This window comes from Kitasatospora viridis (assembly GCF_007829815.1).
GTDB classification, from domain to species: Bacteria; Actinomycetota; Actinomycetes; order Streptomycetales; family Streptomycetaceae; genus Kitasatospora; species Kitasatospora viridis.
The window spans coordinates 230687-288357 of record NZ_VIWT01000003.1; the positions used below are offsets into that span (position 1 = coordinate 230687).

The 57671-nt window shown below is 73.5% G+C and carries 47 protein-coding genes (1 of these 47 cut by a window edge); 22 read left to right on the top strand and 25 right to left on the bottom strand.

Annotated features, from left to right (window positions below; all coding sequences use genetic code 11):
• Window positions 1–83 precede the first annotated feature (83 nt).
• From FHX73_RS31530 to FHX73_RS31540, 3 genes are all read left to right on the top strand, one after another.
• Window positions 84–2561: a M48 family metalloprotease gene (locus tag FHX73_RS31530; protein WP_170305165.1), complete on the top strand. Its 2478-nt coding sequence runs from the start codon at window positions 84–86 to the stop codon at window positions 2559–2561.
• A 130-nt stretch (window positions 2562–2691) separates the two neighbouring features.
• Window positions 2692–3984 (top strand): eCIS core domain-containing protein, encoded by a 1293-nt coding sequence (locus tag FHX73_RS31535; RefSeq protein ID WP_246214002.1) that lies wholly within the window; start codon window positions 2692–2694, stop codon window positions 3982–3984.
• Between the two features lie 27 nt (window positions 3985–4011).
• Complete coding sequence (locus FHX73_RS31540) at window positions 4012–4773, top strand: class I SAM-dependent methyltransferase (protein ID WP_145909354.1); 762 nt, start codon at window positions 4012–4014, stop codon at window positions 4771–4773.
• Between the two features lie 3 nt (window positions 4774–4776).
• Here the strand turns inward: FHX73_RS31540 and FHX73_RS31545 are convergent, their stop codons facing one another.
• The 3 genes from FHX73_RS31545 to FHX73_RS31555 all read right to left on the bottom strand — a co-directional run bounded on the left by FHX73_RS31545 (window position 4777) and on the right by FHX73_RS31555 (window position 9172).
• On the bottom strand, window positions 4777–5043 hold the full coding sequence (locus FHX73_RS31545) for a hypothetical protein (RefSeq protein WP_145909355.1): 267 nt from the start codon (window positions 5041–5043) through the stop codon (window positions 4777–4779).
• Window positions 5044–5165: 122 nt separating this feature from the next.
• Complete coding sequence (locus tag FHX73_RS31550) at window positions 5166–5873, bottom strand: DUF6629 family protein (RefSeq protein WP_145909356.1); 708 nt, start codon at window positions 5871–5873, stop codon at window positions 5166–5168.
• A 221-nt stretch (window positions 5874–6094) separates the two neighbouring features.
• The gene (locus FHX73_RS31555; RefSeq protein ID WP_145909357.1) at window positions 6095–9172 is read right to left on the bottom strand and encodes an ATP-binding protein; all 3078 of its coding nucleotides are present in this window, start codon (window positions 9170–9172) and stop codon (window positions 6095–6097) included.
• 329 nt (window positions 9173–9501) lie between these two features.
• Between FHX73_RS31555 and FHX73_RS31560 the strand changes: the two genes are divergently transcribed.
• The 3 genes from FHX73_RS31560 to FHX73_RS31570 all read left to right on the top strand — a co-directional run bounded on the left by FHX73_RS31560 (window position 9502) and on the right by FHX73_RS31570 (window position 12669).
• Window positions 9502–10887: an RICIN domain-containing protein gene (locus tag FHX73_RS31560; protein WP_145909358.1), complete on the top strand. Its 1386-nt coding sequence runs from the start codon at window positions 9502–9504 to the stop codon at window positions 10885–10887.
• A 388-nt stretch (window positions 10888–11275) separates the two neighbouring features.
• Window positions 11276–11803, top strand: coding sequence for a papain-like cysteine protease family protein (locus FHX73_RS31565; RefSeq protein WP_246214003.1), 528 nt, complete (start codon window positions 11276–11278; stop codon window positions 11801–11803).
• A gap of 11 nt (window positions 11804–11814) precedes the next feature.
• Window positions 11815–12669, top strand: coding sequence for a hypothetical protein (locus tag FHX73_RS31570; RefSeq protein ID WP_145909360.1), 855 nt, complete (start codon window positions 11815–11817; stop codon window positions 12667–12669).
• Window positions 12670–12803: 134 nt separating this feature from the next.
• On the opposite strand, the gene FHX73_RS31575 is transcribed toward FHX73_RS31570, so the two are convergent.
• Window positions 12804–13292: a GNAT family N-acetyltransferase gene (locus tag FHX73_RS31575; RefSeq protein WP_145909361.1), complete on the bottom strand. Its 489-nt coding sequence runs from the start codon at window positions 13290–13292 to the stop codon at window positions 12804–12806.
• 135 nt (window positions 13293–13427) lie between these two features.
• The gene (locus FHX73_RS31580; protein ID WP_145909362.1) at window positions 13428–13751 is read right to left on the bottom strand and encodes a UBP-type zinc finger domain-containing protein; all 324 of its coding nucleotides are present in this window, start codon (window positions 13749–13751) and stop codon (window positions 13428–13430) included.
• A 375-nt stretch (window positions 13752–14126) separates the two neighbouring features.
• Between FHX73_RS31580 and FHX73_RS31585 the strand changes: the two genes are divergently transcribed.
• The 4 genes from FHX73_RS31585 to FHX73_RS31600 are packed head-to-tail and all read left to right on the top strand — an operon-like array spanning window position 14127 to window position 18149.
• Window positions 14127–15185: an ABC transporter ATP-binding protein gene (locus FHX73_RS31585; RefSeq protein WP_145909363.1), complete on the top strand. Its 1059-nt coding sequence runs from the start codon at window positions 14127–14129 to the stop codon at window positions 15183–15185.
• 58 nt (window positions 15186–15243) lie between these two features.
• Window positions 15244–16449: an ABC transporter substrate-binding protein gene (locus FHX73_RS31590; RefSeq protein WP_145909364.1), complete on the top strand. Its 1206-nt coding sequence runs from the start codon at window positions 15244–15246 to the stop codon at window positions 16447–16449.
• A complete protein-coding gene (locus FHX73_RS31595; RefSeq protein WP_145909365.1) occupies window positions 16449–17300 on the top strand; it encodes an ABC transporter permease in 852 nt (283 codons plus the stop codon). The genes FHX73_RS31590 and FHX73_RS31595 overlap by 1 nt, the downstream gene beginning before the upstream one ends.
• A 39-nt stretch (window positions 17301–17339) precedes the next feature.
• Window positions 17340–18149, top strand: coding sequence for an ABC transporter permease (locus FHX73_RS31600; protein ID WP_145909366.1), 810 nt, complete (start codon window positions 17340–17342; stop codon window positions 18147–18149).
• A gap of 7 nt (window positions 18150–18156) precedes the next feature.
• Here the strand turns inward: FHX73_RS31600 and FHX73_RS31605 are convergent, their stop codons facing one another.
• The 5 genes from FHX73_RS31605 to FHX73_RS31625 form a co-directional block, all read right to left on the bottom strand.
• Entirely contained in the window at window positions 18157–18594 is a 438-nt protein-coding gene (locus tag FHX73_RS31605) for an SRPBCC family protein (protein ID WP_145909367.1), read from the bottom strand.
• Window positions 18595–18634: 40 nt separating this feature from the next.
• Window positions 18635–20008 carry an ABC transporter permease gene (locus tag FHX73_RS31610; RefSeq protein ID WP_145909368.1) on the bottom strand — a complete coding sequence of 458 codons (1374 nt, stop codon included), beginning with the start codon at window positions 20006–20008 and terminating at the stop codon, window positions 18635–18637.
• The gene (locus tag FHX73_RS31615) at window positions 20005–20964 is read right to left on the bottom strand and encodes an ABC transporter ATP-binding protein (RefSeq protein ID WP_145909369.1); all 960 of its coding nucleotides are present in this window, start codon (window positions 20962–20964) and stop codon (window positions 20005–20007) included. The genes FHX73_RS31610 and FHX73_RS31615 overlap by 4 nt, the downstream gene beginning before the upstream one ends.
• A 97-nt stretch (window positions 20965–21061) precedes the next feature.
• The gene (locus tag FHX73_RS47375; protein ID WP_145909370.1) at window positions 21062–23806 is read right to left on the bottom strand and encodes a PKD domain-containing protein; all 2745 of its coding nucleotides are present in this window, start codon (window positions 23804–23806) and stop codon (window positions 21062–21064) included.
• A 233-nt stretch (window positions 23807–24039) separates the two neighbouring features.
• Window positions 24040–25782, bottom strand: a complete 1743-nt coding sequence (locus FHX73_RS31625) for a TIGR03767 family metallophosphoesterase (protein WP_145909371.1) — start codon at window positions 25780–25782, stop codon at window positions 24040–24042.
• A 202-nt stretch (window positions 25783–25984) separates the two neighbouring features.
• Between FHX73_RS31625 and FHX73_RS31630 the strand changes: the two genes are divergently transcribed.
• Window positions 25985–26833 (top strand): hypothetical protein, encoded by an 849-nt coding sequence (locus FHX73_RS31630; protein ID WP_145909372.1) that lies wholly within the window; start codon window positions 25985–25987, stop codon window positions 26831–26833.
• A 7-nt stretch (window positions 26834–26840) separates the two neighbouring features.
• On the opposite strand, the gene FHX73_RS31635 is transcribed toward FHX73_RS31630, so the two are convergent.
• A complete protein-coding gene (locus FHX73_RS31635) occupies window positions 26841–28154 on the bottom strand; it encodes a hypothetical protein (protein ID WP_145909373.1) in 1314 nt (437 codons plus the stop codon).
• A gap of 182 nt (window positions 28155–28336) precedes the next feature.
• Complete coding sequence (locus FHX73_RS31640; protein WP_145909374.1) at window positions 28337–31228, bottom strand: helix-turn-helix transcriptional regulator; 2892 nt, start codon at window positions 31226–31228, stop codon at window positions 28337–28339.
• A gap of 296 nt (window positions 31229–31524) precedes the next feature.
• Between FHX73_RS31640 and FHX73_RS31645 the strand changes: the two genes are divergently transcribed.
• Window positions 31525–33339: a multicopper oxidase family protein gene (locus FHX73_RS31645; RefSeq protein ID WP_145909375.1), complete on the top strand. Its 1815-nt coding sequence runs from the start codon at window positions 31525–31527 to the stop codon at window positions 33337–33339.
• 84 nt (window positions 33340–33423) lie between these two features.
• Here FHX73_RS31645 and FHX73_RS31650 read toward each other — a convergent pair whose 3' ends face one another.
• The 12 genes from FHX73_RS31650 to FHX73_RS47380 form a co-directional block, all read right to left on the bottom strand.
• On the bottom strand, window positions 33424–33639 hold the full coding sequence (locus FHX73_RS31650; RefSeq protein ID WP_145909376.1) for a hypothetical protein: 216 nt from the start codon (window positions 33637–33639) through the stop codon (window positions 33424–33426).
• Window positions 33640–33783: 144 nt separating this feature from the next.
• A complete protein-coding gene (locus tag FHX73_RS31655) occupies window positions 33784–35799 on the bottom strand; it encodes a sensor histidine kinase (protein ID WP_145909377.1) in 2016 nt (671 codons plus the stop codon).
• Window positions 35800–36047: 248 nt separating this feature from the next.
• The gene (locus FHX73_RS31660; protein WP_145909791.1) at window positions 36048–36701 is read right to left on the bottom strand and encodes a response regulator transcription factor; all 654 of its coding nucleotides are present in this window, start codon (window positions 36699–36701) and stop codon (window positions 36048–36050) included.
• 94 nt (window positions 36702–36795) lie between these two features.
• Window positions 36796–37953 (bottom strand): NAD(P)-dependent alcohol dehydrogenase, encoded by a 1158-nt coding sequence (locus FHX73_RS31665; RefSeq protein ID WP_145909378.1) that lies wholly within the window; start codon window positions 37951–37953, stop codon window positions 36796–36798.
• A gap of 60 nt (window positions 37954–38013) precedes the next feature.
• Window positions 38014–39573: a GMC family oxidoreductase gene (locus tag FHX73_RS31670; protein ID WP_145909379.1), complete on the bottom strand. Its 1560-nt coding sequence runs from the start codon at window positions 39571–39573 to the stop codon at window positions 38014–38016.
• Entirely contained in the window at window positions 39570–40055 is a 486-nt protein-coding gene (locus FHX73_RS31675; protein WP_145909380.1) for a VOC family protein, read from the bottom strand. The genes FHX73_RS31670 and FHX73_RS31675 overlap by 4 nt, the downstream gene beginning before the upstream one ends.
• Window positions 40052–40468, bottom strand: a complete 417-nt coding sequence (locus FHX73_RS31680; RefSeq protein ID WP_211786395.1) for a hypothetical protein — start codon at window positions 40466–40468, stop codon at window positions 40052–40054. Before FHX73_RS31680 ends, FHX73_RS31675 begins: the two co-directional genes overlap by 4 nt.
• A gap of 4 nt (window positions 40469–40472) precedes the next feature.
• Window positions 40473–41228: a cupin domain-containing protein gene (locus FHX73_RS31685; protein WP_145909381.1), complete on the bottom strand. Its 756-nt coding sequence runs from the start codon at window positions 41226–41228 to the stop codon at window positions 40473–40475.
• 15 nt (window positions 41229–41243) lie between these two features.
• Complete coding sequence (locus FHX73_RS31690) at window positions 41244–42527, bottom strand: sedoheptulose 7-phosphate cyclase (protein ID WP_246214004.1); 1284 nt, start codon at window positions 42525–42527, stop codon at window positions 41244–41246.
• A gap of 131 nt (window positions 42528–42658) precedes the next feature.
• The gene (locus FHX73_RS31695) at window positions 42659–43732 is read right to left on the bottom strand and encodes a type III polyketide synthase (RefSeq protein ID WP_145909382.1); all 1074 of its coding nucleotides are present in this window, start codon (window positions 43730–43732) and stop codon (window positions 42659–42661) included.
• A 31-nt stretch (window positions 43733–43763) separates the two neighbouring features.
• Window positions 43764–43973 carry a hypothetical protein gene (locus FHX73_RS31700; protein WP_145909383.1) on the bottom strand — a complete coding sequence of 70 codons (210 nt, stop codon included), beginning with the start codon at window positions 43971–43973 and terminating at the stop codon, window positions 43764–43766.
• Window positions 43974–44096: 123 nt separating this feature from the next.
• Window positions 44097–45098 (bottom strand): dehydroquinate synthase/iron-containing alcohol dehydrogenase family protein, encoded by a 1002-nt coding sequence (locus FHX73_RS47380; protein ID WP_145909384.1) that lies wholly within the window; start codon window positions 45096–45098, stop codon window positions 44097–44099.
• Between the two features lie 211 nt (window positions 45099–45309).
• On the opposite strand from FHX73_RS47380, the gene FHX73_RS31710 reads away from it, so the two are divergent.
• The 4 genes from FHX73_RS31710 (at window position 45310) to FHX73_RS31725 (ending at window position 50140) form a co-directional block, all read left to right on the top strand.
• Window positions 45310–45705, top strand: coding sequence for a nuclear transport factor 2 family protein (locus FHX73_RS31710; RefSeq protein WP_145909385.1), 396 nt, complete (start codon window positions 45310–45312; stop codon window positions 45703–45705).
• Window positions 45706–45960: 255 nt separating this feature from the next.
• The gene (locus tag FHX73_RS31715; protein ID WP_246214005.1) at window positions 45961–46824 is read left to right on the top strand and encodes a serine hydrolase; all 864 of its coding nucleotides are present in this window, start codon (window positions 45961–45963) and stop codon (window positions 46822–46824) included.
• A 63-nt stretch (window positions 46825–46887) separates the two neighbouring features.
• Window positions 46888–48504: a phytoene desaturase family protein gene (locus tag FHX73_RS31720; protein WP_145909386.1), complete on the top strand. Its 1617-nt coding sequence runs from the start codon at window positions 46888–46890 to the stop codon at window positions 48502–48504.
• 118 nt (window positions 48505–48622) lie between these two features.
• On the top strand, window positions 48623–50140 hold the full coding sequence (locus FHX73_RS31725) for an MFS transporter (protein ID WP_145909387.1): 1518 nt from the start codon (window positions 48623–48625) through the stop codon (window positions 50138–50140).
• 7 nt (window positions 50141–50147) lie between these two features.
• Here FHX73_RS31725 and FHX73_RS31730 read toward each other — a convergent pair whose 3' ends face one another.
• A complete protein-coding gene (locus tag FHX73_RS31730) occupies window positions 50148–50840 on the bottom strand; it encodes a TetR/AcrR family transcriptional regulator (RefSeq protein ID WP_145909388.1) in 693 nt (230 codons plus the stop codon).
• Between the two features lie 288 nt (window positions 50841–51128).
• Between FHX73_RS31730 and FHX73_RS45090 the strand changes: the two genes are divergently transcribed.
• From FHX73_RS45090 to FHX73_RS31755, 6 genes are all read left to right on the top strand, one after another.
• Window positions 51129–51302 carry a hypothetical protein gene (locus FHX73_RS45090; RefSeq protein ID WP_170305166.1) on the top strand — a complete coding sequence of 58 codons (174 nt, stop codon included), beginning with the start codon at window positions 51129–51131 and terminating at the stop codon, window positions 51300–51302.
• A gap of 168 nt (window positions 51303–51470) precedes the next feature.
• Window positions 51471–53513 (top strand): D-glycero-beta-D-manno-heptose 1-phosphate adenylyltransferase, encoded by a 2043-nt coding sequence (rfaE2, locus tag FHX73_RS31735; protein WP_145909389.1) that lies wholly within the window; start codon window positions 51471–51473, stop codon window positions 53511–53513.
• 65 nt (window positions 53514–53578) lie between these two features.
• Window positions 53579–54808: a DegT/DnrJ/EryC1/StrS family aminotransferase gene (locus tag FHX73_RS31740; RefSeq protein ID WP_145909390.1), complete on the top strand. Its 1230-nt coding sequence runs from the start codon at window positions 53579–53581 to the stop codon at window positions 54806–54808.
• A complete protein-coding gene (locus tag FHX73_RS31745; RefSeq protein ID WP_145909391.1) occupies window positions 54805–55794 on the top strand; it encodes an NAD-dependent epimerase/dehydratase family protein in 990 nt (329 codons plus the stop codon). The genes FHX73_RS31740 and FHX73_RS31745 overlap by 4 nt, the downstream gene beginning before the upstream one ends.
• Entirely contained in the window at window positions 55767–56381 is a 615-nt protein-coding gene (locus FHX73_RS31750) for an HAD-IA family hydrolase (protein WP_145909392.1), read from the top strand. Before FHX73_RS31745 ends, FHX73_RS31750 begins: the two co-directional genes overlap by 28 nt.
• A 444-nt stretch (window positions 56382–56825) precedes the next feature.
• Window positions 56826–57671, top strand: the 5' portion of a protein-coding gene (locus tag FHX73_RS31755; protein WP_145909393.1) for a LuxR C-terminal-related transcriptional regulator. It continues 117 nt past the right edge of the window; the window shows 846 of its 963 coding nt (coding positions 1–846); it begins with the start codon at window positions 56826–56828; the stop codon falls past the right edge of the window.

The following is a 57671-nucleotide window of genomic DNA, read 5'->3' on the forward strand; positions in this document are numbered from 1 at the left end:
GCCCCTCAAGCACCCTGACGTCACAACAGGCCGATCCGATCAGCACGAACCGGGCTGCTCTGCGAGCCTGCTTGGTGCCGACGATGCGTCAGCAGTTCCAGGGGATGCTGCTCGGTGCGACTGTTGTTCTCCTGCTGGCGTTCGCCTTGTACCTGCTGCACCCTGTGCTCATCGCCCGGAGGCGCCGGCTCCGGGTGCCGGACCCCGAAGATGCCGCGGCGCTCGTGGCGGAACTGGAGCGCCTGCGCCGGCTTGCCGGCGTCAGCCGTCCGGTGGCGTTCCGGCTGGAGCCGTTCGCCTGGAAGCCGTCCGCCTTCGTCTTCGGACTGCCGGGGCGTCGACGCCTGGTGGTCAGTGGCGGGCTAGCGGCTCGGCTGGCCACCGATCCCGCCGCGTTCCGCGCCGTCGTGCTGCACGAGCTGGCGCACCTGCGCAACCGCGACGTGGACCTCACCTACGGCGCACTGGCGTTCACCGGTGCCTTCGCCCTGCTCGACGGCGCGATGGCGCTCGCAGGCTGCGTCTACAGCGTCCTCGGTCCCAGCTCCTACCTGCCGTTCTTCTTCGAACTGGCGCTCAAGACCGTGGGCCTGCTGGTCGTCGTGCTGGCGCTGACCGCGGCCATCGTGCGGAGCCGGGAGCTGAACGCCGACGCACGGGTCGGGGACTGGGGTGCGGAGGGTGCGGCGCTGGATCGTGTTCTGGCGGCCCTGCCCACGCCCGACCGTCGGCGGATCCGGCTGCACCCCACCCCTGCCACCCGGCTGGCGGCGCTGCGCACCGGGGTGCCGGCCTTCGGCACCGGCCTCGGGAGTGGGATGGCCATCGCGGTGGCCTGCGGCATCGGCGGGTACGGCTTGGACCAGATGACGGCCTACGGCTCGCTCCTCGCACTCGTGCCCTGGTGGGGCGGCGCGGTCACTGGGGCTCTCCTCGCGGTCAGCATCGTCACCAGCTGGTGGCGGACGGCGGGCGGCACGGGGCGCGCCGCGTCGGACCCGTCGTTGTGGCGGTTCGGTACCGGCATGGCGACCGGCCTGGCCCTCGGCATGGTGCTCCTCCCCGCGTTTCCTGACACGCCGACAATCCGGCCCGGCGCACTGGCCCTCTGGGTGGTGGTGTGGGTTCCGCTGGTGACCCTGGTGGCCGGACCGCTCACGTTCTGGCTGGTCCGCGCCACCCGGGCGATGAGCGCCGCCGTGGAGCGGGCCGGGTGGCGCGGCTGGCGCGAGAGCGCCGTGCTGGCGGCTGTGCTGCTGCCCGCCGGCGCGGCGTTCGCCGAGGTGGCGGCGGTGCAGCACAGCACGGCCCTGACCACCTTTCCCTTCCCGGCGGCGAGCGCGATGGGCTTGCCGAAGATCACGGATCCCGCCGTGTTCAGCGACGCCCTGGTCCACTCCTGGGTCGTCCAGGTGCTCTTCTCCTGCACCGCGTTCACCATCTGCCTCGCCGTCACGGCGTACGCCCTGCACCGCTCGCGGCACGGCCGCTCCCCGGGCGCCGCCTGGAAGGCGGACCTGTGGAAGGGGCTGCGCGCCGGCATCATCGGGGCGGAGGCGGTCGTCGTCCTGGCGGTGGTGGCGTCGTTGGTCGCCCACCGTGCGCCGGTGTCCGACCGCTGGGACGCGGCCGCCTACCACCACTTCCTCCACCTCCTCGTCGCCTGCAGCGACGCCCTGGTGGCCCTCACCGCCCTGCTCGCCGCCGGCCAGGCCCGCGGAGCGCTGGTGCGGGGCGGCACCGCCGCGCTGACGGCCGCGGCCGGGGCGACCCTCGCGCTGGCCCTGCAGCCCTCGGCGGGCGGCTGCGTCCCGGCGCTCGGCGTGGCGGCCGTCTCCCCGGGCTGCCTGTCGATCCCCTGGCGCACCGTCACGTTCATGAGCGACTACGTCGGCGCGGGGTCGTTGCTCCTCTGCGCGGTACTGCTGCCGCACTCGATCACCTTCTGGCGCTGGCTCGCCAGGACCGACCCCGCAGAGCGCCCCACCGCGACGACCGCGCAGCCTCGGCGGGGCAGCTATCCATGGCGCATGGCGGCAGTGGGGTTGGCCGCCCTCGGCGCGGCCGGGTTCGTCCGCCTCGGACAGCCGAACCTCAGGCTCATCAACGACGACGCCCGGGTCGAGGCCCTTGCGGAGTTCACCTTCGTGATGCCGCCGGGCTGGTTCGTCGCCGATACCGGCGAGGGTCCGAGCGACCCGGAACTGTGGGACCTGCCGCAGGGTTCGGTCGCCGCATTGGAGCTGCAGGCCCTCCCAGCACCGGCGTACGCGCCTGAGATCGCCGAGATCGAGGTTTCGAACTCTTTCGAGTCGGTGACGGTCGATGTGGCGGCCCCGGTCGAGGGCAACCGCCCAGTGTCCATCCAGCGCCTCGTCGTCGGCGGCCACCGCGCCGTTCTCGTGGACTACGGTGCCCGCACCGACACTGCAAAGGTCTACATCGACGCCGACCCGGGCACGGTCGTCTTCTTGCTCCAGGCCGAACCCGGCTCCCCCGGCTGGGCTGGGGACGAGGCGGACCTGCAACGCCTGCTGGCCACCGTGGAGTTCCGCCTCTGATTCCGGTCGGGGTGGCGCCGCCCGTTCGGGCACGGCGGCTGCCCGAACGTCTCCAATGGGGGCAAACCAACCCCCTTCCGCCCAACGTTCGTGCACGCTGTTGAACCGGAACCGAGTCGAGGAGTACACCGTGCGGGCACAGGACGCGGACGACAAGAACCGGCAGGCGACGGCCGCGGCGCCGACGCAGGCCGGCAACGCCACCGCAGCCCCGGAGGCCCTCGTCGCGGGCGTGTCCGTGCAGCGGCTCCTCGCGCTGCAGGCCACCGCCGGCAATGCCGCTGTCGTGCAACTGCTGCGCCGGGGTGGGGAGTCCGCGCAGCCGCACCAGCACGGTGCCGGGTGCGGGCACCAGCAGGCCGAAACCGGGGCCGGGCTGCCCGAGGTGCAGCGCAGTGCGGTGCACGACGTGCTGCGGTCGGCCGGACGGCCGCTCGACAGCGCCAGCCGCACCGACATGGAGGCGCGGCTCGGCGCGGACTTCTCCGATGTCCGGGTGCACGACGACGGCGCGGCCCGCGCGTCCGCCGCCGAGGTCGGCGCCCGTGCCTACACCAGCGGAAACCACGTCGTGATCGGCGAGGGCGGCGGCGACAAGCACACCCTGGCCCACGAGCTCACCCACGTCATCCAGCAGCGCCGAGGGCCCGTCGCGGGGACGGACAACGGCAGCGGGCTCAGCGTCTCCGACCCGTCCGACCGGTTCGAGCGCGAGGCCGAGGCCAACGCGGGCCGTGTGATGAGCCGGCCCGCCCCGGCGGTGGCGCCGGCGGCCGACGGGCACGCGGGCCACCAGCACGCCCAGGCCGGCCCGGCGCCCGCCGTGCAGCGCACCCGCAGCTCCAGCGGGAACCCGCCGCTGCCGGCCTGGGACAAGGTCGGCCCGTTCTGGGTCGCCCCGAGCTACGGCCCGACGCTGAGCAAGCGGTTCGGCGGCACCAGCGCCACGGTCACCCTGGGGCCGAGCGTCAACGCCCCGGGCAACACCTACCTGGGCTCCACTCCCCAGCAGGGCGAGTGCACCCTGGTCGAGGAGCTCAACGCGCGGGACGGCAGCGGCTGGATCAAGGGCCACCTGTTGAACGACAACCTGGGCGGGCCCGGCGTGTCCGCGAACCTCACCCCGATGACCGCCAGCACCAACCAGAGCTTCAACCGCGCCTTCGAGCAGCCGGTCAAGGCCATGCTGCTCAAGTGCACCAACCACGCCCAGTACACCTCCAGCTCCCCGATCTGGTACGGCGTCCGGATCGAGGTCACGGTCGACCCCGGCAGGATGTCGACCAACAAGGCGGACCTGGAGTACCACGTGCCCGACGGCGTCTCGTACACCGCGACCTACGTCCAGATGGACCGGGCCACCCAGACCGTCAGCGCCGTCGCCGGTGCCATGCCGGCCGGCTTCCCGGCAGAGATCCACTAGCGGAGCACGATGCAGCATGATGGGGAGATGACTGCCGACTCACGCGCGCATTCGTTCAACTCGGCGGCCGGCCAGTACGAGGCGAGCCGCCCGTCGTACCCGCCCGCGCTCTTCGACGCCGTCGAGGAGTTCATGGGCCGGTCGCTGGCGGGTGTCCGGGTCGCGGACATCGGTGCGGGCACCGGCATCGCGACCAGGCTGCTGTGCGAGCGCAGTGCCGACGTGATCGCCGTCGAGCCCGGTGCGGCGATGACGGCCGAGTTCCGCCGGGTGCTCCCGGACGTGCCGGTCGTCCGGGGCGACGGCAACGCCCTGCCGCTCGCCGACTCCTCGCGCGACCTCCTGACGTACGCGCAGTCGTGGCAGTGGACCGACACCAGCCGTTCGGTGCCCGAGGCGCTGCGCGTGCTGAGCCCGGGTGGCGCGTTGGCGATCTGGTGGAACACCACCGCCTTCGACGTGCCGTGGATCCGCGCCCAGCACGAGCGCATCGCGCAGCACAGCGGCATCCCCGCGCGCTCCGCGGTGCGTCCCGATGACGAGGAGGCCGTCCGGCTCGCGGGGCTGAGCGGGCTGCGGGTGATGCGCCGTCAGATCCGCTGGCAGCGCGAGGTCTCGCTCGACACACACCTCGCCAACATCAGCAGCCGCTCGGCGTTCCTGGTCCTCGGCGAGGCCGCGAACCGGGCCTTCCTCGCCGAGGAGCGCAGGCTCCTGACGGAGGCTTTCCCCGCTGAGGTCGCGGTGGAGGGCTACGTCGTCGACCTGCTGGTGGCTGCTCGTCCGTGACGTCTACGAGAGTCCGGACGCGGCCCGGCTGACCGTCCGGGACCAGAACTCGCTCATCCCGGCCCGCTCCACCCGGCCGAAGAGGACCTCCACGAGCGCACTGTCCGGGTATCCCGCGCCGGCTCTGTAGGTGTCCGCCCGCAGCTGGTTCGACACGACGAGCCGCAGCTCGTTGAGGAAGCCCACCAGCCGCAGGGCCTGCTCCTCGGTGATGGTCCGTCCGCGGTAGACCCCGCGCTCGGCCATCGCGAGCTCGTAGCTCAGGTTCACCAGGAACGGAATGCGCCAAGGGGCAACGAGCGCCGCTTCGAATTCCGACTGACCACTCACTCGCCGACTCCCCCACGCACCATGAGCTTCGCGCTGACGTCCGGTCAGCACCCGGACCACTTTCATGATCCAGCGGGCCGAACCGTACCACCCGGTCCGGGCAGCGGGCGGCGGACCCAGCGCAGCAGGACCAGCGCCGCCAGCGCACTGAGCGCGCACCAGGTGGAGACGAAGGCCAGCCGGTACAGCGCGAGGCAGAGGACGGCGCCCAGGCCGACCAGGACGCCCAGCAGCCGGAGCAGCCGGTCGCCGCCGAGCAGCAAGGCACCCACCGTGGCGATCAGGTAGCCGACTTGCAGGATCCCCGCCGGGCCCGCCGCCCCGATCGCGTACCTGAGCGTGTGGCCGTGGGCTTCGGCGGTGATCGGGTGGCTCGCCACCACCACGGCGAGGCACCCGGACACGGTGACGCCCACCAGCGCCACCACCGCCCGCCACCGCTGGGCGGCGGTGCCGAGGCCCGCCGGGCCCGCGCTGCACCACACGCCCAGCGACACCAGCGCCGGCAACAGCGGCAGCGCGATCACGGCCCAGGCGACCGGAGCCCAGCCCGCCGAAACAACGCGGTCTGCTGATTCACCATGGCCCGCCGCACCACCCCCGCCGGCCCCCGACCAGACGGCCGCCTCGATCAGCTGGTGCACGCCCAGCACCAGCGGGAGCGCCGCCAGCGGCACGTCCCGCGCCCGCCGCACCCGGGCCAGGCACCACACCCCGAGCCCGCCGACGACCGTGCCCGCCACGAGGTCGGCCTCGGCGCTCCAGCACATCCGGGGCTCCTCCTGCGGATCGGTCGCGACCCCGCCGGGCCTGCCGGGTCCACCGGGCCCGGCGATCTGCCTCGACGTTAGACCAGCCCGCCCACCGGCCCGATCGCCACGCCGACCCGGACGCCGGTGTCCCCCGTGCGCCCGGGCCGGTGCTCCCACGGGTCGTCAGATCGCCGGTCGGTCGGCAGCGGGTGGTCCCGGACCGGATCGACATCGACCGGTCACGGTGGGCCCGCGGGCGCGCGGCCGGCCGCACCCCGGTTGCGGGCCGCCCGGGCGATCAGCACGGTCACGTCCTGCGGGGTGAGCAGCAGGGCCTGGGCGATCTGCCGGTCGCTGTGGCCGGCAGCGGCCAGCTCCAGCACGCGGTGCTCGGTCATCGACAAGCTGGGCGCGGGCGGCGGCACCGGGCCGGGGCGCACGCCCAGCTCGGCAAGCGCGTGCCGCGCCCGGTCGGCCAGCCGGACGCTGCCGCATTCCTGCGCGAGGTCCAGCGCCCGGGCGAGGCCGTGCCGGGCCTGATCGGCCTCGCCGGTGCGCGCCAAGGCGATCCCCAACTCGCAGCGGGCCCGGGCCAGTTCGAGGCGAGCCGGGGACCGCTCCAGCACGGCGGCGGCTTCGCGCAGCAGGGCGGTTCCTTCGGCCCCGCCCGTCACGACGCCCAGGCACCGCGACGCCACCCCGATGGACCGCTCGGTGCCCCAGCCGTGCGCCAGCTCCAACTCCTCGGCGGCGAGCCGCAGTGCCTCCTCGCGCTGCCCCAACGCATGGTGCGCGAGGGCCGCCTGTGACCGCCAGGGCGCCAGGGCGAGGTTGGTGACCCGGGCCCACCGCTCCTGCGCGCCGTACTCCAGCAGGACCGCGAGCGCGGCGGCCGGATTGCCCCGCTCGGCGTGCAGCCGGCTGCGGACGAGCACCAGCGGGCCCTGCCACGCCCAGCCCACCCGGTCGCTGTCGGCGTCCGGGGCCAGTGCCCGCGCCGCCCCGGCCAGGTCGCCGCGCTCGATCATCGACTCGCCCACCTGGGTCAGCATGGCCGTCCGGACCCGCAGCTCCATGCCCTCGTCGGTCATGGCCGGGTGCCCGAAGTCCGGGGTGAGCGCGAGCTGTCGGCCCCGGTGGCGGCTGATCGACACCTGCCAGGTGAGCGCCGCGGACACCATGAGGAAGGAGCCCCAGCATCCGGCCACCTCGGCGATCCGGTCGAACTGCGCCGCCGCGTCGTCGAGCCGGTCGGTGGCCACGAAGGCCAGCCCGGCCAAGCTGACCAGCACCTGTGCCTGGTCCGTGCCCCCCAACCCGCCGCGCAGCGCCCGGTCGACGAGGTCGCCGGCGTCGGCGGCACTGCCGTCGCCGCTGAGGGCCGCCACGGACAGCGCGGCGAGCACCGCGCACTCCCCCGGGGTGTCGCCGGCCAGTGCGTGCTCGCGCAGCCGTCGGGCCCGCTGCCGGGCGGCGGGCAGGGTGGCCAGCTGGTCGTAGCCGGTCAGCAGCATCTGGGCCTGCAGGTACCACGACACCTCGCGGGCGAGCCCGCTGCCGTCCTCCGCCTCCCGCAGGTCCTCCACCGCGCGGGCGAGCACGTCGACGGCGTCCTCGTGCTGCTGTCCGAGGAACAGGGCGTGGGCGAGCAGGTGGGCCGCGTGGGCCCGGGCGTACGGGTCGGTCAGCGCGTCGGCGGCCCGGGCCAGCCGGTGCCGGGCCGCGTCGACGTCGACCTGCATCTCGTCCGCGCCCAACTCCAGCAGCAGCGGGCCGCGTTCCTTGACCGACATCGGCTCGCGCAGGGCGCGGCGCAGGTAGGTCACGGTGACTTCGGGTGCCCCTCGGCCGCGCGTTGCCCGCGCCGCCTCCCGCAGCACCTCCACCCGCCAGGCCTCACCGTTGGGTTCGGCCAGCAGCAGATGGGCCGCCACCTCGGCCTCGGACGCCCCCTCGCGCCGGAGCAGTTCAGCCGCCCGGGCATGGGCGTCGGCCAACTCCACCGGTCCGAACAGGGCTTCGGCGATCGCGGCGCGCACCAGGGGGTGCTCGAACCGCGCCACCTCGCCGGGCGCCAGCACGCCGATCCGCCGCAGCCGGCGGCCGAGCTCCCGGGCCTTGGCCTCGCCCAACCCCGCCAGCTCGGCCGCGACCTGCCAGCTGGCGCCGTCCCCCAGCACCACCAGGGCACGGACCACCGTGCGGACGGGCTCCGGCTCGCCCGCCAGGCGCTTGACCACGGTGCCCGCCAGGATCCGCCCCCCGAACTCCTCCACCACGCACGCCTGGTCGCCGGCCGGCCTGACCCCGTTGTCGGCCAGGGTGCGCAGCAGCTCGCGCAGCAGCAGCGGGTTGCCCCTGGTCGCCTCGGCGCAGGCGACGGCGAACCGAGGATCGGCGTCCCCGCCCAGTCGGGTCCGCACCAGCGCGGCCACGCTGTCGGCGGCGAGGGCCGGCAGTTCGACGGGCCGGCAGTGCGGCTGGGCGGCGATCTGCTCCAGCAGCGGCTCGACCTGCGTCCCGCTGTCCGGGCGCGCGGCCAGCACCAGCAGCAGCGGCAGTCCGCGCACCCGCCGGGCCAGGTACTCCAGCCACCGCACCGACGGTGCGTCAGCCCAGTGCGCGTCGTCGACCACCAGCGCGAGCGGCCCGTCGTCGGCGACGTGCACCATCAGCCAGTACAGGCCGTGCAGGACACCCAGGGACGCCTCCGGCGACAGCGCTTCCTCGTCGGTGCCGACCACCCGCAGGGCGTACGAGGCCAACTGTGCCGGGCCCGACAACAGGCGCTCCCGCCCGGCGGGATCGGCCCGGGCCAGCAGCGGTTCGATCAGCTGCCGCAGCACCGAGAAGGCGAAGTCCTGCTCCAGCTCGCCGCCGTCGGCCCGCACCACCCGCATCCCGTCGGCCTGTTCGGCGGACACCCAGGCGTTCAGCAGCGAGGTCTTGCCCATCCCCGCGCCCGCCCGCACCAGCACCACCGCGCCCCGTCCCGCCCGGGCCTGCGCGGCCGCGCGCTCGACCTCGGCGAGCTGGTCGGTCCGGTCGAGCAGCACCGGCCCGTCCCGACTGCGGTCGACCGGCGGCTCCGTCGGCCGCCCGTGGCGTCCGGCGGCCACCAGGGCGGCGGCACCGGCTCCCACCAGCCCCAGCGCCGAGACCAGTTGCTCCACCGTGCGGCGCTGCGGGCGCCCGCGTCGGCCGTGCTCCAGGTCCCTGACCGACCGGGCGGACAGGCCCGCCGCCTCGGCGAGCTCCTCCTGGGTCAACCCGGCCGCCCGGCGGCACTCCCGCAGCAGATCGCCGAACCCCCTCAACGATCCACCGCCGCACCCGTCCGCAGCGAACCCCGTTGTTCGACCAACACACCCTCCCCTGGTGTCCGGACACCACGACGGCTCCCGCGCCCGGAGGGGCGGGAGTGTCGGGCCCCCGAACCCTACCGCTCAGTAGCACGGTGGGCGACCCCGTCGGCTGAGGCGGCGTCAACTCCGTGGTCGGGCGCGCCACGGACGCGGGTTCGTCCGGGCGGACGCGGGTTCGTCCGGTGGTTCGTCCCGTCCTTCTTCCTGGTGCCCCGACCAGCGCGGTGATCTGCTCTTCAGCAGCCCATCGGGCGTTCCCGGACACCGACGAAGGAGTCTCCGTGCCAGCCACCCTCATGCGAAAACTCTTCGGCACGCTCGCCGCCACGGCCCTCGCCCTGACCGCCGCCGGTCTGACCACCACCGCCTCGGCCGCCACGGCAACCGCGCCGGCCGCGCACCGCGCCACCGCCACGACCGGTTCGAGCCCGGCCGGGGCCCGGGCGCTCGCCGCCCACGCCCTGGACGGCACCCACACCCTGGTCACCGGCGGAATGGCCGTCGACGACCCCAACGGCAGCACCGGCTGGGGCACCCGGCTCATCACCTACGGTGCGAACGGCGGCAGCAACCAGAACTGGCAGTTCATCCCGCAGCCCGACGGCTCCTACACCCTGCGCAACGGCGCTTCGAACCTGTGCGCCGAGGTGAACGGCGGGTCCGTCTACCAGGGCGCCGTGGTGGACCAGTGGCAGTGTGCCAACAGTGCCAACGTGCACTGGCTCCTCACGCCGCTGTCGAACGGCTCGTTCATCGTCTCCTCGATGGTCAGCGGGCTGGCGCTCACCGCCTCCTCGACCGGCAGCGGCGCCACGCTCACGCAACAGGCGTACACCAACTCGCCGCTGCAGCAGTGGACGATCGGCATGGCCAGCCCCGTCCTGAGCGGCTCCCACAACCTGGTCACCGGCGGCCTGGCCCTCAACGACCCGGGCAACGGCACCGTCACCACCGCGACCGTGAACGGCAGCGCCTACCAGAACTGGCAGTTCCTCCAGCAGCCGGACAGCACCTACGAAGTCGTCAGCGGCTCCACCGGCCAGTGCCTCAACGCCCCCGCGAACAGCGGCACGGTGAACGAGGACTCGTGCAACGACGGCCCCCTCGACCACTGGACCGTCACCACGGTGGCGAACGGCTCCTTCACCCTCATTTCGTCGACCGGCCAGCTGCTCGCTTCGAACGGCAACGGCGCCACGGCGGCGCTCCAGTCGAACAGCAACTCGTCGCAGCAGCAGTGGACGACCAACTGGGTCAACCCCGCCCTGACTGACAACCACACCCTGGTCAACGGCAGCCTGGCCCTCGCCGACCCCGAAAGCAGCCAGACCGCGGGCACCGAGTTCATCACCTGGCGCGTGAACGGCAACATCAACCAGTCGTTCCACCTCGTCCAGCAGATCGGAGGCTACCAACTCGTCAACGACGCTTCGAACCTGTGCGTCGAGATGCCCGGCCAGAACATCACCCCGGGCCTCGCGGCGGACCAGTCGTGGTGCAGCCTCGGCACCAACATGCTCTGGGTCCTCACTCCGCTGGCGAACGGCTCCTACCTCATCTCCTCGGCGTACAGCGGGTTGCAGCTGACCGCCACGACCACCAGCGGCGCCACCGTCACGCAGCAGATCAACAGCGGCTCGCCGCAGCAGCAGTGGACGATCAGCTGACCCGCGTCCACACGCGAGCACGGACCTGACCGGCGGGTCCCCGGGGGCGCACCCCGGGGGCCCGCCGTCGGTCACGGGATGTCGGCGAACCGGTTGAGGGCGAGGTCGAACGCCTCGGACCCGCTCTTCGCGCCTTCGTCCCGTCAAGCGGAGATTCAACACGCCCACGAACGAACGCCGATCCAGCCGGGCGCCCACCGCCACCGGTACCTCTGATCCATGATCACTTCACGCATCCGGCGCCGCGCCGGCGCGCTATCCACCGGCGTCGGTGTCAACCAGCCCATCCCCAACCTGCCTTACTGCAGGTAGTCCGCTCCCTCCCTCCTCGTTCCAGAAAGGCAGCGGCATGCCCCGCAGTCTGAGGCGCTCGGCCATCGCACCGCTCATGGCCCTACTCGTCATCGGCACCACCGCCGGCACCGCCCGGGCGGATGCCGGCCAGGACCAGATCAACATGCACACACAGGAGAAGACCCAGTGGTGCTGGGTGGCCTCCGGTCTGACCATCGCCCAGTTCCAGAACTACGGCACGACCCAGGCCGACTTCTGCAAGCGCGCCGCCAAGCGCAGCAGGTGGGTGAACTGCGACAACCAACCGGCCACCCTGGACGACATGGCGGGCGCGTGGGCCGACCTCGGCATGACGCACACCGGCACCGGTCTCAACCGTGCGGCCACCTTCGACGAGATCAAGAACGACGTCAGGGCCGGTCGTCCCGTCGCCGCGCGGATCGGCTGGGCGCAGGGCGGCGGCCACATGAACGTGGTCTACGGCTACGAGACCGGTCGGAGCCTGATCGGGGTCGCGGACCCCTGGCCGCAGACCAACAGGTACACGTGGTGGAAGTACAGCGAGTACGTGAAGAACCGTCAGTTCGCGTGGACCCACTCCCGCACCGGAATCTCCAGGTGAAGGCGGCCGACATGCACACCCGATCCGAAGCCACCGCCCAGCGGCGCACCGGACTCCTCCGGCTGGCCGCCGTCGTGGCCCTGAGCTCCTGCACCCTGCTGGCGGCCGCGCCGCTCGCCGCCGCCGACGCCCCGGGCGACAGCCTGCCGAACCGTCAGGCCGCCGTCGACACGCTGAACTCGGGCGACACCCGCGCCGAGATCTGCACCTTCTACGACGAGCCCGACCCGGAGGCCGCGCCGGGCACCGTCACGACCGTCCCCGACGAGGCCGACCCCTGCAAGGGCGTCCCCGACTTCACCATCAGCGGCCCGGTCGCGCTGAACGAGGTCGCCCACGACTTCGCCACCGGCGCCGTGGAACCGGCCCCCTCGAACGTGACAACGCTCGGGTACGCGATCGCCGCCGTGCAGTTCACCGACGGGCGCTCGGCCACCGTCATGCTCTCCCCCACGAACGCGTCGGACTACGAGTTCGCCGCCGTCCGCGAGGGCGACACCGACTACACCTACGCGAGCCAGGCCGACGCCGGCACCACGGTGTTCAACGAACCCGAGATCGAGGCCTACTACAAGCTCACCGGCGACACCGTGGAACCGCTGAACGACTCGGCGCAGAAGGGCCTCGACGGACGGTCCTCGGCCTCCCTGCCCGACTACCAGCAGATCCTCGTGGACCGCTACGGCGACGAGCAGTCCGGCTCGCAGTACGACAAGGACGGCGAGGCCGGCGGTTTCAAACACGCCGTCAGCAAGCCCCCGTCCTCCCCGCTCACCCCGCTGGTCGTCGGCGGCACGGGCACCAGCATGGCCGCGGCCGGCGGGGCGTTCTTCCTGCTTCGCCGCAAGCGGGCCTCGACCCGGTGAGTCCGCGGGGCCGGGCCCGGCGGGCCCGGCCCCGCCCACCCGATGCGGCTACCGGCCCAGGTCGGGAGCCCGGGTGGGCCGGGGCGTCCGTAGCAGGTCCGCGCCCCGGGCGGCGAACGCCGCGAAATCCCGTGTCACGCCAGGTGCTTGCGCATCAGCGTGCACATCGTCTCGTACCGCTGGAACGAGCCGTCCTCGGCCTCCACGTCCCAGGAGTCGAGCTCGCGGCCGAAGGCGCGGTAGCCGAGGCGTTCGTAGAGGGCGCGGGCGCGCGGGTTGCTCTCCTCGACGCCGAGTTCAGCGCGGGTCAGGCCCCGGGCGGTGATCCGCTGCTCGGCGGAGCGGACCAGCAGTGTGCCGATCCCGCAGGACTGCAGGGCCGGGTGGACGCCGAGTTGCCAGAGCGTGCCGGCGCCGGGCCTGACCGTGTAGTCGATGCCGCCGAGCGCGACCGGGAGCCCCGCCGGGGTGCACACCGCCAGGTAGTCGATCTCGCCCGCCTCGGCGCGGCGGATCTGGTGGACGAGCTCGCGCACGTGCTTGGGGGAACCGGCCCAGCCGCAGGACGGCAGGTCCGCGTCGGTGAGGCCGCGCACCGAAAGGTGCAGCCTGATCTCCGTCATCGCCGCATCCCTTCGACTCCGACGGCGGCCGTCCCCTCATTCCAGCAAGCCGGCCGCCGTACCGTCCAGGGGGTTTCGGGCCGGACCCGAAGCTCGCCGCCCCGGCGGCCGGCCAGGCAGCCGACTGACGCACCGTCAGCCGGGCTGCAGGAAGAGCTCGTCCGTGTAGCACCAGGCCCAGTCCTCACCGGGCTCGATCGACCGGGCGATGTGGTGTCCGTCGTGCGCCTCGGCGTGCCGGTGGGCGTGCTGCTTGGGCGAGCTGTCGCAGCAGCCGACGTGGCCGCAGCTCAGGCAGGCGCGCAGGTGGACCCAGGTGGTGCCGGTGCGCAGGCAGTCCTCGCAGCCGACGGTGGTGGTCGGCGGCACCTCCCGCAGGTCGTCCAGGTGGGCGCAGGCCGGCTGGACGACCAGGCCCGGGTCCACGGCGACGCGCCAGGCGCGCTGCTGCTCGTTCATGGGTTCCACGCTAACCGTGCGCGCTGGACCTTGCGGCGGCCGGCCGGGAGGTCGTGGTGCTGAACCTGATCGCGTGCGGGTGAACGGTTCAAGCGGCCACACCGCCTGCGGCCCGAGCCGCGTCGGCAGGTTGACCCGAATGGCGCCGGTCAGGTGCCGGCAGTACCTCGACGGGCTGCGGCTGTCCGCCCGAGGGGGACGGTGGTTCACCGATAGCCGTTCCGCCGCGTACCGCCAGGCGTACCGCGCCCGATGCTCCCGCCCGCCGTGCCGAGCGCCGTTGTCACCTGGACGGGGGATGTCCATGGGCGATTCGCCCGCTTTGCTCGGACTTCGCGGCCGCACCACCCCGGCGGACCACTAGGTTCGCTGGTCATGACAGGCGACAGCACCGGCGACGGCACCGGCGACAGCGCTCCCGCGGCAGTGGCCCTGCGCGCCGTGACCAAGGTGTTCGGCACGGCACGGGCCGTCGACGGAGTCGACCTGGACATCCGCGCGGGCGAGTTCTTCTCGATGCTCGGCCCCTCCGGCTCCGGCAAGACCACGCTGCTTCGCCTGATCGCCGGCTTCGACCAGCCCTCCGCCGGCCGGGTACTGCTGGGCGGACGGGACGTCACCCGCCTGGCGCCCTTCGACCGCCAGGTCAACACCGTCTTCCAAGACTACGCGCTCTTCCCGCACCTGACGGTGCGTCGCAACATCGAGTACGGGCTCCGGGTGCGGCGGGTGCCACGCCCCGAGCGCGCGGCGCGGGTCGCCGAGGCGCTCGACACGGTCCGGCTGGCCGACCTCGCCGACCGCCGCCCCGCCGAGCTCTCCGGCGGCCAGCGCCAACGCGTCGCGGTGGCCCGGGCCCTGGTCAACCGTCCGCCGGTGCTGCTGCTCGACGAGCCGCTGGGCGCCCTCGACCTCACGCTGCGCCTCGCGATGCAGCTCGAACTCCGGCGGATCCAGCGCACGTCCGGGATCACCTTCGTCCTCGTCACCCACGACCAGGACGAGGCGCTGACCATGAGCGACCGGATCGCCGTCCTCAACGCCGGCCGGATCGAGCAGGTCGGCGGCCCCGCCGAGGTGTACGAGCACCCGGCCACGCCGTTCGTCGCCGGGTTCGTCGGCACCGCGAACCTGCTGCGCGGCGAGCAGGCCGCCCACGTCTTCGGCGCGCCCGGCAGCTGGGCGGTGCGGCCCGAGCGGATCCGGCTGCTGCGGCCGGACGAGGCGAGCGGGCCGCAGGAGCTGCGGGCCACCGGCCGGATCGCCGACGTCGTCTACGCCGGCCCGCACTCCCGCTTCGCGGTCGACCTGGACACCGGCGGCCGACTGGTCGCGCTGCGGCAGAACCTGGACGACACCGGCCCGGCCCACCCGGTCGGCTCCTCCGTCACCCTGGCCTGGCGCCGCGACCACAGCATCGCCCTGCGCGACTGACCCCGCCCCGGACCGAGCCCGAGAACCGAATAGCCCAAGAGCCCAAGAGAGGCACCCCATGCGCCGCGCTTTCCGTCCCCTGGCCGCGCTCGCCGCGACCGCGGCCCTGCTGTTCCCCGCGGCCTGCTCCCACCCCGCCGACGGGGGCACCGCGGCGGCGGGGGCCAGCCCGCCGCCGGTCCCGACGCAGCGCAGCCTGGGCCCGAACGAAGGCAGCGTCAACATCGTCGCCTGGGCCGGGTACGTCGAGTACGGCCAGGACAGCCGCAGCGTCGACTGGGTCACCCCGTTCACCCGGCAGACCGGCTGCAAGGTCAACGTCAAGGTCGCGGGCACCTCCGACGAGATGGTCGCGCTGATGAAGACCGGCCAGTACGACACCGTCTCCGCCTCCGGCGACGCGACCCTGCGCCTGATCGCCGGCGGCGACGTGGCGCCGGTCAACACCGACCTGGTGCCGAACTACGCCGCCGTCTACCCCTCCCTCAAGCTGCAGCCGTGGAACTCCGTGCACGGCGTCCCCTACGGCATCCCGCACGGGCGCGGGGCCAACCTGCTGATGTACAACGAGGCCAAGGTGTCACCGGCGCCCACCAGTTGGGGCGCCGTCTTCGACCCCCACACCCCCTACGCCGGCCACCTGACCGCCTACGACAACCCGATCTACCTCGCCGACGCGGCCCTCTACCTGATGAAGACCCAGCCCTCCTCGGGCATCCGCGACCCCTACGCGCTCACCCCCGCGCAGCTGGCCCAGGCGGTGGCCCTGCTCAAGGGCCAGAAGAAGAACCTCTCCTCCTACTGGAGCGACTACACCAAGGCGCAGTCCTCCTTCGACTCGGGCGACTACTGGCTCGGCACCACCTGGGAGGTGATCCAGCAAGCGGTGGCCGCCGACGGCAAGGTCCGCACCGCCGCGGTCCTGCCCGCCGAGGGCGCCACCGGCTGGTCCGACACCTGGATGGTCGCTGCCCACGCACAGCACCCCGACTGCGCCTACGCGTGGCTGAACTACATCGTCTCACCGACCGTCAACGCCCAGGTGGCCGAGTACTTCGGCGAGGCACCGGCCAACTCCCACGCCTGCTCGGCGATCAAGGACAACCCCGACTTCTGCGCCCAGTACCACGCCACCGACGAGTCCTGGTGGCAGAACGTCCACTACTGGAACACCCCGACCAAGCAGTGCCTCGACGGCAGCGGCCGGGACGACTGCACCGACTACGCGCAGTGGGTGAGCGCCTGGAACGGGATCAAGAGCTGATGCCCTCCCCCGTGCGCCGGCTCGCCGGGGCGCTGCACCGGCGCCCCGGCCTGCGGCTGACCGCGCTCCTCGGCGCCCCGCTCGCCTGGCTGACGGTCGCCTACCTCGGCTCACTGGCCGTGCTGCTGCTGTCGGCGTTCTGGACCACCGACGAGTTCACCTCAAGCGTCGAACACGTCTGGAACACCGACAACTTCACCCGGGTGGCGACCGATCCGCTCTACCGGACGGTGGCGCTGCGCACGTTCGGCATCGCGGTCGGCGTCACCGCCGTCGACGCGGTGCTGGCCGTCCCGATGGCCCTGTACCTGGCCCGGATCGCCCGCCCCGGCAGCCGGCGGCTGCTCCTGGTCGCCGTCACCACACCGCTGTGGGCCGGCTACCTCGTCAAGGCGTACGCGTGGTGGGTGATGCTCAGTCACGGCGGGGTGCTGGACTGGCTCGGCGGTACCCCCGGCTTCGGGGTGCCCGCCGTGGTCATCACCCTCGCCTACCTGTGGCTGCCCTACATGGTGCTGCCGCTCCACGCGGCCCTGTCGCACCTGCCGGACAGCTACCTGGACGCCGCGGCGGACCTGGGCGCCCGGCCCTGGACGGCGCTGCGCACCGTCGTCCTGCCGCTGGTCACGCCGGCGCTGCTCGCGGGTTCGGTGCTCACCTTCTCGCTCAGCCTGGGCGACTACCTGACGGTGCAGATCGTCGGCGGCACCACCCAGATGATCGGGAACGTGATCGCCGACAACGTGACCCTCGACCTGCCGCTCGCCGCGGCCGTCTCCTGCGTGCCGGCCCTGATCGTCGTCGGCTACCTGCTGGCGGTGCGGCGCACCGGCGCGCTGGAGAGCCTGTAGTACCCGACCTGCCACACCCTCGCCCCCGGAGCGACCACGATGCACCTGACCCGCGGCGCCCGCCTCGCCCTGCGCCTGGCCACCGGACTCGGCCTGACCGTGCTCTACCTGCCGCTGCTGGTCGTGCTGGTCAACTCCGTCAACGCCTCGCGCTCCTTCGCCTGGCCGCCCACCGGCTTCACCCTGCACTGGTGGGCGGTCGCCTGGCAGCAGCCCGGACTGCGCGCGGCCCTGTGGACCTCGGTCCGGGCCGGCCTGGGCGCGACGGCGGTGGCCCTGCTGCTCGGCAGCATGGCCGCGTTCGCCGCCACCCGCTACCGCTTCTTCGGACGGCAGACGGTCTCCTTCCTGCTGATCCTGCCGATCGCCCTGCCGGGCATCGTCACCGGCATCGCCCTGAACGCCGCCTTCCGCACCGTGCTGACACCCCTCGGGATCGGCTTCGGCCTGTCCACGGTGATCATCGGCCACGCCACCTTCTGCATCGTCGTGGTCTTCAACAACGTGTCGGCCCGGCTGCGGAGGCTGCCGGCGAGCGGCGAGGAGGCCTCGGCCGACCTGGGCGCGCACACCTTCCAGACCTTCTGGCACGTGACGCTCCCGGCCGTGCGCGGAGCCCTCCTCGCGGGCGCGCTGCTGGCCTTCGCGCTCTCCTTCGACGAGATCGTGGTGACCACCTTCACCGCGGGCCCGGGCACCCAGACCCTGCCGCTCTGGATCTTCGACAACCTGGCCCGCCCCAACCAGGGCCCGGTCGTCAACGTGGTCGCGTCCGCGCTGATCGTCCTCGCCGCGCTGCCGGTGTACTTGGCGCACCGGATGAGCGCGCCGGCGGGCGGGACGGGCTGACGGTCACTCAGCCGAGCAGGTGCGCCAGCGCCCGGCCGAACACCACTCGCCCCGACCCGGCCAGCAGCGGGTCCACAACCCCGGGCAGGCCCGCGACCGAGATGTCCTCCGTCCACACCACCTCGCTGCCCCCGCCCGAGGGCAGCTGCCGGACCGTCAGGACCGCCCAGCCGCGCACGACGCGGCCGCGCTTCTCCAGGCGGCACACGCCGTCCCGGCCCGGGGCCGGGGGCACCGACTCGACGATCTCCATCGGGTCGTCGAAGGCCCAGCGCCCCACCCCGGTCCGGGCCAGCACGAGGTCACCCGCCTGCCGGCCGGTGCCACGGGCGACGCGGACCTCGGTGAACGGGATCCGGTCGCCGTGGCGGGGCCAGTCGGTGAGGCGGTTCCAGCAGGTGTCGGCGGGGAGCGGTGAACGGCGGGTCAGGACGAATCGGGCCACAGGCGATCATAGGCATCCGGCCGGCCGCCGTGGGCGCGGCTCAGCCGTGCAGCAGGTCGACGTTGCCGTCGAACTGCCAGAGCGGGTTCGGCACCGCCTGCCCGCCGATGACGATCAGGAAGTACCCGTTCACCTGGACCGGTCCGTCCCCGTCGGCGGTGTAGCGCCCGTTCGCGGCGACGTCGAGCTGGTAGATGGCCTGGGCGGTGGAGTTGTAGCCGGGGACGTTCCAGGAGACGGTGCAGCGCCAGTCGGCGCCCGAGCCCTCCTGCGCGCCGAGTCCCTCGCTCTTGTCGCAGGCGGCAGTCGCCTGCAACTGCGCCTGGATGACGGGCGGCTGGCGCATCTCGGCCTGTTGGCGCTGGTAGAGGTTGGCGAAGGCGGTGGCCACCGAGCGCTGCACCTTGTCCTGGGTGATGCCGGAACCGCCCGCGCCGGTCGTCACGGCGACCAGGCCGATGGTGGCGGCCAGCAGGCCGGCCAGCGGGAGGACGCCGATGGTCAGCACGCGGCGTCCGGCACCGTCGTTGTTGAGGTTGGTGAAGTCCCGGCGCAGGAACAGCAGGTAGGCCAGGGCCGTCGCGACGACCGCCCACACCAGGCTGACCGCGATGCCGATCAGCAGCGGACCGGGTTGCCGGGGAGCGGTGAAGAGGCCGTTCCAGGAGATGAAGGCGTAGCCGGGCAGCGCCAGGCGCACGGCGACCGGCAGCGGCAGCATCTGGGCGAGCTGCATCCCGAGGGCGGCGAGCATGGGCAGCAGCAGGCCCATCGGGGAGCGGCCCAGGGCGATGGAGCCGAGCAGCCCGATGGCCGCGAGGGCGAGGGTGGGCGCCAGCGCGCAGAGCCAGGCCAGCAGGACGTCGCCGGCCGCGGCGGAGCCGGTAAGCAGGTGGCCGTCCAGCCCGACCAGCGGCTGGTTGCCCTCCGCGAGCAGCCCCCCGGCGATGCCGGAGAACGCCAGGCCCGCGACGAGCAGCCCGATCACGGTGAGGCTGGCGATCGCCTTGGCCGCGAAGATCCGCTGGTACGAGCGGACGGTGACGAGCAGGTGGCGCCAGGTGCCGAGCCGGTCCTCGGAGGCGAAGACGTCGCCGGCGACCATCGAGGTGACCAGCGGCAGCGCCCAGGTGCCTGCGACGCCGAGCACCACCAGCGACCCGGCCCAGCCGGTGGCGTGCATCCACCGGCCGAACAGGGTGTCCGAGGGCAGGGTGCTCTGCTGGTCGATCGCGAAGACCAGCAGGCCCGGGCCGAGCCAGCAGAGCAGCAGCAGCAGGCGGACCCGCCAGGCGGAGAACTGCTTGACCAGCTCCATCCGCAGGATCCGGCCGACCGGAACCGGATGCCTGCCCGGCGTCCCGGCCGAGGCCCCGGCTCCGGCGGTGGGGGTGTCGGCGACGGTCGCGCTCATCGGTCGGCCTCCTGTCGGGTGATGGCCGCGGGGTCGGTCAGCGCGAGGAAGGCGGCCTCCAGCGGCGAGACGACGGGCGCCAACTCCCGCACGGCGATGTCCCCGCGCACCAGCCGGGCCACGAGCTCGTCCATGGCCGCCACCCGCGCGCGCACCACGATGACGTCGGTGTCCGGTCGCGCGGCGGCGTCGTCGCCTTCGAGGATCGTCACACCGGGCGTGCCGGCCGCGACCGTGCGGGCGCCCGCCGGATCCGAGGCCCGCAGCCGGTGGTCGAGTTCGCGGTTCTCGTCGGAGAGCTTCGCCACCGGGCCGGAGAAGACCACGCGCCCGGTGGACAGGATGGTGACCTCGGGGCAGAGCGCCTCCAGGTCGTCCATCCGGTGGCTGGACAGGACGACGGTGGTGCCGTCGGCCGCGAGCCGGCGCAGCACGCCGTGCACGTGCTTCTTGCCGGCCGGGTCCAGGCCGTTGGAGGGCTCGTCGAGCACCAGCAGGCGCGGCCCGGTCAGCACGGCCGCGGCCAGGCCGAGGCGCTGGCGCATGCCCAGGGAGAAGCCGCGGACCTTGTGGTCGGCGGCCCCGGTGAGTCCGACCTGCTCCAGCGCCTCGTCGATCCGCGCGGCCGGCACGTCGAAGCTCAGCGCGGCGACGGTGGCGAGGTTCTGCCGGGCGGTGAGGGTGGGGTAGAGCCCGGGCCCGTCGACGAACCCGGAGACGCCGTCGGGCGCGGCCAGCCCGCGTCCCAGGGGCGTGCCGAGGATCTCCAGGCTGCCCTCGTCGGCGACGGCCAGGCCCAGGAGCAGGCCGAGCAGCGTGGTCTTGCCGGCGCCGTTCGGGCCGACCAGGCCGTGGATCTGACCCTGGGTGATGCTCACATCGACGTGGTCGAGCGCGACGACGTCACCGAAGACCTTGGTGATGCCGCGGCCGCGCACCGCTACTGGTGTTTCCATCCGTCCATCCGTCCCTCGGCTGGTTCTGAAGCGCCGGGTGGCGCACCGCGGTGCACCACCCGGCGCCTGTCTCACGATCGGTCAGGTCGCAGCGGGCTCAGCCGACGTTCATCGCGGTGTCGTCGAGCACGAACGAGGTCTGGTACTCCGAGTCCTCGGAGCCGGTGAACTTCAGCGTCACCTGCTGCCCGGCGTACGCGCCGAGGTTGAAGGTGTGCTGCGCGTACCCGGTGTTGTGGTTGAGGTTGGAGTAGGTGGCCAGGGTGCCGAGGACGGTGCCGGAGCTGTTCAGCACCTGCACCTTGAGGGTGTCGTAGGCGGTGGTGGTGGAGGTCTCGGCCGTGTTGATGTGCAGCCAGTAGCTGAAGTTGTAGGTGCTGCAGCCGCTGGGCAGGGTGACGCTCTGGGACAGGGTGTCGGTGGTGGTCTTGCCCCAGCCGTCGAGCCAGGCGTCCCAACTGCCGCTGTGCGCCGGTTCGGAGCTGCTGCTGTTGATCACCTGGACGGGGCTGTGGGTCGAGGTCACGGTCCACGGCGCGGGGTTGGAACTGCCGTTCTCGAAGCCCGGGTTGCCGAGCAGCTGCGCCGCCTGGCAGCTGGTGCCGGTGGGGGTGGCGGACGCCTCGTTGCTCTGCGCCCCCTCGCCCACGCCGTTCACCGCGGTGACGGTGTAGTAGTAGGTCTGACCGGCCGTCAGCCCGGTGTCGGTGCACGAGGTCACCGCGCCCAGGCCGCTGCAGCCGCCGCTGGTCAGCAGCGTCTCGCCGCCGCTGGCGGTGCCGCGGTACACCTTGTACGAGGTGACGTTCTCGCCGCCGGTGTTGGCCGGTGGCGTCCAGCTGAGCGCGACCTGTCCGGTGCCGGCCGTGCCCGTCAGGCCGGTGGGCGCGCCCGGGACCGTCGCGGCGATCGGATCGGCCGTGATGCTCACCGTGGAGGTCGCGGTGTTGGCGGGCGAGGCGCTGTCGGTGACGGTCAGCGTCGCGGTGTAGGTGCCCGCGGTGCTGTAGGTGTGGCTCGGGCTCTGGCCGGTGCCGGTGGTGCCGTCACCGAAGTTCCAGCTGTAGGTGTACCCGGGGGTGCCGCCGGTGCCGGTGCCGGTGAAGGCGACGTTCAGCGGGACTTGGCCGGAGGTCGGGGTGGCCGAGGCGCTGGCCGCCAGCGGGTTGCCGACGGCGTTGACCGTCGTGGTCACCTGCGAGGTCGCGGTGTTGGCGGGCGAGGCGCTGTCGGTGACGGTCAGCGTCGCGGTGTAGGTGCCGGCGGCGGTGTAGGTGTGGCTCGGGTTCTGGCTCGTGGAGGTCGACCCATCACCCAAGTTCCAGCTGTACGTGTAAGGCGCCGTGCCGCCGGTGGCCGAGCCGGTGAAGTTCTCCGTCAGCGGCGCGTTGCCGGTGGTCGGGGAACCCGTGGCGCTCGCGGACAGCGGGGTCGAGCCCTGCACCCAGAAGTCCTCCAGCGGGTCGCCGAGCGCGGCCTGGTCGGCCGTGGTCATCGGGAAGGTGGAGGCGCCGAGGTTGTCGTTCGGGTCGATGACGCCGGAGTGCACGTTCTGCATCGTGCGCTCCATCGCCGCGAGCACGTTGGCCGTGTTGTAGGCCACGTGCGAGACGTAGTGCTGCTTGACGTAGGCCGGGTTGCCGATCACCAGCAGCGGCACCCGGTAGGTGTTGCTGACGTGGTCGGAGCCGTTGCTGCCGTTCTGGGTGTCGTCCTCGGTGACGACGATCAGGGTGTTGTCCTTGTACGTCGGGTTCGTCATGATCGAGTTGACGATGTTGTTCGTCGCCGTGTCGTTGCCCGGGATGTCCTGGTAGGTGCCCGGGTGGTCGTTGAACAGCTCGACGTAGTTGTAGGACGGCATCCCGTAGGTGTTGATGAAGTTCAGGTAGTCGTTGGAGATCGTGCTGTCGGGCAGGCTCTGGTTCTGGCAGGTGTACTCGTTGGTGTGCAGCTCTTCGGGGATGTTGGTGCCGGGGCGGTTCGGCGGGAGCACCTCGACCTTGCCGTCGGCCGGGTTCTTCCAGTAGCCGCTACCGCTGTTGAGCATCCAGTAGATGTCGCCGTTGACGATCATCGAGTACGGGCTGGTGCCGCTGCTGGTGCCGGACGGCGCCGTGCAGGCGTTGGTGCCCTCGTCGGTCGGGCCGTCGTCGCTCTGCAGGAAGCGGTCGAACTGCGTGCCGTTGGCCGGGTACGACTGCTGCTGGTTGCTGGACGAGGACTGCCCCGAGAACATGTACCAGTGGTTGGGGCCGGACGGCGGCTGGACGCCGGTGCTGTACGAGTCGGACAGCGAGTAGGTCTTGGCCAGCGAGTGCAGGTCCGGCACCGAGCTGATGTGGTTGGTGCTCTCCACCTGGCCGTTGCAGCCCGCGGCGATCGTGGTCGCGCAGTCGCCGAGGTAGTCGTCGAAGGTGTGGTTCTCCCGGTAGATCACCACGAAGTGCTGGAACGGCGGGAAGTACGGCGCCGTCGGGTTCACCGCCGCGGTGGGCTCGCCCACCACCGTCTGGTGGCCGCCGACCGTCTGCATGACGCTCTTGTCGGTGATCCCGAAGTCCTTGGGCTGCGGGAACTTCGTGAACTCCACGCCCGGTGCGGCGAACTTGGCGCCGGTGCAGTCCATGTCGTCGGGCTTGTAGGTCATCGGCCGCTGGCCGACGGGCAGGTTCTTGGCGTTCGGGTTGACGGTCGCCGGGTTGAAGCCCCTCAGGGTGCAGGAGCCGAGGCCGCTGGCCGGGTGCTTCGCGACCCCCTGGGCCGCGGCCAGGGAGCCACCGCCCAGGGCGACGGCCGCGAGCATGGCTACGCTCGCGGATCTCTTCTTCCACTTCCTCATGGATCAGTCTCCACTCAGTGACGGTGCATGGTCAGGGTGACTGCCGTCGTATGGTCAGTGCGATCCGGGAACCGGGCAAGTAGATGCGCGTAGATTTCTCGCCGAGCGGGGTCTTTTCGTCCGTCATTCGCCAACTGTTGCCCCGAGGTTCGGCGCTCGGGCCCGGATCTCGGAGCCCGGAGCCCGGAGCCCTCGGCGAGGGGCCCGGACTCCGGACGGCCGCGCGCGCCGCCTCAGCGGCTCGGCTTGGCCAGCAGCAGCTCGGTGTTGTGGTCGAGCGCGGTGCCGAGCTTGGCCGCCGGCTTGGCGAACGGGTCGTTGTAGGACAACTCCCGGTAGAGCGCGGCCAGGTTGGCGTCCGAGGTGTCGTCGAAGCTCGTCGCGTAGGGGGCGGCGGACTCGATCAGCGTGGTGAACAGCGACAGGGTGCCGTCGCCGTTGTCGGCGAGTTCGATGATCCGGGCGTGCTGCGGGAAGTCGATGTGCGAGGCCGTGTTGACCTCCCAGAACGACCGCTCGGGAACGGCGTGGCCGTGCGCGGTGATCTGGTTGGTGTGGGTGTGGCCGTTCACCCAGGCGACCACGTTCGGGTAGCGCTGGAGCAGGGCGACCAGCTCCGCGCCGTTGTGGCGCCGCTCGAAGATGTTGCGGGGGTCGAGCAGCAGGTTGCCCATGGTGGTGCTGGTGTGGTGGCTGAACACCACGATGTAGTCACCACCCGGACCGCCGTTCACCGCCTTGCCGCTGGTGTCGTACCAGTGGCCACTGTGCTCCTGCAAGCGCTGCTCCAGCCAGTGCAGTTGGGCGGTGCCGATCGAACCGTCCGCCCAGCCGGCCGTGTTGGTGGTGTCCAGGCTGATGCCGACCACCCCGTCCGAGATCGGGAAGGTGTAGTAGAGCTCGCCGCTGGCGGCGGCGTCGGCGGTGAAGCCGTGGCCGTACGGGCCGGGGCCGGTGACGGCGGGGTCGAGGTGGGCCCGGGCGAAGCTCTTCGGGGTGAACGGCTTGCGCCGGTCGTCCGAGGTGACCTGCCGCACCACGCTGGCGTCGCCCAGCAGTTGGCCGACCTTCAGCAGCGCGCCCGCCGGATCGGTCTTGAACTGGGCGAAGATCTGCGCCGCGTCGGCCGCGTTGACGCCTTCGAGCTTGCGGTTGCCGGTGTAGATGTCGTTGACCAGGCCGAGGTCGGGCAGGGTGCCGACGATGCTGTCGTCGTGGTTGCCGACCGTGGTGTACCACGGGGTCGCCAGGCCGGGCGCCCGGAAGGTGCGGCCGGCGGCGCCCAGGTAGCCGGGGACCTGCGGGAACCCGGCCTGCTTGTACACGTCCTGGAAGGCCAGTTCGGGGTTCCAGTAGGCGGGGTCGCCGGAGTTCTGCACGCCCTCGTAGCGGGTCGGGTCGCCGCTGTTCGGCGTGATCTGGCCTCCGCTCATCACCGTCAGGTACCAGTCCAGCTCGATCTGCTCGTGGTTGTCGGTGTTGTCACCGGTGGTCACCACCAGGCTGAACGGCAGGCCGGTGTACGGGCCGGAGCCGAGCGCGTTGACCCGCTCGATCAGCGCCGAGGCACCGCGCACGGTCAGCGCCTCCTGCGGCCGGCACGCGGCGTCGTCCAGGTGGCCCAGGTACTCGAAGCGCATCGGCGACTCGGTGTCGGTCAGGTGCATGTCAGTGAACTGGACGAAGCTGGCCACCGCCGCCCGGCGGTCGTCGCGGCCCGCCTGCCCGGCGGCCAGGTCCTGACGCACCACCAGCGGCCAACCGGGGCCCGCCGCCAGCCGCCGGTAGCCGCCCGCGCCGCCACCGGGGGTGGCCACCTGCTCCAGGGTGGTGCCGCCGATCCGCACGGCCCGACGGGCCGTCAGGTCGAGGGCCCGGTCCAGACCGGCCGCCGAGGCGAAGGGGCTGCCGATCACGGACAGCGCCGCCCCGGTGGACAGGCCGGCCAGGAACCGCCGGCGGTTGATCGAGGACATCTGAGTTCCCTTTCGGTTGGCCGACGGCTCCGCTCCGCGAGCCGCCCGGATGTTACGCGCCAGTAGAACCGGCGCAGCGGTGCCCCGGGAGAACGCCGTGCCAACAGGAGATGACGAGCACTCATATCCGACCAGCCGTCGGAACTCCCTTTCCAGCGGGCCCCATCCGTCCAGCCGGGGAGTCGGCGACTACCATCGCGGGATGCCAGGAGTCCGTGACCGCCCACGCCGGCTCGACCGGCCGTACCGCGACGTGCAGGCGCGCCTGTCCGGCCTGGGCGGCGTGCTCCCCTACGCCGTCGTCTCGGCCGACTTCGAGCCCCTGCCACCCGGCCACGGCCCGGCCGACCTGGTCGAGTTCATCGATGACGCAGCCGGGGCCGGGCTGCCCCCGGAGCTCGGCGCCGCCTTCGGCGAGGGCGTGCGCGGCCGCCTGCTCGGCTGGTCCGTCAGGGGCGTCCCGCCCTACGCCGTGCGGGTCCGGCTGCGCCGGGCGCACTGGATCGACGGGCTCTCGACGCCCGCCGGGTTCGCGCAGGCCGGCCGGCAAGCGGTCGAGGCGTTCTCCGACTGCTTCCACGACGGGTTCGGCCCGCGCCGCCTGGTCGCCGGCCCGCTCGACGCCCGGCCGCGGGCCTGCGAGTCGGCCCCCGTCCTCCGGGACGTGCACGTCCGCCTGGTGAAGCCCTACGTGTGCGGCTGGTTCGCCGTCGCCACCGCCGACTTCGAACCGCTGGCCGCCGACGGGGAGTTGCTGTTCGAGTTCGCCCTGGAGCTCACCGAGGAACAGCTGCCGCTGGAGTACGCGCTGGCCTTCGCGCGCGGCGCGCGCGAGGAGCTCTACGCCGCCGGGGACGGCCGGCTGCCGGTCCGGGCGTTCCGGGTCCGCCTGCACGACGCGCGGTGGAGCCCGGTGGACTCCAACGAGATGGTCTTCCTGGCCGCCGGCCGGCGCGCGGCGGCCGATGCCCTGCACCGCGCGGGCGCGCGCCCGTCACCGGAACCGGTGTCCCCCAGGGAGCCCGAGGGCTCCCTGGGGGACACCGGTTGACACTCGATCAGCCGATCCGGACCAGCCCGGCGGTGTCCATGTCGGTCGTCCCGCCGTTCACCGTCGGGTAGACCTGGAAGCGCAGCGTGCTGATCTGCTGCGGGACGTGGTAGACCACCTGGAAGAACTGGTAGCCGGTCGCGGAGTTCACGTTGTAGGCGACGCAGCTGTTGGTGTTGCTGCTGCCCAGGCCCCAGAGGCAGAAGGTGCCGGACGCGGCGCCGGACTGCGAGGAGAGCCACACGGTGGCCTGGTACACCCCGCCGGGACCGATGTTGACGGGCACGTCCTGGAAGACCGAGCCGCCGCCGATGTTGGTGTTGAAGGCCAGGTAGCCGGTGCCGTCGTGGGCCGGGGCCGGGGCGCCGGCGGCCGTGTTGTAGTTCACCCAGTTGACGATCCCGCCCTGGGGGACCAGGCGCTGCCAGCCGGTGATGTTCTGCTCGAAGGTGGGGGCGGACAGCAGGTTGGGGTTGTTGGTGCCGAGCACGCAGCCGTTGGCGGCGTTGCTCCACAGCGGCTGCACGGCGAAGCTGCCACCCGCGGTGGGGATGGTGGACAGGCCGCTCCAGGCGCACTTGTCGCCGATCTCGTTGCCGCCCGCGTCGATCCAGGCGTTGAGCAGCGGGTCGGTGATGGTCTCGGCCAGCTCGTGGCCCTCGACGATGCTGACGCCGTCCAGCGCGGAGCCGGTCACCGAGCCGGCACCGCAGGCGCTCCCGGCGTCGGACATGTAGGGCAGGTCGGTGTAGGTCACGTTGGGCAGCGCGGCCACCGCGCCGTGGTAGGCGCACCACTGGGTGCCGAAGCCCGGGGTCGAATGGCCGGTCGGAGTGGCCACCACCACCTGGACGTTGACCGAGGTGCCGGTGCCGAAGTGGTTCGCCGCGTTCACCGCCTCCGCCTGGATCTGGGCGTCGCTCGGGTTGGCCGGCAGGCCGGCGGGGTCGGACCAGGTGCCGGCCAGCACCGGGTTGGCGCCGGCGCCGTACTGGTTCACCGTGTCCAGCCACGGGGTGGTGCCGACGTTGGAGAGGAAGCGGTTCAGGTACGGCTGCTCCCCGCTCGGGTCCGACCCCCAACCCCAGTAGTCCACGTAGATCTGCGGCGCGGTCTGCACCGGCCCGCCGTGGTTGAGCAGCGGGCCGGTGATGACGGACGGCGCCGCGCCGGGCCGGTGCGGCGGCAGCTGGTGCGTCGCCGCGTGCCCGGCGGCCGCGGGGGCGGCGGCCGCCGTGGCCTGGGCTTGCGCCGAGCCGGCGGCGGCCAGGCCCAGGGCCAGACCGAGCGCGGCGACGGCGGTGGTCCACTTCTTGGTCATCAGTTCTCCGTGGTGGGGGGCTGACGGGGGCTCGGCCCGGCCGGGAGCCGGTCACCGAGCGCCTGGCACGCTAGTGCGAGCCGACGGGCGGGCGGGATCGGGTGTCTCCGCAGTCCCGTCCGGCCGGCCGCCGCGGCGGCGCCTGCGGGAACCCACGATGGCGCCCGCCCACCGCCCCCGACTCAGCCGCCGAGCGCCGTGTCCATCGCCCGGGCCACCGCGGCGCGCGAGCTGATGCCCAACTTCCGGTAAAGACTGGTGAGATGGGTTTCGACGGTGCGCACGCTGACGTACAGCCGCGCGGCGATCGCCCGGTTCGTCAGCCCCTGGGCGACCAGGTCCGCGACCTCGCTCTCCCGCCCGGAGAGCAGCGGGTCGCCGCCCGCCCGGGCCGCGACGGGGCTGTCCGCCGGCGCGGGCGCGGGGCCGGCGGCCAGGGCGTGGGCGCCGACCCGGGCGAACAGCTCCCGGGCGGCCGCGTCCGCGCTCTCCCGGCCCTCGCCGTCGCCGAGTTCCCCGGCGATCTCCGCCGCCATCAGGTGCGCGAGCCCGGCCCGGGCCAGCAGGCCGGACGCGGTGAGCCGGCTCGCCGCGCGGCGGGCCGTCGCGCCGGCCCGGGGCAGGTCGCCGTCGGCCCGCCAGGACCGGGCGGCCGTCAGGGTCGCCACCGCGAGCCCCGAGGGCAACGCGCCGGCCCGGGCCGTGAGCTCGGCCGCCCGCGCGTGGCGGGCCACCATGGCGGCATCGCCCTGCGCCGCGTAGCGCGCGGCGGCGAGGTCGTGGCCGTGCGCCGGCATCGGATCGCCGCCGCGCCGGGCGTCGTCGAGGCCGAGCAGCTTGACGGTCCGTTCGCCGCTCACCGGCTCGCCGCAGGCGATCGCCGCCTCCAACCGGGCCAGCCGGACCACCGCCCGCCAGCCGGCCATCGGCGGCTCCGGCAGGCTGTGCGAGAGCGCCAGCGCCGGCCCGGCCGCGGCCGGCCCCTCGCTCCACAGCAGGGCCCGCAGGCGCAGCGCGGCGGCCAGGCCCAGCGTCTCGACCGTGCCCAACTCCCCGCCCACCAGCAACGCGGCGTCGGCGGCGGCCACCGCCCCCTCCAGCGGGCCGGTCATCAGCAGCAGCGCCGCCCGGACGGTGTGCAGGTGCGGGAGGACGTAGCGGTGCCCGTGGCGTTCGGCCAGCCCGATCGCCCGGTCGATCCGGCGGGCGGTGCGCTGCTGACGCTCCAGCAGGAGGCCGGCCCAGCAGAGGTCGGGCAGGTCGCCGAGCACCTGGAGCACGGGCCGGTCGGCGAGCGCGTCGACCGCCGGCTCCGCCTGGTCGAGCACGCGGCGGGCGGCGGCCACCCGGCCCTGGCTGATCAGGGCCAGGCCGGTGACGGCCTGTCGGGCCACCGCCCGCCGGTCCGGCGCCTGCCACCCGATCTGGTCCGGCCCTGACGGTGCGTCGGCTGCCACCGCGGGCAGCGCGCCCGACGGTCCGTCGGGCCGCGCGGCGAGGCCGGCGAGTCGGGCCAGGCAGCGGGCGGCGTGACCGTTCATCAGGTCGATCCGGGCGAGCCGCAGCTGGGCCGTCCACAGCTGCGCCCGGTCCCCCGGGTGCGGCGGGTGCTCGGCGGCGAGGCCCGCCAGCAGCCCGTGGGCGCGGTCGGTCCGCCCGCGCAGCCGCTCCACCAGCGCGGCCGCCACCGCCGCCTCGGCCCGGTGCGGGCCGGCCTGCGCGAGCAGCGGCGCCAGCACCCCGGCGGCCTCGTCGAGCCGGCCGGTGAGGGTGAGGGCCTGCCCGAGCAGCACGGCCGCCTCGCCCCGCAGCGGGGTGCTGCGGTCCTCCGCGGGCAGCACCCGCAGCACGGTGGCGAGCCAGCGCGCGCTGTCCGCCGGGGCGTCGAGCAGGGTCAGCCGCGCGACGCCGACCAGCCGGGCGAGGTCGTTCTTGGCCGCCGCGTACGCCAGGTGCTCGGCCTGCGCCGCCCAGAGCGGGAGCGGCGCCCCGATCCGCCCCAGGTGGTCGGCGGCCCGGCGGTGCGCCGCGGTCCGCCAGGCCGGGCCGGCCAGCCGGTAGGCGGTGGCGGCCAGCAGCGGGCGGCTGGACCGGTAGCGGCCGGCCGCGCCCTCGACGCAGCCGTGCGCCACCAGTTCGTCCAGCGCGGCGCCGGCGACGCCGGGCGGCAGCTCCGCGACCTCGGCGACCAGCGCGAGGTCGTACTGCGCGCCGGCCACCGCGGCGGCCCGCAGCACCAGGCGGGCCGGTTCGGAGAGGCTCTCCACCTCGGCGCCGAGCTCGGGATCGACCGGCCAGTCGGCAGCGGCGGCCGCCCGCGCCGGGTGCCCGGCCGCCAACTCCGCGACCACGCCCGGCGACAGGGCGGCCAGGGCGCGCAGCTGGCGCGGGTTGCCCGCGCCGACGCGCAGCAGCAACTGCCGGTGGCCCGCCGGCGCGTCCGGCAGCAGGGCGGCCGCCTCGGCGGGGGCCAGCGGGGCGAGGGCGAGCCGCAGGGTGGCCGGGTCGGCGAGGCTGCGGGCCAGCGCGGCGGGCCGCTGGCCGCTGCGGTGGGCCAGCACGACGGCCCGACCTCCAGACCGGGCGGCCGCCAGGTGGTCCAGCAGGAGCAGCGAGTCGCGGTCCGCCCACTGGAGGTCGTCGAGCAGCAGCACGAACCGCTCGGCCCGCGCCGCCTCGGTGAGCGCCTCGTGCAGCCGGCGGTGCCACCGGTGGCGGTGCACCGGGTCCGGGCGGCCGGCCACCGCACCGGCGACGTACTGCTCCATCAGTTCCCGGACCGCGCCGGGCCACGGGATCGCCAGCAGCAGGGCGCCCGGCACCTCCCGGTCGCCGGGCAGGGCGCGCGCCGACTCGGTCCGGCGCCCCGTGGCGCGGGACCGCGCGCACAGCTCGTCGAGCAGTCGGCTCTTCCCGGTGCCGGGCTCCCCCTCCAGCACCGCCGCCCCCGGGGCGCCGCGCTCTCCCTCCAGTACCGCGAGCAGGAGCCGCAGCTCCCGCTCCCGCCCCACCAGTGGCCTGGCCTGCGCGGGCTCGCCCGCCACGCCCGGCAGGTCCGAGAACGGGCTCGACATACCGCCTCCTCCCCTGTTCCACCGGATCGCCCGAACGTGGCGAACATGTCATCAGCTTGGGCCAAGGCTGCGGGCGCCACAATCAGCGGCGTCACTGATGCGCCGTCAGGAGCCGTGAGTGACGGATGGTTTGCGGGTGACCTTTGCGCGTGACCGGGGAGAGCCGGGTGGGCGGGCCTTCGCGGCGCCGCCGACCTGGCCGGCGGCCGACACGTCCCACCTCGGGACCAGCGCCTCATGCGGAAGGGACCGCGGGTGGCGCAGGGTGGAGGGACCCGACCCGAGGAGGCGGTGATATGACCGCGCCCACTGGTGGCCCCGCTCCGGCCACCGATCCCACCCGGCTGACCAAGTTCCTCGATCCGCTGCGGATTCCCACGGTGCTGCGCCCCGATCCCCGGGACCAGCACTTCGAGCTGCACGTGGAGCAGGTCTCGGCCAGTCAGCGTCTGCACTCGCAGCTGCCGCCCACGCCGCTCTGGACGTACCGGGGAGAGTTCCCCGGCCCGACCATCGAGGTCCGGCGCGGGCAGCGGCTGCGGATCACCTGGAGCAACCGGATCGACACCCCGTTCCCCGTGGTGGACGGGGACCTCCCGGACCAGCAGGACACGCTCGACGCCAACGCGCCCGGGATCGCCCCGGACAAGGTGAACAAGCAGGTCGCCGACCTGCCGCCCTGGCTGGTCACCCACCTGCACGGCGCACGGACCGGCGGCGGCAACGACGGCTGGACCGAGAACTCGATCCTGCCGGGCCAGTCGCAGCTCTCCGAGTACGGCAACGACCAGCCGGCCACCGCCCTCTGGTACCACGACCACGCGATGGGCATCACCCGGCTCAACGTCCAGACCGGCCTGGCCGGCCTCTACCTGGTCCGGGACGCCGAGGAGGACGCCCTGGGCCTGCCCGCCGGGCCGTACGAGACACCGCTGGTGCTCTGCGACCGCAACCTGGAGCTGGACCTCGGCACGGCCGGCTCGTTCACCGGCCGGCTGCTGCACAAGAGCACCGGCGGCTTCCCGTTCTTCGGCCCGTACACCCTGGTCAACGGGGTGATCTGGCCGTACCAGGAGGTGCGCGCCCGGTGGTACCGGTTCCGGGTGCTCAACGCGTCCAACACCCGCACCTACCGGCTCCACCTGGTGGACGAGCAGGGCGCCCGGGTGCCCGACGCGTGCTGGCAGATCGGCACCGACTCCGGGCTGCTCGGCGCGCCGCTGCCGCTGCCAGACGGCGGCCTCGCCCTGATGCCCGCCGAACGGGCCGACCTGCTGATCGACTTCAGCCGGCTCGGCGCCCGCCGGCTGCGCCTGGTCGACTCCGCCACCGAGCCGTTCGGCGGTGCCCCGCTGGCGGCGGGCGCGTCTCCCGCCGACCCGGACCCGGCGCACCTGCTCCCCGAGCCGGACGTGCTGGAGTTCCGGGTCGCCGACGAGCCGCCGCAGGACGCGTTCACCCTGCCCGACCGGCTGGCCGCCTCCTACACCCGGCTGACCCACGACGCGCTGCCGCCGCACGAGCACCGCCTGCTGGTGCTCGCCCGGAACAAGCAACAGGCCTTCGAGCTCTGGGAGATGGAGCTCGTCCCGGCCGTCGAGGCGCCGGCCGCCGGCACCCCGGTCGACGGGATCGTCCAGCTCCAGGGCGCGGACGGCAAGCTGCTGACCTACCGCCGGGTCGCCCGGACCTTCGACGACACGCTCAACTGGCATGTCCGTCAGGATGGTTGGGAGAACTGGATGATCCTCAACACGAGCATCGCCCGGCACCCGATCCACATCCACCTGATCCGCTTCCAGGCGCTGAGCCGCGAACAGTGGGACGTCACCGGGTTCCAGGAGGCCTCCGGCGGCACCGCCCCGGGCTCGCCGCTGGCGTACCGGGCGGAGCTGCCGGTCGATCCGAGCGACCAGGGCTGGAAGGACGTCATCCAGGTGCCCAGCGGCCAAGTGGTGCGGATCGCCGGCCAGTTCACCGGGGCGACCGGGCGGTTCATGTACCACTGCCACCTGCTGGGGCACGAGGACGAGGGCATGATGCGCCCGTTCACGGTCACCCCGGGAGCGGTGCTGGACCTCAACGGGAACGGGGGGTCGATGGCGATGTGACGCCGCGCCGGACACGGATCGGCCCCCGCACCGGTGCTTAGGATGCGGGGGCCGAGGTGTTTCCGGTTCCGGGACGGCTCGTGCTCAGCACAGACCGGGGTGGCACTCCGGCATGGGCTTGCCGCCGCCGTCGGGACCGTCGGTGCTGCTGCCAGTGGGGTTGCCGTCGGTGGTGGTGGCCTTCGCCGACTCCCGGCCACTGGTGCAGTCGGGCCAGCTGCAGGACGGCGATCCCTCGGGCGAGGGCTCGGCGGTCTGGGGAGCCGACTCCTGTGTCGGGCCGGTAGCAGTGGATGTCATCACGTACCTCCTCGCTCAGCGCTCTGGTCCTGGGGACCGGACCATTGGCCGATACCTCGACTATCGCGGCAGAGCCGTCCCGACGGCATGAGCCACTGGTCCCGGATTCGAACAGGAAAGTGACAGCCGGCGTCAGGGCACGGTTCAGCTGACCGTGCCGCGCGGCAGGACGGCCCGCACCACCGCGCCGCGCGCGTCGTTGGCGGCCGTGAAGCTCCCGCCCAGCTCCTCCGCCCGCTCGGCCATCGAGCGCAGTCCGACCCCGGTCGAGGAGCTGTGCGACGGGAAGCCCTCACCGTCGTCGGTCGCCTCCACCGAGATCTCGTCCTCGGTCGCCCGCAGCTCCAGCCGGGCCGAGGACGCGCCCGAGTGCCGCAGCACGTTGTTGAGGGCCTCGCCGCTGATCCGGTAGAGCGCCACCTCGACGGCGGCCGGCAGCGGCGGCAGCGGGTCGGGCGTCAGGCGCACGGTCACGTGCAGCCGGCGGCCGTCCATCCGGCCGGCCAGTTCGCGCAGTGCCCCGGTCAGGCCCTGGCCGAGGTCGGCGGGCGCCAGGCCGTCGGTGATCCGGCGCAGCTCGTCGATCGCGCTGCCGATGTTCTGCGAGACGGCCTGCAGCGAGCGGGCCACCGCGCCGTCCGGCGGCAGTTCGCTGCGGGCGGTGTCGATCTGCAGCCGCAGGCCGGACAGTGCCGGGCCCAGGCCGTCGTGCAGGTCGTGGCGCAGCCGCTTGCGCTCCTCCTCGCGGGCCAGCACCAGCTGCTTGCGGCTGCTCTGCAGCTCCTCGGTGAGGCGCAGCGAGGCGAGGGCGGGCGCGGACTGGTCGACCAGGAAGCGCAGCACACCGCGGTCCTGCGGGTCGAGCAGCAGCTGGCCGGAGCGCGGCTGGGCGTGCAGCTCGCCGATCGGGGCGCCCTCGACGGTGATCGGGAAGACCTCGGCGCCGGGCCCGGTCTCGCCGAGCACGGCCAGTTCGCGCGGTCCGCCGCGGGTCGCCACCGACACCCGGGCGCCGGGCAGGCCGAGCGCGTCCACCACCGTGCGGCAGAGCAGCGACGGCGCCTCGGCCATCCGGGCCGCCCGCCGCAGCTGTTCGGCCAAGCTCCTGGCCACCTGGTACGGGCGGGCGCGGTCGCCGTAGTAGAAGCGCTCGACGGCCCGGCTGACCGCGCGGGCGGTCGGGCGCAGCAGGATGCCCACGGCCAGCGCGCAGGCGGCCATGGCCTGGGCGTCGGTGTTGCCGGCGCCCGGCAGCAGCCTGGGCAGGTAGAGGCCGAGCAGGAAGTACCCGAAGATCAGCAGCGCGAGCAGGGTGAAGCTGGTGAGCACCTGCCGGGCGGCCCGGTCCAGGTGCCAGGAGCGGTCCCGGGCGAAGCCGAAGGCCGCCGCCAGCGGCCAGCCGGCGGCGATCACCGAGTACGAGATGAAGAACCCGGGCCCGCTGAAGCTCACCTCGGTGAGCACGAAGGTGTAGGCCATCCACACCAGCCAGGGCGCCAGCACCAGCCACTGCCGCCAGTGGGCCCCGGGCGAGCGGTACCAGCGGCCCGCGGCCGCCAGCAGGCCGATCAGCACCAGGGCCAGCGCGATCCAGAACTCCCGGTTGCCGAGCACCGAGTCGAGCCGGCTGTAGAGCGAGGCCCACCCGCCGCGCAGCAGCGGGTTGCGCAGGCCGTAGAAGTCAGGGGTGGCGGCGTACGTGTAGTAGCTCTCCACGACGGCCCACAGGACCAGGACGGCTTGGCAGGCGCGGCTCCCCCGGCCGGGCATCCGGCCGCCCGGGAACCACCAGGGCACGCTGAACACGGTCAGGTAGATCCCGGCCGTGCTGAGCAGGAGCAGGATCATCCCGAGGTCGGCCGTGGCCCGCCCGGAGCGGACCACCGAGAGCACGAAGAGCACGAACCGGCTCGCCGCGGTGAGCACGCCGGTGGCCAGCAGCAGGCGGCCCAGTCCGTTGCCCGGTCGGTGCGCCAGGATGAACACGCCGGACAGGCCGAAGCCGAAGGCGAGCAGCAGGAGCGCCCAGCCCTTGGCGATCTCGTCGCTGCGCTGGGGGTCGTTGAGGTGCGTGAGGGCCAGCACCACCCAGCCCAGCCCCATCAGCAGCGTGAGCCCGAAGACCCCGTACGCCCACGCGGGCGCCGGGGCACCGGTCACTCCACTGGCACCGCCACCCGGTGGTGCGGGTGGCGCCCCGTCGTCCTGAGGCGCCACGCCCTGCCCGGTCGATGTCCTGGTCGCCGCACGCATGCGCCCTCCTCAGGGTGTGCCCCTGTCGTTACGGGGCCCATGGTCGGCCACCGCTGGTCCCGACCGCATGAGGTCGAGGTCCTGCTTCCTGACCGGGGGTGGTGCTCGCGGCACGCTGTGGGCTCCTGGGTGCCACCTCGTTCGCCGACACCTGGCTAGGGTCCGCCGCCGGTGTCGCCCAGGCCCATGTCCCGGGCGCGGGCGACGGCCTCGGCCCTGGTCGCGACGTCGAGCTTCTCGAAGATGTGCGTGACGTGGTTGCGGACCGTCTTCTCGGCGAGGAACAGCTCGCGGGCGATCCGGTGGTTGTCGTAGCCGCGGGCGACCAGGTCGAGCACCTCGGCCTCGCGCGCGGTCAGCGTCGGGAAGAGCTGGCCGGCGTCCCGCATCCGGCTGCCGGAGAGCAGGGTGGTGATCCGGGCGGCGATGTCGGCGCCGAACACGGCGCCGCCGGCCGCGACGGTGCGCACGGCGTGCAGCACCTCCTCGCGGCCCGCGCCCTTGACCAGGTAGCCGCGGGCACCGGCCTGCAGCGCGGCCAGCAGGCTGCCGTCGTCGGCGGCCATGGTCAGCATCAGGACCGGCAGCTGCGGGGTCAGTTCGGCGAGCCGGCGGGTGGCCTCCAGGCCGGAGGCGTCGGGCAGCGAGATGTCCATGACCACGACGTCGGGCCCGTTCGCCTTGACGGCCTCCGGCACCTCGCCCGCGGTCTCGGCCTCGCCCACCACCACGACGCCGGGGTCGCTCTCCAGCGCGGCCCGCAGCCCCGCGCGGAAGAGCGGGTGGTCGTCGACGAGCAGCACCCGCACGACGCCGTCCGTCGCCTCCTCGTGGGGCTCGTCGGACTGGTAGGCCTCGTGGGACTCGTGGTGACTGAGTGAATCGTCCACGGAATGAACACTATCAGTAACGCTGCGTCGACCAACCGTCGAACCGCAGCACGGGTTTGACGACCTGTCCGGTCCGCGCGTCCGCCACCGCCCGTTCGATCCGCTCGAACGGGTAGGCCCGGACCAGCCGGTCCACCGGCAGCCGGCCCGCCCGGAACAGCTCGATGAGGGCCGGCAGGAACCGCTGCGGCACGCTGCCGCCCTGGTTGATGCCGATGATCCGCGGGCCGCGGTCCAGCAGCTGCGGGACGTCGATGCCGACCTCGGTGCCCTTCGGCGGCGCGCCGACCACGCCGAGCGTGCCGCCGACCGCCAGCGCGGCGAGCGCCTGGCGCAGCACCGCGACCACACCGCTGGTCTCCAGCGCGCGGTCCGCGCCGTGACCGCCCGTCAGCTCCTGGATCGCGGCCACGGCGTCCTGCTCGCGGGCGTCCACCACATCGGTGGCGCCCAGCTCGCGGGCCAGCTCCAGCCGGGCCGGGTGCAGGTCGACGGCGATGATCCGGGTGGCCGCGGTGAGCCGGGCGGCCATCACGGCCGCCAGGCCCACCCCGCCGGCCCCGAAGACGGCCAGCGTGTGCCCCGGCTCGGGGCGCAGCACGTTCAGCACCGCGCCGGCGCCGGTCTGCACGCCGCAGCCGAACGGGGCCAGCGCCTCGGCGGGCAGGTCCCGGGGCACCGGCACCACGTTGCGGTCGGAGGCCAGCGCCAGGGTGGCGAAGGAGGACTGCCCGAAGAACTTGCCGTGCAGCGGCTGCCCGGCCCCGTCCCAGAGCACCGGCGAGCCGTCCAGCCGGCTGCCGCCGAACAGGTTCAGCGCCTGCCAGTGCGCGCACTGCACCGGGCGGGACTCGCGGCAGGCCGGGCAGGCGCCGCAGGAGTCGAAGCTGAGCAGCACCCGCTCGCCGCGGGCGGTCGCCGTGACGGCGGCGCCCACGGCGGCGACCCTGCCGACGCCCTCGTGGCCGAGCACGCCGGGCAGCGGGAAGGGGGTGTGGCCGGCCCGCACGCTCAGGTCGGTGTGGCAGATGCCGACGGCCTCCAGTTCCACCAGCACCTCGTGGGGGCGCGGGCGGTCGACCTGGATCCGCTCGATGGCGAACTCCTGCCCGGGGGCGCGGGCGACGGCGGCGGTCGCGGTCGCGGTCGATCCGGCGGATGCGGTTGACATGGCGGATGCGGTTGACATGGCTCTCCTAAGTGGCTGTCACCTTCGCTTCCTGACGGTCCGTCAGTCCAGCAGGCCTCCCTTGCCGGCGGTGCGCAGGGCCTGGGCCACGATGGTCAGGGTCGGGTTGACCGCGGCGGAGGACGGGAAGAACCCGCCGTCCACCACGTAGAGGTTGCGCAGCTGGTGGCTGCGGCAGTAGGGGTCGAGCACCGAGCGCGCCTCGTCCGCCCCGGCGACCGTGGTACCGCACTGGTGGCCGGTCGCGTCGATGCCCATCCGCCGGGCGAACACCAGCGGGTAGCCGGCCCGGCGCAGCATCCGGCGGGCCTGGCGCACGAGTTCGCGGTGGGCGCGCAGGTTGTTCGGCTCCCGGCGCAGCACGATCTGGCCGTCCGGGGCCAGCGTGACCCGGTTGCGCGGGTCGGGCAGGTCCTCGGACATCACCCACCAGTCGAGGCTGTGCCCGGTGAGCCCGCTGCGCAGCCCGTGCGGGAGGCGCGGCGGCAGCATCTCGGCGCGCACCTTGCCCATCAGCTGGAGGTTGCCGAGCGGGTACCGGCCGGCCGGGCCGTGGTGGTAGAAGTCGTTGACGGCCAGCGTCTTCTGGAAGGTGACCGGGTTGCGGCGGCGCGGATCCACCGCCACCACCACGCTGTTGTTGTGCAGCATCAGGTTGCGGCCGACCAGTCCGGAGCCGTTCGCCAGCCCGTCCGGGTACTGGTCGTTCGCCGAACGCAGTAGCAGGGCCGCCGAGTTGATCGCCCCGGCGGACAGCACCACGCGGGCCGCCGTGACCGTGATCGGGCGGCCCCGGTGGGTCGCGTGCACGGTGCGCACGGCCCGACCGGCCCGGTCGGTGTCCAGCCTGGTCACCCGGGCGTGGGTCAGCAGCCGCACGTTGCCGCGGCGCAGCGCCGGGCGCAGCGCGCGGGTCTCGGCGTCGCTCTTGGCGCCGACCCGGCAGGGGAACCCGTCGCAGGTGCCGCAGCGCAGGCAGGGCCGCCCGGGGCCGAGGTCGATGCCCAGCTCCAGCGGGTGCGGGTGCAGGCCCTGCCCGCGCAACCGCCGCTCCAGGTCGGCCACGTAGGGCTCGTGCTCGACCGCCGGGTGCGGGAACGGGCCGGAGCGGGGCGGCGCGGTCGGGTCGCCCGAACCGGCGCTGCCGTGCCAGCCGTGCACCCGGTAGAGCCGCTCCGCCTCGGCGTAGAACGGTTCCAACTCCCGGTAGCCGAACGGCCAGGCGGGCGAGGTGCCGCCGTAGTGCTCGACGGCGCCGAAGTCGCTCTCCCGCAGCCGGGGCAGGCTCGCCCCGTAGACCTTGGTGGTGCCGCCGACGTAGTAGTGCGAGCTGGAGACGAAGCGCCGCCCTTCCGGGGTGCGCCAGGCTTCGGCGTTGTGGTAGAGCTGCTCGGCGAAGACGGCGCGCGGCGACCAGTTCTCCGGCTCGCGCGGCAGGAACCCGCCGCGCTCCAGGACCAGCACGCGCGCTCCGCTGCCGGCCAGCGCCCAGGCCGTGGTGGCGCCGCCGGCCCCGGAGCCGATGATCACGATGTCGGCCTCGTAGTGGTCCCGGCCGGCGGCCACCAGCGGCGGGGCGGTGGCGGCCCAGATGTCGGTCACGGTTCCGCTCCCTGCGTCAACGGCACCACGGGGGCGATCAGTTCGAGGTACATCCCGAACGGGGTGGTGAGGTAGACCCAGCGGGTGCCCTTGATCGGGCCCTCGCCGACGGTGTCCACCCCGCCGAGCACCCGCACGCCCGGGTAGGCCGCCAACCGGGCCGCCTCGGCGTCGACGTCCTCGGCCAGCAGGGCCAGGTGCTGGCCGCCCCAGTCGCTGTTGCGCGGCAGCGCCCGGCGCTGGTCGGGCGCGTCGTACTCGAAGAGCTCCAGCTGGAGCCCGCCGCCGAGGCGCAGTTGCGCGATCCGCAGCTCGGAGCGCGGGTGCACGCCGAGCTGCCGGATCATCCAGTCGCCGTCCGGGTCGTTGAACGGGCCGGTGCGGTAGGCGACTTCGGCGCCGAGCGCGTCGGTGAAGAACCGGACGGCCTGCTCCAGGTCGGGCACCGTGTAGCCGATGTGGTGGGCGGTGTAGGGCTTCATGAGGAGTGCTCTCCCAGGTCGGGCCGGCGCGGCGGCAGCCGGTCGCTGCTCGCCCTCGGCAGGACGGTGAGGCAGAGGAGTTCGGCGCCCAGCGGGCCGCCGTGCAGCCGCAGCTGTGCGGCGTGCGGCGCGAGCACCAGGTCACCGGTGGTCAACATCCGCTCGTGGCCGTCCGGCTGGCCGTCACCGGCCGCACCTTGGGTGAGCGCCACTGGTCCGCGCAGCACGTACCAGGCGGCCTCGACGCCGTCGCGGCCCACCAGGTCGTAGCAGGCCCCCGGGCTGAGCCGGACGTAGTCCACGGCCTCGGTCTCGCTGTGCAGCATGCCGCGGCGGGCCAGGCAGCGGACCCGGATCCGTTCGGTGCCGGGGCCGACCAGCACGGTCGGCCCGGCGGTGGTGGTGGCGATCATGACTTCACTCTCCTCCTTCGCCGGCCGGCCGGCTGTGCGGCACCGAGAGCGCGCCGGGCACGGCGAGCACCGCGTGCACGTACTCCAGGCCGTCCGGCCCCGCGGTCAGCCGGACACCGGTGCCCAGCGGCAGGGTGAGCGCGGTGCCGGGCGCCAGCGGCACCCGCACCTCGCCGGTGCCGTCCCCGAACGGCGCGGCCCGGCCACCGCCCTGCGCGACGAAGACGGTGTGCTCCACGGTGTCCGCGACGAGTTCGATCCGCTCCCCCGGCCGCAGCCACGCCACTTCGATGCCGTGCAGCGGTCCGGTGAAGACCACCCGCGGGTCGACCCCGCCGACCCGGCGCAGATTGGTGACGACGGTGCTGTGCATGATCGGGGCACCGGTCGCGGTGGGGGTTTCCATGGCAGTCATTTCGATCACAAACCATTCCAGCGGTTCGGTTCCGGTGTTGCGCAGGCCGTGGCGGGTCCCCAGGCCGGTCAGCACCGCGTCGCCCGCGGCGACGTCGTGCGGCCGGCCGTCCAGCGTGACCACGCCCCGGCCGCGGAGGATGACGTAGACCTCCTCGGTGCGGGTGTGCAGGTGCTCACCGCTCACCCCGCCCGGCGGCAGGCAGGCCCACTCGACGGCCTCCCAGCCGCCGTGGAGCCCGGTCCTGCGCGCCAGACAGGTCCAGTGGGTCAGCCCGGTGGTGCCGTGGACGCCGTAGACGTCCGCCCGTTCCCGGGTACTGGCCACGATGACCGCGCTGCGCATGGTGCCCACCTCCTCTCAGGCCGCTTCCGCCCGGGCCTGGGCCGGTGCCCGGCGGGACTCTTGACTGACCGTCAGAGCCCGTGCTGCAGCGTGCAGTTCACTCGATGCCCGGGAGAGCTCGTGCGGCGTCAGGTCGTCGACGAAGACGCCGGCGCCGATCCCGATCGGCAGCGGCAGCCGCTGCCGTCCGTCCCGGTGCCGGATGGTGTCGGCGAGCGCGTCGTGCAGCAGCTCCGGCTGCAGCAGCCGGTGCCACAGCGGCAGACCCAGCCGCGCCATCAGGCCGAGGATCCGGGCGCACTCCACCGGGGAGACCAGCCCGCGCTGCCCGGCGAGCACCGTGGTGAGCGCCATGTCGACGCAGACCGCCTCGCCGTGCAGCAGCTCCGGCAGCGCGCGCATCTCCAGCGTCGGGCTGAACGAGTGGCCGTAGTCCATCGACCGCTCCAGCTCGTGCTCCCACAGGTTGGGCTGCAGCTCGCTGAGCATGCCGCCCACCGCCCGGCCCACCACCTCGGCGGCGGCCGGGTGTTGGAACCGCTCGGCGCGCAGCTGCGGGCCGTGCCGGTCGAGCAGCTCGAACAGCGCGCGGTCCTTGATCAGCGCGACCTTGAGGATCTCCGCCATCCCGTTGCCGATGTGGCGGTGCTCCAGGGTGGCGAGGAACGCCGGGTCCAACAGGGTCTCCACCGCGGGGTGGTAGGTGCCCAGCCGGTTCTTGTGCTGGTCGAAGTTGACGCCGGTCTTGGCTCCGACGCCGGCGTCCACCAGCCCGATCAGCGTGGTCGGCACCCGCACGAACGGGGTGCTGCGCCGGTACAGGCTGCAGGCCAGGCCGACCACGTCGGTCAGCACGCCGCCGCCGATCGCGATCACCGGCTCGCCGCGCCGGGCGAGGCCGAACTCCTCCATCGCCCGGGTGACCCGGAAGACCGAGTCCATGGTCTTCACCTGCTCGTGCGCCGGGATGACGCACAGCCGGTGGTCGATCCGCTGGGCCTCGCAGTAGCGGGCGATCCGCTCGCCGTAGAGCTCGTGGACCCTCGCCTCCACGACCAGCAGCCGACGCCGCCGGCCGGGCCGGGCCGGGACACCGGCCTCGGCGATCGCGGGGTTGGCCGGGTCCAGCACGCCGGGGGTGCTGCGGACCTGGTAGCGGACGGGCAACGCGGTGCTGACCGTCCAGCCGGTGACCGGAGTGCCGGTGGTGAACAGGCCGTGGCCGTGGCCACCGGTGCTGTCGTACCGGGTGGTGGCCCCGGCACCGGCCGGCCGGGGGGTGGGCTGTCGAGGTGACACGGGATGCTCCGTTCCTGAGGGGGTGGTGGACGGACCTGCGGTTGCCGCGGATCCGTCCGGGTCTCCACGGTCGCCGTCCCGGTGTCCCAACCGCGCGGGAGCGGGGCCACGCCCCGGTCCCGGGTCGGTGGTCACGGTCGGCGGGCCCCGTCGGGCCGTCCGGCGGACCAGGTGCCCAGCGACATCTCCGCGGTGATGCCGGGACCGAACCCGGCCACCACCCCGGTCGCGCCGTCGGCCGGCCCGCCGTCGTCGAAGAGCCGGGCCAGGGCGTCCAGCACGACCGCGCTGGCGATGTTCCCGTACTCGGTGAGGGTCGCCCGGCTGTAGCGGAAGGCCACGGGGTCGACGCCGAGGAACTTGCTCAGGTCGTCCAGGATCCGCGGTCCGCCCGCGTGGATGATGTAGAAGCCGAGCTCGGACGCCTCCCAGCCGTGGTCGGCGGCCAGGTCCCGCATCACCGGGGCGAGCGGTTCCATGGTCCCGGGCACCCGGCGGTCCAGCCGGAAGTGGAACCCGGTGGCCCGGACCGCGTAGGAGATCCAGTCCTGGGTGTGCGGGATCAGGTAGGAGCCGTTGCGCTCCAGCGACATCCCGGTCCCGCCCGCACCGCGCACCACGACGGCCGCCACCGCGTCGCCGAACAGGCCGTCCGACAGCAGGTTGCCGACGTCGGCGTCGGTGGGCTGGTAGCACAGCGAGCACAGCTCGCAGGAGACGATCAGCACGTTCCCCTCCGGGTAGGCCCGGCAGAAGTCGTGCGCCCGGTTGATCGCGGCACCGCCCGCGGCGCAGCCGAGTTGGGCGATCGGTATCTGCCGGGTGTCGGAGCGGAAGCCGAGCTCGTTGATCAGCCAGGCGGTCAGCGAGGGCATCATGAAGCCGGTGCACGACACGTAGATGATCGCGTCGATGTCCCGGACCGTGAGCCCGGCGTTGGCGAGCGCCTCGTCGATCACGGCCGGGGTCCGCTTCTTGGACTCCGCCTCGTAGACCCGGTTGCGCTCCTCGAAGCCGGGGTGCTCCAGGGTCTGCTCGATCGGTTGGACGATGTGCCGCTTCTGGACGCCGGTGTTGCGGATCAGCTTCAGTGCCAGGGCGAGTTGGGGGTTGTCGGCGTGCATGCGCCGGGCGAACTCCAGGGTCTGCTCGACGGTGATGACGTGTTCCGGTACTGCTACGGCGGGCTTGCACAGGGTGGGCACTGCGGTCTCCGATCTATCCGGTCTGTCCGGGTTACGAGTGGGCGGGCGAGCCGCTGAACGGCGGCCCGCCGTTCGCGGCGGCGGCGAAGGCCAGGTCGGGCCTGGCGAAGAAGGCGCCGGCGAACAGGTCGAAGGCCGACGGGAGGGCGCCGAGGTCGTCGAAGTCGTCGAGGTGGACGTCAACGGCAGTCGTGCGCTCGGGAGTTGGATCCTCCGGGGCTGGTCTGTCGGGGAGAGGCACGGGGTGCTCCGTCCGGTGGGGGTCTCGTGCTGCCCACCGTCGTCGTCCTGATGTCCCAACCGCGCGGGAGCGTGGTCACGCCCGGGTCCCGGGTCGGGGGTCTCAGGCGTGCCTATGCCGCGCCTATGCCGCGACGGTGGGCCGGGCCGCCCGGGCCGACGGCACCGGATAGTCGACCCGGCCGACTTCCGGGGCCGGGACCGGGGCGGCCGCGAACCCGCGCAGCGCCCGCACCTCCTCGGCCGGCACCGGCGTCAGCACCGAGCCGCCCGCCACCCGGGGCCGGCCGAGCGCCCGCAGCAGCACCAGCTCCCGCGCCACCTCGGCGCCCGGGCCCGGGCCGAGCTCGGTCGCCAGCCCCGCCCGCGCCAGCAGCCGCAGGTGGGCGGCCACCCCCTCGGCGCCCAGCAGCCCGAGCCGCTCGCCCAGCAGCGCCGCCAGCAGCAGCCCCTGCGCGGTGCCCTGCCCGTAGCGCAGCACCGCCGCCGGTCCCTGCCCGAGCGGGTCGAAGGTGAGCACACCCGCCTGCGCCTCCTGGCAGAGCGCGACGAACGACGCGAGCACGGCCGGCTCGTACCGCCCGTCCGCGCGCAGCCGCCCGGCCACCGAGTCGAGGTGGTACGGGCAGATCGCCAACACGTCGCGCAGCAGCGGGTACAGCCCCGCGTGCTGCGGCCCGTCCAACAGGTCCGGCCGGCACCAGAGCAGCGCGGGCGCGCGCGGGCCGTCCGACCCCGGCAGCACGTACGCCTCGGACATCGCCGCCAGCGTGGTCGGCACGGCCACCACCTGCCCCCGCCGCGCCCAGCCGAGCACCGACCTGACGGTCCGCCCGCCGCCGACCGCGACCACCACGGTGTCCGGCGTCGGCACCGGCAGCCGCAGCGCCACCCGCTCGCCGCGCACCACCAGCACCTTGCCGACCAGGGCCAGCGCGGCCACCGCCGCGCCCAGTTGCCGGGCCGGCGCCCCGCTCGCCGCCACCACCAGGAACCGCGCCCCGCCCAGCCCGCGCACGGCCTCGGCCAGCCCCTCCCCCGCCTGCCGGCCGATCCGCACCAGCACGGGGTAGTGGCACGGCCCGGCCTGGACCGCGCGGTCGTAGGCGACCACCCGGTCGGACACTGAGGGCGCCTCGCACGCCTGCATCGGGAACCTCCCCGCACTGCTGCCGTTCTCGTCGTCCCCTCACGGTCCGCGCGCCCGGGTCCCGACCGCATGAGCCCCCCGACCCGTTCCGGCCCCTGCGGAACCCGGGCTGGACCCCCCGCACCGCCGGTGACAGGGTGGAGGAGTCAGCCGAATCCCCTGCCTTCCAGGAAGGTGGCGAAGAGCCATGGCTGAACACCCACACGCCGCGCTGATCCGCACCGGGTACGACGCGTTCTCCCGGGGTGACGTGGAGACGCTCAAAGGCATGATGACCACCGACTGCACCCACCACGTCCCGGGCAGCAGCCCGATGTCCGGCGACTTCAAGGGCGCGGACGCCGTCCTCGGCTACTACGGCCGGCTTGCCTCCGAGACCAACGGCACCTTCCGCGTCGACCTGCGCCACGTCCTCGTCGACGGCCGCGGCCACGTGATGTCCGTGCACCGCTTCACCGCCGAGCGGGCCGGCAAGCGGATCGACATGACGGGCGGCATCGTCTTCCGCGTCATCGGCGAGAAGATCACCGACCTCGACGAGTGCGTCGAGGACATGACGGCGACGGACGAGTTCTGGGCCTGACGCCGGCCCACTGCCGAGGGACGCTCCGCCGCGGTGAGCTCACGTCCCGTCAGCTCCACGAAGCGTTAGGAAACGCCCATGCTGCCCTAAGGCGGCTCAAAGAGGCGCTGCCTAACGTCATCCAGCATGCCGATGCGAAGCGTCTCCCTGGCGAGGCGGCTGACCCCGATCAGCCTGCTGGCCGCCGTAGCGATCATCGTCGTGCCGTTGCGGGGGCATTCCGGTTCCGCCGGGAGTCGGCCAGGATTGTCCGTCGTGGCCGACTCGACCTCCGTCCCCGCCTCCCCGCGCCCGTCCGCGACGGCTTCCGCCTCGGCCGAGCCCTCCGCGCAGCCGTCGGCGACATCCTCGCCGACCGCCGCGCCGCCCTCCAGCACCGCTCCGCCCGCCCCCGCCCCCGCTGCCCCGGTCGCCAACGCCGCCCTCACCAGCGCCGTCGCCCAGGCCCCCGGTGCCGTGTCGGTCTCGGTCACGGACCTGACCACCGGGCAGTCGCTCAGCTACGGCGCTCCCGGGCACGGGTTCGCCACCGCCAGCATCGTCAAGGTGGACATCCTGGCCACCCTGCTGCTCCAGGCCCAGGACGGCGGCACCTCGCTGACGGCCGATCAGCAGGGCCTGGCCAGTGCGATGATCGAGAACAGCGACAACGACTCCGCGACCGCCCTGTGGAACGACATCGGCCAGGACGGCGGCCTGAACGCCGCGAACCGGCGGTTCGGGCTGACCGCCACCACGGGCGGTACGGACGGATACTGGGGCCTCACCTCGACCACCGCCGACGACCAGGTGCGGCTGCTGCGCCAGGTGTTCACCGGCGACTCGCTGCTCTCCGCCGCCTCCCGCAGTTATCTCCAGGGCCTGCTCGGCCAGGTGGAGAGCGACCAGCGCTGGGGCGTGAGCGCGGCGGCGAGCGGCGGCGACTACGCGGTGAAGAACGGCTGGCTGCCGCGGTCGGACACCGGGCTGTGGGTGATCAACAGCATCGGGACGGTCCAGCGCAACGGGCACCAGTTGCTGATCGCGGCGGTCTCGGACGGCAATCCGACCGAGTCCGGCGGGATCTCCCTGGTGCAGGCGGTGGCCCAGGCCGCCGCCGGGTCGCTGGACGGGGGCTGAGCCGGCGCGCCCGGCGGTGCGGGCACCCTGGCGGAGCGTGGCGGGCCCTGGTAGGACGGCCGCATGCAGCCTGATCGCTCGTACTACGACGTCGTGATCGTCGGCGGTGGCCACAACGGCCTGGTCGCCGCCGCCTACCTGGCCCGCGCGGGGCGCAGCGTGCTGGTGCTGGAGCGGCTCGGCCGCACCGGCGGGGCCGCCGTCTCGACCGAGGCGTTCGCGGGGGTGCCGGCCCGGCTCTCCCGGTACTCGTACCTGGTGAGCCTGTTGCCGCGCAGGATCGTCGAGGACCTGGGGCTGCGGTTCGCGGTGCGGCCGCGGCGGATCTCCTCGTACAGCCCGACGGTGCGCGGCGGCCGGCCCACCGGCCTGCTGGTGGACGCGCGCAACGAGGCCCGCACCGCCGCCTCGTTCCGCGAACTGACCGGCTCGGAGAAGGAGTTCGACGCCTGGCGGGGGTTCTACGCGATGACCGGGCGAGTCGCCGAGCGGGTGTTCCCCTCGCTCACCGAGCCGCTGCCCGACCGGGCGGAGCTGCGGCGGCGGGTGGACGATCCGGTGGCCTGGGAGGAGTTGTTCGAGCGGCCGATCGGGGAGGCCGTCGAGCGCCGGTTCGCGGACGACCTGGTGCGCGGGGTGGTGCTCACGGACGCGCTCATCGGCACGTTCACCCACGCGCACGACCCGTCGCTGCGGCAGAACCGGTGCTTCCTCTACCACGTGATCGGCGGCGGCACCGGCGACTGGTCGGTGCCGGTGGGCGGGATGGGCGCGCTCACCGACGCCCTGGCGGGCGCGGCCCGCGCGGCGGGGGCCGAGCTGCGGACGGGCTGCGAGGTGACGGCGGTCGGGACGGACGGCAGCACGGCCGAAGTCGGCTACGCCGCCGGGGGTTCCGAGTTCCGGGTGGGCGCCGGGAAGGTGCTGTGCAACGCCGCGCCGCAGACGCTGAGCCGGCTGCTCGGCGAGGCTGCGGAGGAACCGGCGCCGGAGGGCTCGCAGTTGAAGGTCAACATGCTGCTGCGGCGGCTGCCCCGGCTGAAGGACACCTCGGTGCCCCCGTCGGACGCCTTCGCGGGAACGTTCCACATCGCCGAGTCCTACCAGGAGTTGGAGGCGGCCTACCGCACGGCCGCGACGGGCCGGCTGCCCGCGCCCGCGCCGTCCGAGGTGTACTGCCACTCGCTGACCGACCCGTCGATCCTCGGCCCCGAGCTCAACGCCCGGGGCTACCACACCCTCACGCTGTTCGGACTGCACCAGCCGGCCCGGCTGTTCGGCGCCGGGGTGAGCGGTGAGGAGGCGCTGCGGGCGGTCCTGGCGCCGCTGGACGCGGTGCTGGACGAGCCGATCGCCGACTGCCTGGCGGTTGACCCGCAGGGCCGCCCGTGCATCGAGGTTCGCACCCCGCTGGACCTGGAGCGCGAACTCGGCCTGCCCGCGGGCAACATCTTCCACCGCGACCTGGCCTTCCCGTACCGCACCGGCCCGCACGGCGATCCGCAGACCGACCCGCAGGCCGGTCGCCAGGCCGACCCCAAAACCGACCCCGAGGCCGACCGCTGGGGCGTGGCCACCGCCCACCCCAACGTCCTGCTCTGCGGCGCGGGCGCGGTGCGCGGCGGCGGTGTCAGCGGCATCCCGGGCCACAACGCGGCGATGGCCGTCCTCGGGCGCTGACGACGCCTCAACCCGACTATCGAAACGATGCCGTTCCGTTAATCCCGCCCGTGCGCTACGCTGCTTAACGAAACGCCAGCGTCTCGATAAGTCCGTCGGCTCACCAAGGCAGGTGCCCATGTCCGCACAGCCCGTTCCCGACAGCGCCGCGGCCGACTCCCGGCGCTGGCGGGCCCTTTGGTTCATCTGCCTCGCCCAACTGATGGTGGTGGTCGACGGCACGATCGTGAACATCGCGCTCCCCTCGGCCCAGCACGACCTGGGCTTCTCCGACACCACCCGGCAGTGGGTGGTCACCGGCTACGCGCTCGCCTTCGGCGGCCTGCTGCTGCTCGGCGGACGCATCGCCGACGTGTGGGGCCGCAAGCGGGCCTTCCTCGTCGGCGTCATCGGGTTCGCCGCCGCCTCCGCGCTCGGCGGGGCCGCGACCAGCACCGGGATGCTGCTCGGCGCCCGCGCGCTCCAGGGCGCGTTCGGCGCGCTGCTCTCACCGTCCGCGCTGTCGCTGATCACCCTGACGTTCCGTCAGCCGAAGGACCGTGCGAAGGCGTTCGGCATCTACAGCGTCGTGGCCGGCGGCGGCGCGGCCGTCGGCCTGGTGCTCGGCGGCTTCCTCACCGAGTACGCCAACTGGCGCTGGACCCTCTACGTGAACGTCGGCCTCGCCGTCGTCGCCGCAACCGGCGCGGTGCTGGTGATCCGGGAACCCGTCGGGCCGCGCTCCGGCCCGACCAGGTTCGACCTCCCCGGCGTGCTGCTCTCCTCCGCGGGCCTGGCCACGCTGGTGTACGGGTGCGCCAACGCCGAGAGCGACGGCTGGGGTTCGGTCACCACGGTCGGCCGGTTCGTCGCCTCCGTGGTCCTGCTCGCGCTCTTCGTGCTCGTGGAGAGCCGCAGCCGCAACCCGCTGCTGCCGCTGCGGGTCCTGCGGGACCGCAACCGCGGCGGGGCCTACCTGTCGCTGGCCGTTGCCGTCACCGGGATGTTCGGCCTGCTGCTCTTCCTCACCTTCTACCTCCAAGTCGTGCTCGGGTACAGCCCCGTGGTCGCCGGCCTCGCGTTCCTGCCGATGGTCGCCGGCATGATGCTCGGCTCCACCCAGATCGGCACCCGGCTCGTCACCAAGGTCCCGCCGCGCCTGCTGATGGGCCCGGGCTTCCTGATCGGGGCCGCCGGGCTCGCCTGGATGACCCGGATGAGCGTCACGGACGACTACGCCTCCGTCGTGCTGCCCGGCATGCTGCTGCTGGGCCTGGGCGTGGGCTCCGCGTTCACACCCGCGATGAACCTGGCCACTTCGGGCGTGGGGCCCACCGAGGCCGGCGTGGCCTCGGCGATGGTCAACACCTCCCAGCAGATCGGCGGCGCGATCGGCACGGCCCTGCTCAACACCATCGCCACCTCGGCCACCGCCGCCTGGGCCACCTCGCACCTGCACCGCGGGATGACCCCCGCCGAGCTGGGCACCGCCAAGCTGCAGGCCCTGGTGCACGGTTACAACGTCGCGATGTGGTGCTCGGCCGGCTTCCTGGTCGCCGCCGCCGCGATCGCCCTGGTGCTGATCGACCACCGGCCCGTCGACCGCCGGGCCCACCCGACCGACGACGCCAAGAAGCTGTCGGCGGCGGCGCACTGACGAACAGTCAGTCCCCGGTCGGGGCCGGGCGCCCCGACAGCGCCGGCAGGACGACCGCGTCGACGAACTCGTGCAGGTAGGGGCCGTCCACCTCGACGCCCTCCAGCACGAACCGCGCCAGCACCGCGCCCAGCATCATGTGCTGCACGAACCGGCCGGCCGGGTTCCCCGGGGCGACCTCGCCCCGGGCCACCGCCCTGGCCAGCGCCTGCTTCACCGTCCTGGCCTCGCGGTCGGCCATGGCCGACCGCAGCGCCGCCGCCAAGTCCTCGTTGCGGCCCGCCGCGTGGGCCACCGCCCGCATCAGGTCGGCGTCCTGGGCCGTCGCCTCGGAGAGCAGCTCGACCATCAGGTGCAGGTCCCCCGCGAGCGACCCGGTGTCGATCGACGCCAGGTCGACCCGCCGGTTGTTCCGGATCGCCTGCGCCACCAACTCGGGCTTGCCGCCCCAACGCCGGTACAGGGTGGCCTTGCTCGACTTGGTCAAAGCGGCGACCCGCTCCATGGTGAGCGCCTCGTAGCCCACTTCGTGCAGCAGTACGACGACGCCGTCGAACAGCTCCTGCTCCCGCTCGGCCGACAGCCGACTGCGCCGACGCGGCGCTGCCCCGTCCGCCGGCTCCGGGCCGTCGCCCGACTCCGGGCCGTCGTCCGACGCCGAGCCGTCTTCCGGCTCCAGTTCCTCCGCCGCAACGGCCATGGACACCGATCGTCCTTCCACCAAGCGCGGGCGACGCCGCTCGAAGAGACGGCACCGTCTCGCGTTTCCCCAGGATACGCGTGCCGTCCCGACGGTCACCCCGGGCGCACCCGGGCCGCTTCCGGTGCCACCGCAGGGCGGTGGCGTCATGTTGTGGCACTGCAGCATCATGACGTTCAACTCCCATGGACAGAAGCGATCACGAAAAGTCAGGATTCAAACAACAGACGTGAGTTGCGACCTTCCGGTCGCCTATCGGGCCTCCGCCACGAGAGGGAAACCAACCGGATGTTCAAGGGAAACATGATCGCGATGGCCGGCCGACTGGCGGTCCTCGCCGCTCTGATCGGCATTCTGGTGAGCGCTGGACAGACTGACGGCCGGGCGTCGGCAGCCGCGGCGCCGGGGGCCACGGCCGCGCGGGTGGCCGCGCCGGCCCTGGTGGGCGACACCGGCTGGTAGCCGGCCGACGAGCAGGCAGTAGCGACAGGAGCAACCGCAGCGGGGTGACGACGGGTCACGCCCGGGCGCAGCCCTGACCTCCGACGGCTGCCCCCAGCGGCCGACCGATCGGGGTGCGCGCACGGCTGCCCCGCCCGCTCCCCCACCGACCACCGCAAGGAGCGACCGATGACCGACCCGACAGCGCGGCAGGCGGGCGCCGCGCCGCTCGCCCATGGCCTCGACCACATCGTCCAGTTGCAGCAGGCGCTGGCCGGGGTGGACGTCCCGCGGCTCCAGCAGTGGGGCCGACGGCTCGCCGAGACGCTGAGCGCCGGCGGGCGCCTGCTCGCGGCGGGCAACGGCGGCTCCGCGGCGGAGGCGCAGCACCTGACCTCCGAGCTGGTCGGCCGGCTGCGGGACGACCGCGAGCCGCTGTCGGCCATCGCGCTGCACGCGGAGACCTCCGCGCTCACCGCGATCGGCAACGACTACGGCTACGAGGAGTCGTTCGCCCGTCAGGTGCGGGCCCACGGCAGGCCGGGCGACGTGCTGATCCTGCTCTCCACCTCGGGCCGCAGCCCCAACGTGCTGCGCGCGGCCGAGGCGGCCCGCGAGGCGGGCATGGCGGTGTGGGCGCTGACCGGCCCGGGCCCCAATCCGCTGGCCGAACTCTGCGACGAGGTGGTGGCGGTGGAGTCGGCGGCCACGGCCGCCGTGCAGGAGTGCCACCTGGTCGCGGTCCACATCATCTGCGCCTGCGTCGACATCGCGCTCGGCGTCTGCCCGCCGGCTGCCGAGGACACCACCGCGGACCGCCCGGCGCCGCTCGTCGTGGTGGGCGACACCCTGCTGGACCGTGACCTGGTGGGCACCGTGGAGCGGCTCTCGCCCGAGGCGCCCGTCCCGGTGGTGGACGAGGTGCGGGTGCACGCGCGCCCGGGTGGTGCCGGGCTGGCGGCCGTGCTGGCCGCCCGCGAGGGCCGGCCGGTCACCCTGGTCACGGCGCTCTCGGGCGACCGGGACGGACGCGAGCTCGCAACCCTGCTGCGCGGGCAGGGCGTTGACGTGATCGATCTCGGGCTGGCCGGGCCGACGCCGGTGAAGTCGCGGGTGCGGACCGACGGCCGTTCACTTCTGATGCTCAGTCAGGCCTCGGCTGACAGGAGCGAGTTCAGCCGTTCACTGACGGAACGTGAGCGGTCCACGGTGCTCGGGGCGGCGGCCGTGCTGGTCTCCGACTACGGGCGGGGGATCGCCGAGGACCCCGAGCTGCGTGCCCTGCTGGAGCGTGCGGCCGCCCGCTGCCCGGTGGTCTGGGACCCTCATCCCCGGGGCGCCGCGCCGGTGCGCGGAGTCCGGTTGGCGACCCCCAACGTCCGGGAGGCGGCCCGCTTCGCCCAGGGCGTCGAGGTCGCCGCTCCGCGCACCGAGGGCACCGGCCTGCGGGCGGACATCGACCGCGGCCGGGCGCTGGTGGGCGCCTGGTCCGCGGCGGGCGTCGTGGTGACCCGGGGCGTGGCGGGCGCCGTGCTGCTGGACGCGGCCGGCTCCTCCCCGCTCGTGGTGCCGGGCCTGCCGCGCACCTCCGGTGACCCGTGCGGAGCGGGCGACTGCTTCGCCGCGACGGCCACCCGGCTGCTGGCGGACGGGTTCCTGCTCTCCGAGGCGGTGACCGAGGCGGTCAAGGTGGCCGGCGACTTCGTCGCGGCCGGCGGCGCGTCGGCGGTGGCGGAGCGGCCGCGGCGCGAGCCGGAGAGCGCCGCAGCCGACGAGGGCGCACTGGCGGTGGTCGCCCGGGTGCGGGCCGCCGGCGGCACGGTGGTGGCCACGGGAGGCTGCTTCGACCTGCTGCACACCGGACACGTCGGGCTGCTGGAGCAGGCCCGCCGGCTCGGCGACTGCCTGGTGGTGTGCCTGAACGACGACGACTCGGTGCGCCGGCTCAAGGGTGCCGAGCGGCCGGTGGTCTCCGACGTCGACCGGGCCGCCGTGCTGGGTTCGCTCGCCTCGGTCGACGGGGTCTTCGTCTTCGGCGAGGACACGCCCGAGGACGCGCTGCGGCAGATCCGCCCGGACGTGTACGTCAAGGGGGGCGACTACCGGGTGGACGACGTCCCGGAGGCCGCGCTGGTGGAGACCTGGGGCGGGCGGACAGTGATCCTGCCGTACCTCGACGGCCGGTCCACCACCCGCATGATCGACAAGATCGCCGGGCGCAGCGCGCGCTGAACTCCCTCGCAACACAAGCCCGTTATCTCGTTTTCCGCATCATCTTCACGTCAGAGGGGATCAGCATGCCCGGACCCGGGTGGTACTTCATTGACGGCACCGAGGAAGCCGAGGTGCTGGAGGCGCTCAGGGGGCGGCAGCTCGGCCGCTACCGCTTCGGCGCGGAGGACACGGTCTCCAGGACCATGCAGTTCGAGCGCGAGATGGCCGGCCTGCTCGGCAGCCGGCACGTGCTCGCGCTCAACAGCTGCACCTCGGGCCTGCTCGCGGGGCTGACGGCGCTGGGCGTGGGCCCGGGCGACGAGGTGATCGTGCCCGGGTACACCTTCATCGCCTCGATCGCCGCCGTGCTGTTCACCGGTGCCCGGCCGGTCCTGGCGGAGATCGACGAGAGCCTCACCCTCGACCCCGACGACGTCGCCGCCAAGATCACCGAGCGCACCAAGGCGATCATGCCGGTGCACATGATCGGCGCCCCCGCCGACCTGGACCGGCTGCTGGCCATCGCCCGCACCGCCGGCTGCGCGGTGATCGAGGACTGCGCCCAGGCCTGCGGCGCCTCCTACCGGGGCCGCCGGGTGGGCACCATCGGCGACATCGGAGCGTTCTCGCTGAACAGCGGCAAGATGATCACCGCGGGCGACGGCGGTCTGCTGACCACCGACTCCGAGGCGCTGTACCGGCAGGCGTTCGCCTTCCACGACCACGGCTTCGCGCCCGACCGGGCCGGCCTGGTCGACGAGGGCCCCCGGATGGGCCTCAACCTGCGGCTGCACGAGCTCGCCTCGGCCGTCGGGCTGGTGCAGGCCCGCCGGCTCGACGGCCTGCTGGAGCGCTGCCGCACCCTCAAGGCCGCCGTGCGGGCCGAACTCCAGGACCTGCCCGGCGTGCGGGAGCGGGTGATCCACGACGAGGGCGAGTGCGGCACCGTGCACGTCCTGCTCTTCGACGATCCCGCCACGGCCACCGCGGTCGCCGCCGCCCTCGGCGGGCGCCCGCTGGCCGCCTCCTCGAAGCACAACTACGCCCTGATGGGCCAGCTGCACGCCGAGTTCGGCCGGCTCGACGGCGAGGGCCGCACCGCGGTCGGCAACGGCGCGCCCGGCGACCTGCCGCGCACCGACGACCTGCTGGCCCGCTCGGTGGCGCTCAGCGTCGGCGTCGTCGACGAGTACCTCGGCACGCTCGGCGAGGTCACCGTGCTCGACTCCCCCGAGCAGGCGGCGGCCAAGACGGCCGAGGTGCGCAAGGTCATCGAGTCGGTGCTGGCGACCCGTCAGGAGCCGTGCGGATGACGGGCTCCACCCGCCCGCGACCGGAGGTCCTGGTGACCGGCGCCGCCGGCTTCGTGGGCGGCCACACGGTGCGCGCCTGCCGGGAGGCCGGCTGGGCCGTCACCGCGCTGGACGTCCGGGAGGTCCCGGCCGCCACCGCCCCGGCGAGCGACTGCGTCCTCGGCCGGGCCGACCACGCGCCGGTGCTCGCCGACCTGCGCGCCGGGCGCTACGCGGCGGTCGTGCACCAAGGCGCCATCAGCAGCACGCTGGAGAGCGACCGGGCCAAGCTCCAGGACGCCAACGTGCGCCAGCCGTTGGCGCTCGCCGAGGCCTGCGCGGACAGCGGCGCGCTCTTCGTCTACGCCTCCTCCCACAGCGTCTACGGCACCATCCACCGCCGCATCGCCGTGGCCGAGGACAGCGAGGAGGACGCCTCGGTCTGCACCGGGCCGCTCAACCGCTACGCCGAGTCCAAGCTGGCCCTGGACCGGGAGATGGCCGGCCGGTACGGCTCCGGGGCGGCCTGGGTGGGGCTGCGCTACACCAACGTCTTCGGCACCGGCGAGGAGCACAAGGGCCAGATGGCCTCGATCATCTCCCAGCTGCTGCGCGGGGCCGCGCAGGGCCGGCGGCTGACGCTCTTCGCGGACACCCTGAAGGCGTGCCGCGATTACGTGCCGGTCGAGTCGGTCGCCCGGACCGTCGTCGCCCTGCTGCGCCACCAGGTGCCCAGCGGCGTCTACAACCTGGGATCCGGCTGCCCCGTCAGTTTCGCCACGCTGCTGGAGTGGTGCGCCGAGTTCAGCGGCGCGGAGCTGGACGTCCGGTTGGTGCCCAACCCCGTTGCGGACCGGTACCAGTACTGGACCTGCGCCGACCAGAGCCGGCTGCAGGGCGTGCTGCCGGGCGGCCGGCCCGAGCTGATCGAGGACGTCCGCAGCGGCGCCGCCACGCTGTTCCGGCACTTCCAGGAGCAGTGGCAGCAGCGGGCGAACGGGTGCTGATCGTCTTCGACCTCATGGGGACCCTGCTGACCGACCCCTACCAGCAGGCCCACGAGGCAGCTTCCGGGCGCACCTTCGCACAGTTCGACCGCGACCGCCCCCCCGGCGTCTACCACCGCCTGGAACGCGGGGAGATTCCGGAGGAGGCGTACTGGCGCAGCCTCCGGGAGGCCGGAATCGCCTTCAACGTCGAACTGTTCCACCGGGTCCGGCGGGAGGGCTACGGCTGGCTGCCCGGCATGCGGGAACTCGTGGTCGAGTGCGCCGCCGCCCACCGCACCGTGGTCGGTTCCAACTACCCGGACTGGATCGCCGAGGTCGGCCGTGATTTCCTGGCCGACCTCGGCGTCGAGGTGTTCGCGTCCCACCAGTTCGGCGTCCGCAAGCCGGAGGCGGCATTCTTCGAGCTGCTCTGCGAACGGACCGGCAGCTCGCTGCGCGAACTGGTCCTCATCGACGACAAGCAGCGCAACGTCGAGGCCGTCACGGCACTCGGCGGTCTCGGCATTCACTTCGTCTCGGCCCGGAACACCACCGAACGCTTGCGTGCGAACGGCCTGTTGGTGACGGGGATGGCAGAGCGGTGAATCCGCGGTGAACCGACTGGGCGTCAGACCCGTTGTAAGGAAGGGAAGACGGGGAACGTCGGTCGGCGAACACACCGGCCGCCACCGGTGGGCGACCACCGCCCCGGGGCCCGCGGTCGGTTGATGGAAGTACTGGTCAAACCGGCGGGGGCTCGGCGATGATGTGGCAACCTGCCAGCACCTTGGCAGGAGCGTGGTTGCGTAGTCGAACGACCTCGGGGGGCCGAGCCTGCTTCGAACACCGACCGTCTCCGGTCCGCCGACCGGACACCGGTCACGAGTGTATCCGTCGGGAGCCTGGTGGGGGACCAGGGAAGGAACTGACCAGAGAAGCAAGTCAGGAAAAAGATGAGCCGACAAACAGGCGTGTCCCAACAGCTGGATGAATCCCAGCCAGGTGAGACGCAAGCACTCGTTCAACCGCTGGGCCACGAAGCCTACAGCGTGTACGGGTGGGTACTGGAGCGCGGATACGTCGATCCGGAAGCCATGCTCGCCGAACTGGACCTGAGCCGGGACCAGCTGGCCGAAACGGTGAGCACCCTCACCGAGATGCGGCTGCTGCGCCCGCTGCCGGACGGCACCAACGTGGTCGCCTGCCGGCCGGACGTGGCCGCCGCGGAGATCGTCGGACCACTGGAGGACCACATCCAGCGGGTCCAGCGGGCGGCCAACCAGACCCGGAGCCAGTTCGATCCCCTGATGTCGATGTACCTCGCCACGGAGAGCCGCAAGCGCCGCGAGAAGGACGAGATCGACGTCCTCCCCGACCGCGCCAGCGTGAACGCCCTGCTCGACGAGGCCGCCAATTCCTGCACCAGCGAGGTCATCACGATGCAGCCGGGCGGCGGACGGCCGCGCGAACAGTTGCAGCGCGCGTTCCGGCGGGACGAGGCGCTCCTCGAACGCGGCGTCAAGTTCCGCACGCTCTACCAGCATTCCGCCCGTTTCGACGCCGCGACCCGGGACTACGTCGGAAAGGCGGCCAAGGCCGGCGCGCAGATCAGGACGGTCCGCGAGCTGAACAGCAAGATGATCATCTTCGACCGGGAGATGGCCTTCATTCCTGCGGCCGGCTCCGAGCGCGGCGCGGTGGTGGTGCGCGAACCCGCCGTGGTGGCCTTCCTGTGCGGCATCTTCGACGAATCCTGGGGCCACGGAATGGAGTTCGTCGGCGAGCTGCGGTCGCAGAGCGAGGAACGTGCGCTGGCGAACTCCGTGAAGAGCAGCATCCTGCGACTGCTCGTCCAAGGCGTGCGCGACGACACGATCGCCCGGCGGATGGGCATC

Bases quoted from the DNA above. Each gene is read 5' to 3' on its own strand.
- FHX73_RS31530 (WP_170305165.1), top strand. From the start codon at position 84: ATGCGTCAGCAGTTCCAGGGGATGCTGCTCGGTGCGACTGTTGTTCTC.
- FHX73_RS31540 (WP_145909354.1), top strand. From the start codon at position 4,012: ATGACTGCCGACTCACGCGCGCATTCGTTCAACTCGGCGGCCGGCCAG.
- FHX73_RS31550 (WP_145909356.1), bottom strand. From the start codon at position 5,873: ATGTGCTGGAGCGCCGAGGCCGACCTCGTGGCGGGCACGGTCGTCGGC.
- FHX73_RS31565 (WP_246214003.1), top strand. From the start codon at position 11,276: ATGGCCCTACTCGTCATCGGCACCACCGCCGGCACCGCCCGGGCGGAT.
- FHX73_RS31570 (WP_145909360.1), top strand. From the start codon at position 11,815: ATGCACACCCGATCCGAAGCCACCGCCCAGCGGCGCACCGGACTCCTC.
- FHX73_RS31575 (WP_145909361.1), bottom strand. From the start codon at position 13,292: ATGACGGAGATCAGGCTGCACCTTTCGGTGCGCGGCCTCACCGACGCG.
- FHX73_RS31580 (WP_145909362.1), bottom strand. From the start codon at position 13,751: ATGAACGAGCAGCAGCGCGCCTGGCGCGTCGCCGTGGACCCGGGCCTG.
- FHX73_RS31585 (WP_145909363.1), top strand. From the start codon at position 14,127: ATGACAGGCGACAGCACCGGCGACGGCACCGGCGACAGCGCTCCCGCG.
- FHX73_RS31590 (WP_145909364.1), top strand. From the start codon at position 15,244: ATGCGCCGCGCTTTCCGTCCCCTGGCCGCGCTCGCCGCGACCGCGGCC.
- FHX73_RS31595 (WP_145909365.1), top strand. From the start codon at position 16,449: ATGCCCTCCCCCGTGCGCCGGCTCGCCGGGGCGCTGCACCGGCGCCCC.
- FHX73_RS31600 (WP_145909366.1), top strand. From the start codon at position 17,340: ATGCACCTGACCCGCGGCGCCCGCCTCGCCCTGCGCCTGGCCACCGGA.
- FHX73_RS31610 (WP_145909368.1), bottom strand. From the start codon at position 20,008: ATGAGCGCGACCGTCGCCGACACCCCCACCGCCGGAGCCGGGGCCTCG.
- FHX73_RS31615 (WP_145909369.1), bottom strand. From the start codon at position 20,964: ATGGAAACACCAGTAGCGGTGCGCGGCCGCGGCATCACCAAGGTCTTC.
- FHX73_RS47375 (WP_145909370.1), bottom strand. From the start codon at position 23,806: ATGAGGAAGTGGAAGAAGAGATCCGCGAGCGTAGCCATGCTCGCGGCC.
- FHX73_RS31625 (WP_145909371.1), bottom strand. From the start codon at position 25,782: ATGTCCTCGATCAACCGCCGGCGGTTCCTGGCCGGCCTGTCCACCGGG.
- FHX73_RS31630 (WP_145909372.1), top strand. From the start codon at position 25,985: ATGCCAGGAGTCCGTGACCGCCCACGCCGGCTCGACCGGCCGTACCGC.
- FHX73_RS31635 (WP_145909373.1), bottom strand. From the start codon at position 28,154: ATGACCAAGAAGTGGACCACCGCCGTCGCCGCGCTCGGTCTGGCCCTG.
- FHX73_RS31640 (WP_145909374.1), bottom strand. From the start codon at position 31,228: ATGTCGAGCCCGTTCTCGGACCTGCCGGGCGTGGCGGGCGAGCCCGCG.
- FHX73_RS31645 (WP_145909375.1), top strand. From the start codon at position 31,525: ATGACCGCGCCCACTGGTGGCCCCGCTCCGGCCACCGATCCCACCCGG.
- FHX73_RS31650 (WP_145909376.1), bottom strand. From the start codon at position 33,639: ATGACATCCACTGCTACCGGCCCGACACAGGAGTCGGCTCCCCAGACC.
- FHX73_RS31665 (WP_145909378.1), bottom strand. From the start codon at position 37,953: ATGTCAACCGCATCCGCCGGATCGACCGCGACCGCGACCGCCGCCGTC.
- FHX73_RS31675 (WP_145909380.1), bottom strand. From the start codon at position 40,055: ATGAAGCCCTACACCGCCCACCACATCGGCTACACGGTGCCCGACCTG.
- FHX73_RS31680 (WP_211786395.1), bottom strand. From the start codon at position 40,468: ATGATCGCCACCACCACCGCCGGGCCGACCGTGCTGGTCGGCCCCGGC.
- FHX73_RS31685 (WP_145909381.1), bottom strand. From the start codon at position 41,228: ATGCGCAGCGCGGTCATCGTGGCCAGTACCCGGGAACGGGCGGACGTC.
- FHX73_RS31710 (WP_145909385.1), top strand. From the start codon at position 45,310: ATGGCTGAACACCCACACGCCGCGCTGATCCGCACCGGGTACGACGCG.
- FHX73_RS31720 (WP_145909386.1), top strand. From the start codon at position 46,888: ATGCAGCCTGATCGCTCGTACTACGACGTCGTGATCGTCGGCGGTGGC.
- FHX73_RS31725 (WP_145909387.1), top strand. From the start codon at position 48,623: ATGTCCGCACAGCCCGTTCCCGACAGCGCCGCGGCCGACTCCCGGCGC.
- FHX73_RS31730 (WP_145909388.1), bottom strand. From the start codon at position 50,840: ATGGCCGTTGCGGCGGAGGAACTGGAGCCGGAAGACGGCTCGGCGTCG.
- FHX73_RS45090 (WP_170305166.1), top strand. From the start codon at position 51,129: ATGTTCAAGGGAAACATGATCGCGATGGCCGGCCGACTGGCGGTCCTC.
- rfaE2 (WP_145909389.1), top strand. From the start codon at position 51,471: ATGACCGACCCGACAGCGCGGCAGGCGGGCGCCGCGCCGCTCGCCCAT.
- FHX73_RS31740 (WP_145909390.1), top strand. From the start codon at position 53,579: ATGCCCGGACCCGGGTGGTACTTCATTGACGGCACCGAGGAAGCCGAG.
- FHX73_RS31745 (WP_145909391.1), top strand. From the start codon at position 54,805: ATGACGGGCTCCACCCGCCCGCGACCGGAGGTCCTGGTGACCGGCGCC.